We start from the raw sequence: 57,671 nt of genomic DNA on the forward strand, positions 1-57,671 counted from the left end.
TTTCACATCTTTAAAAATCCGTACAAAATCAGTTCCGTATTTAATTGTCTGATTCGAATACATTGCTGTATTTTTAGCAGTTGACTGTTTGTCATCTTCAAATTGCATATCAACAAAACGCTGAGAACCACCATCAAGAGAATTAATTTTTAAATCTTTATGAACCAAAACCTCTTTTAGCTCAACATTTACTAAATCTAAATGTACCAAAAAAAGCGTTTCTGCACAATCTTTTTCTGTCAGTACAATTTTTTTTGACTGAAATGCCATTCCTGTAAACAACAAGGTATCTTTAGGTCTTGCCAGAATATCAAACAAACCATTTGCACCAATAAATGTTCTGGTCTTGGCATTTATATTCATCACATTTCCGGTTTCGATAGGAAGAGAACTATTAACTGCCTGTCCATGTAATGACTTTCTCGAATTAGTCTGTCCTATTATCAATTGACAAAACAAACACACTACAAATATTCCGAATTTATTTTTCATGTTCTATAATTGTTAGATATTCCTGTGCCAAACCAGTTATCAAGAACATACTCATTGTTTTGTTCTTTGTATTCAAAGATAGCGAAAATTCAGGATTATCCACACAATAAAGCTGAAATCCTTTTATGTGTTCTGAAGGAATTTTAAGACGTTCTGTATAATACGTTTCTTCAAAAAGATATTCCATTTTTCTAAACAGCATTTCTTTTTTCTCCACTTTTGCTTCTTTTTTCAGCATTGAAGTTCTTCCTGAAATAGCATTCAGGACTTTATCCACAGAAGTTGATGTGGCGGTATAAATCTTTCTCTCTGCAGGAGTGTATTTTTTTTGTCCCAGGGGAATAATTCCGAGATTTTCTGCAGTGATATTCGCATTGTCGTTTACAATTACCTCTTTAAGCTCAACTTCTTTAGCTGACATTCGAATTATAAGCACAATATCTCCCAGATCTTCTGCTGTAATCCTGTGTTTTAAAGCGTTTAGATTTACGGCAGAAAAAACCAAAACATCCCCTTCCCTCACCACCATAGAAAACTTTCCGTTTTCATCAGAAACTGTTGCGACCTGAGTTGTATTATTTATAATATTCACTCCTTCAACCTGCGTAGACTGCTCAAAAACCTGACCCAAAATCTCTTTAGACACCTTGCTTTGACCAATACTAATCTGGACAAAAAAAAGAAAAACGATATATAAATTATTTTGCCTCACTAGCAATTATTTCTTTGTATTTAACCGCTAATTCGCCTAATAAAAACTCAGTAGAAGTTTTATTCTTTGAATTTAAAATCGTTGTAAACTTCTCATTTTCGACAACATAATATTCAAAACCTTTTACATATTCAACAGGAATTTTAAGTCTGTCTACAAAATGATCCAACGGAAACATATTCTCTAAAAGCTTCATGAAGGACTCTTTTTTCTCTACAGCTACTTCTTTTTTTAACATTGCTGTACGCCCTGAAAAGAAATTCAATAAAGGATCAGCAGAAATAGAACCACCTGCCATTGATCCCGCGCTGGCAGTAGGGTTTAAAGCTGTAGCCGTATGCAGTTTTCGCTCAGCTTCAGTGTAGCTTTTCTGTCCCGAAGGAATAATCCCTAAAGCCACAGCATTAATATTATCATATCTTTTTATGATTACTTCCTGCAACTGATACATCAGAAGACTCAATTTAACTGTAAAATTAAGGTTTGAAAAATCTTCCGCTTTTAATAAAATCCTGTTTTCTTTAAACTGAATTGATGAAAAAACAAGAATATCACCGCTTTTAGCCATAATAGAAAAAGAGCCGTCAGCAGCAGTTGTTGTCATTGCTTCAGTTTCGGCATTAATAACATACACCCCTTCCAAATCATTTGTGTTTGAAATGATTTTTCCGTTTAAAACAGTACGTTCCTGGTTTTGAGACCAAATCATCTGACTCAAAAACATAACTAAAAAACAGAGATTTTTGTCAATCAAAATAGAAAAATTAGCATTAATCTTAAAAATGTAAAAATATCCTAATGTGTTCCAAATTTAATACTAAGGGCATGGTAAAAATATGTTAATTAAAACCCGCTTTTTAACATCAAAAACATCCTTTTTTAATACCTTTAAACCTAAATAAACCGAGTTAGAATTTATGAAAAATATTATTATTGCAAGCACTTCTACATTACACGGAGGAAATTATTTAGAATATTTACTACCCGTTTTGCAATCGCATTTTAAAAACTGCAAAAGTATTTTATTCATTCCTTATGCGCGTCCCGGTGGAATTTCTCATGACGAATATACTCAAAAGGTTTCAATAGCCTTTAAAAACCTTAATATTTCAGTAAAAGGAATCCACGAATTTGAAAATCCGGAAGAAGCACTACAAAATGCAAAAGGTATATTTACAGGTGGAGGAAATACTTTTTTACTGGTTTCTCAACTGTATAAAAACAATGTTATGCAGTTACTTTCTGAAACCGTAAAAAAAGGAACACCATATTTAGGCACAAGTGCAGGAAGCAATATTTGCGGCCTCTCGATGCAAACAACAAACGACATGCCTATCGTATATCCTCCAAGCTTTAAAACCTTAGGAACTATCCCTTTTAACCTGAATCCGCATTATTTAGATCCGGACCTACAATCCAAACACATGGGAGAAACCCGAGAAACGAGAATAAAAGAATTCCATGCCTTTAATACAATTCCGGTTTTAGGCTTAAGAGAAGGAAGCTGGCTTGAAGTCAAAGGAGAAAAAATTACTTTAAAAGGTGATTTATCAGCCCGTTTATTTCTACAGAATCAGGAACCAACTGAATTAAATCCGGAAAGCGATTTGAGTCATTTAAAATAAAACTAAATTTCAGCATTAAGAGATTAAGAAAATTAAGATTTAGTCTTTACACAACTTAATCTCTTAATGAGATAAAAAACAAAAAAGCCTCAAACAATGTTTGAAGCTTTTTAAAGAGCGAAAGACGAGGCTCGAACTCGCGACAACCAGCTTGGAAGGCTGGAGCTCTACCAACTGAGCTACTTTCGCATTATGAGGGTGCAAAGATAAATAATTAATTCGTTTAAAAAAACTAAACTCAAAATTATTTACTTTGAGTCCGAACTTATAAATCCGGCTTAGAGCGAAAGACGAGGCTCGAACTCGCGACAACCAGCTTGGAAGGCTGGAGCTCTACCAACTGAGCTACTTTCGCATTACTGTGGTGCAAATATAGAAAATAAGTTAAGTTCAAAACAAGCTTTTTTGAAAAAAAAATTAATTAAAAATCACTATTTTTAGTAATCAGTTTAAAATTAAAAAGTTATAGCTTTGTTTTTTTTTATTCAACCATGCAATTTATCAAAGAAATATCTGCAAAGCAGACTCACATTGTCAGACAACCTGTACTCCGAAAAGGAAAACCTCCTGAAACATGCTTTTTTGAAGGAGATGATCTGGAAAGCACACATCATTTTGGCTTATTTGAAAACCAAAATTTAACAGGAATTATTTCGTTATTCCTAAAACACAATCCTATATTTGCAGAAAATTTGCAGGCACAGATCAGAGGCATGGCTATTCTCGAATCCCATCAAAAAAAAGGCTTTGGAGAAGCATTGGTAAAACACTGCGAAGAATATTGCCTTGCAAGACAATTTGACCTGATTTGGTTTAATGCAAGAGAATCCGCTGTTGGGTTTTATAAAAAAAAGGGATATAAAACCATCGGAAACTCATTTGATATCCCTGAAATTGGAGAACATTATTTAATGTACAAAAAACTAAAAAATGAATAAACTTTACTTTCTGTTGCTGCTTTGTCTTTTTATAAGCTGCAAAAAGGAAAATCAGAATGCGCCTCAAATCCAAAAACCTTTGCCCGCTATTGTGATTACTGATGCCAAATCTATTTCTATAGACACTGATCTAATAAATAGTTTCAAAAGCAAAACGCTTAAACAATTTTATCTTTCGTCAGATAATAAAACCATTTGGGGAAACCCTGCTAAAAGATCTTATATTTTGTCTCAATTAAAAAATTCAGAAGAATTAGGTCTAAACCCAAATGATTATCGTATAAAAAAAATGGAAAGTTTTGAAGCACGCTTCAATATTCTGACAGACAGAGAACTTGCCGAATATGATTTATTACTAACTCATAATTTTGAGAAGTACGTAATACATTTATATGAAGGAAAATTAAATCCTAAATACTTATATGGAAACTGGGCACTGGAAGACAAGTCTTTTGATGTAAATACGGCGTTGGTAAAAAGCTTTATTCGCAACACATTAGATAGTCTTGTTCAAAACATCCAGCCAAAAGCACAAACGTACAAACAATTACTAAAAGCCTTAAAACTCATTAACAGCTTTCCTGAAGATCATATTCAGTCAATTGCGTTTACTGAAAAAATCACATTAAAAGACACCAACCCTTCATTAGTAAACATTAAAAAAAGACTTTTATACTGGAATGACATGTCCGGAGATGATAGCCTCACAACGATCTACGATCAAAAAACATTTGAATCGGTTAAAAAATTCCAGTCCCGCCACGGATTACCCGCTGACGGCGTTATTGGAGCAAGCACTGTTCATGCCTTAAACTTTTCTAAAGAAAAAAGAAAACATCAGATTATTGCCAATCTGGAACGCTGGAGATGGTATCCTAACGAATTTTCAGAAAATTACTTTATCGTAAACATTCCTGATTTCAGCCTGCATGTTGTCGAAAATAAAGACACAACCGCTGTTAGAAATGTAGTGGTCGGCACCAGTAAAAGAAGAACTCCGGTTCTAACCTCTACTCTTAAAAGCATCGTTTTTAATCCGACATGGACAGTCCCTCCTACTATTTTAAAAGAAGATGTAGTACCTGCTATGAAACGCAACCGAAACTATTTAAAAAACAAAAACATTACTATTTACGATACCGCAGGACACGTAGTTGACCCTGCAAACTGGAACATCAATAAACCTCGCAAGTACAGATACATTCAGAGTCCTGGTTATTATAATTCTTTGGGATTAATAAAAATTATGTTCCCTAACAATTATAGTGTGTATCTGCATGACACAAATCACAGAAATTATTTCGAAAGAAGCAATCGTTCTCTGAGTTCGGGCTGCGTACGAGTGGAAAATCCTCTGGAATTAGCCCAACATATTTTAGATGATTCTAAAAACTGGTCAAAGGAAAGAATAGATACTATTATCGCCAGCAAAAAAACAACCACTACAAAAATTACCAAAAAATACAAATTGTATCAATGGTATTGGACAGCCTGGAGCGAAAAAAACGAATTAATTTTTAGATATGACGTCTATGATCTTGATGAAGATTTGTATTCTAAATTAAGAAATTAATCCATCTCCCATCATAAAACTTCTTGACGGATGATAGATAAATAAACATGATTTGCCTTTTATTGCCTGAATAATATCATTGGTCAATTCAACCGGAATTGCAGGACAGCCCTGGCTTCTTCCTAATCTTTTATGATCTCTGATAAACGATTCAGAAACATAATCGGCACCATGCATCACAACAGCTCTTTCGCGGGCATTATCGTTTATACCTTTTTCTAATCCATCGAGACGCATGGACATACCATGTTTTCCCTGATAAATTTCGCCGGTCACATAAAAACCTAAGCTACTTTTATTAGATGAGTTAACGTTTGAAAATGCAGTAGCAAACTCTTCGCCGGTATTTCTGCCATGAGCAACAAGAGACTGAAATAAAACAGTATTAGTAGTTAAATCAATAACCCAAAGACGCTTTAAAGTAGACGACAGACTAAAATCAATCAGTGTCAGAACATCTTTATGAATCACTCCTTTTTCTTTCAATAAGTAAAATCCTTTTAAGGCTTCAGAAAAAGTCTTTAGTTCGGGCAACACAAAATTATTTGCGTTCAATGCGTGATAAATATTTTCGATCTTAGCATCAACAGCAGGTTTTTCAACACTTGCAATGCTTTTTGCTGTAACTTTTACAGTTTCAGCATTATTTTTAGAATCTGCACCAAAAGACAGAAACAAAAACAAAACTACAGGAAAAATCTTATAAATCATTGATTGAGTTTAGGTTAAACTTGATTTGAGGCTTGACAAATGTATAATTTATTTGGAATTTCGAAAATTTTTATCACTAAATTTGGTGATATTTGTTCAAATTTTAACAATAAAAAGCTTTAAAAGTTAAGATACACCAAAAAAGCCGTTTTTTTTAGTCAGAATTACACTGTTTAAAAAATGCAACATTCTAACTGAAAAGAAATTTGAGTATTTATAAACAACATCAACAGACACTTAAAATGTATACATTTTTAACAAAACATGCATTCTTCAATAGTTGCGCTACTATTGCGGACAGACAAAAAACTAAAATCAGTCTGCATTAATTTTAAAAAACGACGGCTTCTTCAATTAAATTATTATTTTTTGACAGAGTTCATTTTATAAAGCATAATTGTAACAATCGTTTCTTGCGTATTTTATAAATGGTTTATCTTTGCCAAAAACAAAAACCAATGAACAAAAAAGTAATCCTTATGATTTTAGATGGTTGGGGAAAATCTCCTGACCCTAAAGTATCTGCAATAGACAATGCAAATGTTCCTTTTATAAACAGCCTGTATCAAAATTACCCAAGCGCTCAGCTACGTACTGACGGATTAAACGTTGGTCTTCCTGAAGGACAGATGGGAAACAGTGAAGTAGGCCACATGAATCTTGGCGCTGGAAGAATTGTTTACCAGGATTTAGCCAAAATAAATTTAGCAGTAGCACATAAAACTCTTGCCAAAGAACAGGTTCTTATTGATGCTTTTACTTACGCAAAAGAAAACAACAAAAAAGTACATTTTTTAGGATTAGTTTCTGATGGAGGTGTTCATTCACATACTTCGCACTTACGTGGACTAATTGATGCTTCTCAGGAATATGGATTAGATCAGGTTTACATTCACGCTTTTACAGACGGTCGTGATGTTGATCCAAAATCGGGTGCAAAATACATTCAGGATTTAGAAAACCATATTAAAGATACTCCGGTAAAAATTGCTTCTATCGTTGGGCGTTATTACGCAATGGACCGTGATAAAAGATGGGAACGTGTAAAACTGGCTTATGACTTAGTTGTAAACGGAACCGGAACGTCTTCAAAAAATGCTGTTGCAAGTATTCTTGACAGTTATTCAAAAGATGTTACGGATGAATTTATCGAACCAATCGTTATGGTTGACGAAAACGAAAAACCATTAGCTACAATTATTGAAGGCGATGTGGTTATTTTCTTCAATTTCAGAACAGACCGTGGCCGTGAATTGACTGAAGCGTTATCCCAACAGGATTTCCATGAACAAAACATGCACAAACTAAACCTATATTATGTTACGCTTACTAACTACGATGAAACATATCAAAACGTAAAAGTAGTTTACAATAAAGACAACATTACCGAAACTCTTGGTGAAGTTTTAGAAAAAGCAGGCAAAAAACAAATCAGAATTGCCGAAACAGAGAAATATCCGCACGTAACATTTTTCTTTTCAGGAGGTAGAGAAACTCCTTTTGATGGTGAATCAAGAATCCTGAGAAACTCTCCAAAAGTTGCCACTTACGATTTACAGCCGGAAATGAGTGCTTACGAATTGGCAGATGCTCTTGTGCCTGAACTGAACAAGGGTGAAGTTGATTTCGTTTGTTTAAATTTTGCAAACGGTGATATGGTTGGACATACCGGAATTATGGAAGCGGCGATTAAAGCCTGTGAAGCTGTTGATTCCTGCGCGAAACAAGTGATAGATGCTGCTCTTGCAAATGATTATACTACAATTGTAATTGCTGACCATGGAAATTGTGAAACGATGATTAATCCTGACGGCAGCCCGAATACAGCACACACTACAAACCCGGTGCCGATTATTTTGGTTGACAAAGAGCTAAAAAATATTCAAAATGGCGTTTTAGGAGACATTGCCCCTACCATCTTAGAATTGATGGGAGTTCTTCAGCCTGAGGCAATGACCTGTCATTCGCTTTTGTAATTTACACCATATAAACAATATAAGTTCATTAAACAGAGCTTAAAAAAATCTCGCAAAGACGCTAAGTCGCAAAGAAATTTATAAACTTTGTGCTTCTGTGCCTTTGCGAGACTATTTTATAGCTATATCAAAACAATATCAAATGATACAATTGTTCCACTCCATAAATCACAAGACCAATAAATCCGCCAACCAAAGTCCCATTTATTCGGATATATTGAAGGTCTTTTCCAATTTCAAGTTCTAATTTTTCTGAAACTTCTTTTCCATCCCAGCTTTTTACCGTTGAGGAAATCAAATCACCGATTACCTTTTTATTATTCAGAAGAACTGAAAGCAAATCATTCTTGATGAAATTATTGATTTTATCAACCATTACAGCATCTTCTTTGAGTCCGTTTCCGAAATTCTGAATCAGACCTGAAATATTTTTTCGAATTGAAGACTCCCTGCCTTTCTCCAAATCGTTTGTAATTGACAATTTAATTTCATCCCAGATTCCGTTAATATAATCCTGAACTTCTTTCTTTCCCGCAAAACCCACAATCAGATTATTGATTTTGATTCGCATTTCTTCTGAATTCTTTACTTTATTCAGAAAATCAGAAATGTATTCGTCAATTTTAATTCTAACTGCACTCTCCGGATTTTTAGCCTCATCAAGAAATTCCTGTAAGCCATTAAAAATACCTTCTGTAATGCTTTTATCTGCCAGACCAAAGCTCAAAAAAGGTGTAGATTGTTTTACTTTCTTTCTAATTAAATCCTTATTATTACTTAATTCAGCACTCATCACTTCGAGAAGATTAGTAAGTAATTGATCCTTTACATTTCCTTTTTGCAATGGTTCTAAAGCAAGTGCCACCCAGTCTCCAAAATTTATTGCTTCAAGTTTTTCCTTAAACTGAACCTGAATGAATCTTTTTATATCCTCATCTTTTATTGTTTTTAAAATTCCGGGAATAAGATTTAAAGCTATAACATCCGCCACTTTATTAGCATTTTCTTCCTGTGAAAGCCAGTCTGAAGCTTTTGTTCCAAAATTGAATTCGTCTAATTTAACTTCTAATTTTTCCCGGTTCAGAAATTCTTCTGAAACAAAATTGCCGAGATTTTCTCCTATTTCATTCTTCTTAGTCGGAATAATTGCTGTATGCCAGATTGGAATTCCCATCGGATGACGAAACAAAGCCACAACTGCAAACCAATCGGCAATTCCGCCCACCATTGCCGCCTCACTAAAAGCCTGAAGCATTGGAATTTTGAAATAAATCGCAATTATAAACAACAGAACTGCGAAACCCAAAAGAGCCAAAGCATTTCTCTTCATTTTCTTTAGAGCCTTAACTTTAGCTATATCCTGATCTGTAATAATTTCCATGATTATAATGTTTTACTACTAATTTATGGCTTTTTTCTAAAACTTCGTGACTCTATGGATTGTTTAACAGCCACGAATTCATGAATTTTCTTTAAAAATTAATTCATTTATGCAATATGATTTTTTAAAATTTTGTTTTGAGATAATTCGTGAATTCGTGGCGAAAATTTTTAATTAAAAATTGTACTTTTGCGAACTGAAAATCTGAAAAATATGATTATCCAAAAAACGAGAGAGGAAATCGAATTAATGCGCGAAAGTGCTTTGATCGTATCGAAAACATTAGGAATGATTGCTTCTGAAATTAAAGAAGGAGTCACTACATTATATCTTGACAAATTAGCCGAGGAATTCATTCGTGATCATGGGGCGGTTCCGAGCTTTTTAGGATTATACGGATTTCCAAATTCACTTTGTATGAGTCCGAATGCCCAGGTAGTTCATGGAATTCCAAACAACACTCCTTTACAGAATGGCGATGTTATTTCTGTAGATTGTGGTGCTTTCAAAAACGGATTTCATGGAGATCACGCCTATAGTTTTGAAATTGGAGAAGTTGCTCCTGAAACTAAAAAGCTTTTACAGGTAACCAAAGAATCTCTTTACGTAGGAATTAGAGAATTTAAAGCTGGAAATCGTGTTGAAGATGTTGGAAACGCCATTCAAAAATATACCGAAGCTCATGGTTATGGTGTTGTTCGTGAATTAGTTGGACACGGTGTTGGTCAAAAAATGCACGAAGCTCCAGAAATGCCAAATTATGGTAAAAGAGGAAGAGGAAAACTTTTTGTTGAAGGAATGGTGGTTGCAATTGAACCTATGATTAACATGGGTACTAAAAATATCAAACAGCTTAAAGATGGCTGGACAATCCTGACTGCTGACGGAAAACCAAGTGCACACTTTGAACATGATGTTGCTTTAATCGATGGGAAACCTGAAATTCTATCGACTTTCTATTATATCTATAAAGCATTAGGAATCGAAAGCAATGAGGAAGATGAATTTAGAAAAGTGCCTTTAGTATTATAACTATTCCACAAAGATTCACAGAGATATACGCCGAGATTCGCAAAGAAATATTAATTATAAGCCTTTAAATGTATACTGATAATATATCTCAAGACGAATTAGATTCAATTTCATATAAGATTATAGGTCTTGCAATTGAAGTTCACCGACAATTAGGTCCGGGCTTATTGGAATCAGCTTATCAGGAATGTCTATACTATGAAATTGTAAATTCTGGTTTAATTGTTGAAAGACAAAAAACATTACCCATTGTCTATAAGGATATTAAATTAGACCATGGATATAGAATAGATTTGTTGGTAGAAAACAAAATTGTTATTGAATTAAAAACTGTTGAAGCTTTTACCGATGTTCATTTTGCACAAATATTGACCTATTTAAAACTTGGTAACTATCCATTAGGCCTACTTATCAATTTTGATTCAAAGATTTTAAAAAACAACATAAAAAGATTTATAAACACTTTGTGAAACTCTGTGTCTCCTTAGTGTAACTCCGTGAAATAACCCATGAAGAAACTTTTTAAATTAGTACTTAATACAATCCCGCGCCCCTTGTTAATTCGTCTGAGTTATGTGGTGCGACCAATTTTAGCTTTATCATTAAGAGGAAGCAAATTTACCGATCCTATTGACGGAAAAAGCTTTAAATCGTTTTTACCTTACGGATACGGAAAACAACGTAACAATGTGCTTTCTCCGAGCACACTCTCATTAGAAAGACACCGTTTGCTTTGGCTGTATTTAAATGATCAGACTGATTTTTTTACAGCGCCTAAAAAAGTACTGCATTTTGCCCCGGAACAGGCTTTTTACAAAAGATTCCGTAAACAGAAAAATCTTGATTACACCACAACCGATTTGCTTTCGCCTCTGGCAGATGTAAAAGCAGATATATGCAATTTGCCTTTCAAAGACAATGAATATGACGTTATTTTATGTAATCACGTTTTAGAACACATTCCGGATGATACCAAAGCAATGCAGGAATTGTATCGTGTTTTAAAACCGGGCGGAATGGCAATTTTGCAGATCCCTCAGGATTTATCACGTGAAGTTACGTTTGCAGACGATTCGATTACAGATCAGAAAGAACGTGCAAAAATCTTCGGACAATACGACCACGTTCGTGTTTATGGCCGCGATTATTTCGATAAATTAAGAAGTATTGGTTTTATTGTTATCGAAGAAGATTACACTAATAAAATTGCACCCGAATTGGTTGAAAAATACTGTTTAGCAAAAGGCGAAATTATTCCGCTTTGCTTTAAACAGGAAAACTAATTTTTTCTTTCACATATAAGTGATATAAGTTCATTTAAAAAAGCGTTTTCAAAATAGAGATAATTTGAAAACGCTTTTTTTTAGCCAAATTATAAGCCAACCAAATCCCTAAATCTTGGAACCTACAAAATCATTTCAGTTCTGTTTTGATATTAGTTTTGAAAAAAATCTGAATACTTATATTCCAACAGCCTATATTGTTGAGAATACCAGTGAAATCAAATATCTTGACAAAAAAGCAACTAAAGCCATAATTGAAAGTTTTGGTATTGATTATGAAAATTTAGATCCCAATTCCAAAAGGATTCTCACCATCTGTGAATCTTTAAAACCTGAATTTATATTCAAAAAATTCAGTGCTAAAGTAAAATCAGCCAAAACAATTGCCGATCTGCAGAAAGATTCTAAAATTGATTTTGCTATTCGCCAATATTTAAAATTGAATTTAAGCCCGTTTTATGATCTGATTGTAAAAGAACAGTTTCCGTTATCGATTAATTTAGGCCCTGAAAAAGATTTCTATCGTTCAAGAGTTAGTATCGATCCGTTGGATTTTGAACCTCAGATTCAGTTTGATAAACATTCAGAAGGCATTACTTACACCCTGTCTTTAAAAGAAAACGAAGCTGCTTTTTTACCTATGAATAAAAGTGTAGACATTCTTTTAGACGAACCAGGCTGGTTAATTATTGATAAAAAGTTAGGAAAATTAAAAGAACTGAATGCTAAAAAACTGACTCCTTTTTTAAAGAAAAAATCAATTGAAATTCCTTCAAAATTAGTTGATGATTATTTTAAAAGTTTTATTCCTGAAATAGCTAAAAAAATTGATATTGAAGCTACTGGTTTCGAAATGGAACAGCGTGATCAAATAATTTCAAGTACGATTCAGCCTGTTTATGATTTCTTTAAAAATTGTTACTATCTCAATCTTTATTTTGATTATAACGGTTATGTATTTGACGCAGGCAAAACTAAAAAAACACATTCTTTTGTTGATTTCAGCATTCCTAATGAGCCCAAAATAATTCAGTTTAAAAGGAGTGCAGTCGAAATTTTATATACAAAAAAACTACTTGAAATAGGTTTAGTAAAAATCAAAAACGAGCTTTTTGGGCTGGATACTGATGTAGAATCCAATGATCCTTATATCAATATTCAATTAATCATTGATAATAAGGAAAAACTTGAGAATCTAGGTTTTACAATCCAAAATCTAAAACTCGAAAGCAAAGAAATTATCACAGAAAGCAATACAATTTCATTTGCAAAAGAAACAAAAGCAGATTGGTTTGACATTAAAATTATCATTACGATTGGCAATTATAAAATCAATTTCAGCGAAATTATTCCGAACATAAAAAGCAAGGAAAGACTTTTTATGTTGCCAGACGGAAATTACTTTTTGATTCCGCTGGAATGGTTCAGCAAATATGGTTCTCTGGCAAAATTAGCAAAGACAGAAAACGGTGCTTTACTTTTACGCAAAAGTAACTTTACAGCCTTAGACGGAATTTCAGAAATTGATAATGATTTAGAACAAATTCATCAGGCTGAATTTACAGCTTCAGATTTAATAAAAGCAACTTTAAGACCCTACCAAATTGATGGTGTAAAATGGCTTTTAGGGCATTTTAACTCCAATATGGGCGCATGTCTGGCTGACGATATGGGACTTGGGAAAACATTACAGACTTTGTCTGTTTTGGTTTCAGTACAGGAACAATTAGGTTTTACCACCAAAACAACTAATTTCGACTTGTTTTCAAACGAAACAACTACAGAGAGAGAACCGCTTAAAGCTTTAATTGTTCTGCCATCTTCTCTGGTTTTTAACTGGTTTAATGAAGCCGGAAAGTTTACGCCACATTTTTCGAAAATGCAATACGTTGGCAACGATAGAAAATCATTGACTAGCAGAATAAATTCTACCGATTTAATTTTTACAAGCTACAGCATCATTCACAGGGATATTTCAATTTTAGAAAAATACGACTTCCGTTATTTGATTTTAGACGAAAGTCAATACATCAAAAACAAAAATTCTAAGATTTTTAAAGCCATCAATAAAATCCATACAAGCCATAAAATTGCTTTGAGTGGTACGCCAATCGAAAACTCACTTGACGATTTATGGTCGCAGATGCAGTTTATAAATCCTGATATTTTGGGCAGCTATGCTTTTTTTGTAGAAAATTTCAAAAATCCGATTGAGAAAAAGCAGAATGAAGAAGTTTTAGCTGAATTAAAAAATCTTATCCAGCCATACATATTAAGAAGAACCAAAGAACAGGTTTTAAAAGATTTACCGGAATTAACAGAGCAGATTTATTACTGCGATATGGATCCTGAACAGGAAAAATTATACGAAAAAGAAAAATCTAAAGCCCGTAACTTCCTGCTTAAAACAGATGGTTCAAGTCCAGATAAAATCAGCATTATCAATACTTTGATGAAACTGCGTCAGCTGAGTAATCACCCGAAAATGGTTGATCAGGATTCTGAAATTGATTCCGGGAAATTTATTGCTGTCACGAATTATCTTGAAAATTTAGTCAAAGCCAAACAAAAAGTTATTATTTTCAGTTCGTTTGTTACCAATTTGAATTTCTATACCGATTGGTGTAAAGAAAACAAAATTGAATTTTGTGAAATTACAGGGGAAACACCTGCCGAAAAAAGAGAACAACAAGTTAAGTTGTTTCAGGAAAAAGAAAATCCTTTATTATTCTTTATTTCGTTAAAAGCCGGAGGTGTTGGTTTGAATATTACAAAAGCTTCATACGTCTTATTCTTAGACCCATGGTGGAATCCTTTCGCAGAAAAACAAGGCGTTGGACGAGCTCACAGGATTGGACAGTTGAATAAAGTAAATGTAATTCGTTTTATTTCGAAAAATACAGTCGAGGAAAAAATCATCAAACTGCAGGAAAACAAAAAACTTTTGTCTGATTCGCTTTTAGAAGAAAGTTATATTAACGACGAACTTGAAGGCAATTTAGCCTATATTTTGGGCTCTTAGTAGTTAAATCCAATAGAGCGGGTATCTTTTTCGTTATATAAAATTGTTATATTTACAATCTTACAATGAAATAAGATGCCGAAATTTCTCTATACAAACTTTATTTTTCTTTTTATTTTCACTTTAGCGAAAGCTCAGGAAAAAGAAATTGACCCTCCATATAATATTAAAACTGTTTCTTTTATACAGAATGGCAGCAATGTAGTTCCGATATTTGAATTGGGGTCGTCATTCCAATTACAGTTTGATGATTTATTTGGTAATGAAGCCAATTATTATTTTGAAGTAGTTCATTATGACTACAACTGGAAGCCTTCTGATATTCCGAAAACAGATTACATTCGAGGTTTCGACAATCAAAGGATTACAGATTATTCGAACTCCTTCAATACACTTCAGAATTACTCGCATTACCGGCTTACTTTTCCAAACCAGTTTGCTACCCAATTACGGATTTCGGGAAATTATATGGTAAAAATCCTAAATGAAGACCGGGAAGTCGTTTTTTCAAGAAAATTTATTTTATACGAAAATCATTCAACGGTTGGAGTTCAGGTAAGACGAAGCCGTGATCTTAAAAATATTGACTACAAGCAAAATCTGGATATTGCTATACTTTCTAACGATATTGTTTTTCAAACACCTCTACAAAATGTAAAAGTGGTTTTACTTCAAAACGGTGATTTTAATACAGCCATCAAAAATATTAAACCACAATATACAATCGGAAACCAGCTTGTTTACAAATACGATAAAGAGACACAATTTTGGGGTGGTAATGAATTTTTATATTTTGAAAATAAAGACATTCGTGCCGCAAGCAATAATGTTGCAAAAGTTGGCAGTAATAATGATGTTTACAGTTCCTATTTATATACAAATCAGGCCAGAGCCAACCAGATATATACCGTTTATGAAGATGTTGACGGAAATTTTGTTGTTAAAAACATCAATGGTTCTAATCAGGAAATAGAAGCTGATTATGCGTGGGTATATTTTTCGCTGTCAGCTCCAACATTCCGTTTAAACAAAGACATTTACATCACAGGAATGTTCAACAATTACAATCTTTCCCCAGAATATAAAATGGACTATAATGCTGACAAAGGGATTTATGAAAAAGCAGTCATGATCAAGCAGGGTTTTACCAATTTTCAGTACAGGGTTGCCGACAAAAAAGGCGTAATTGATTTTGAAAATGCTATTGACGGAAATTTTTATCAGACCGAAAATGAGTATACCGTTTTGGTTTATTACCGCGAAAGTACAGACCGTTATGAAAGGGTTATTGGTAAAGGCAATGCTAATTCATTGAATATTATTAACTAAACATTGTAAAAAAGGATTCTGATTGAATCATTTTTTTTCTTAAATTTGCAAATATAACACACACATATATACTGTTTTAGTATGGTTTCTCAGATAACAAGAGGCATAAAAATATCTGTTTTGACTAGTTTTGAAGGTACTTACTTCAAAAACTACAAGATTCATTTTGCCTTTAGTTATGTTATTACAATCGAAAACCATAGTAAAGATTCTGTACAGCTGACTTCCCGTCACTGGGAAATTTTCGACTCTTTAAACGATCTTGAAGTTGTTGACGGAGAAGGCGTTATAGGTAAAAAACCCGTTTTAAAACCAGGTGAAAACCATACGTATAGTTCCGGTTGTTTGTTGTCATCTCCTTATGGTGCGATGAAAGGTCACTTTAACATGATTAATTTTACTACAACCAAAATATTTAAGGTTATAGTACCTACTTTTAGAATGTGTGCTCCTTTTGCCCTAAATTAATTAGTCGGGCAGTTTCTTTTTTATACTTAGCTTACCCCGCATCTTACAGGTTAAATTAAATTTCAGTCGAGAATTTTATCACAATAATATTCTTATTTTTATCTATTTCTCAACATTTTATATCTTGTCCACATTAATTAAATTACAACATTTTAATAATGCTTTGTGATATAATCAAAATATCCTTTGTACTTTTGCCTAAAATTAAACAATTCGTAATTTTAAAATATCTTATCCCATGTTAAAAGGATTTTTTAATGTACCTAAAGCGGTAAATGAACCGGTAAAAGGATACGCACCAAACTCACCGGAAAGAGCAGCTGTCCAGGCAGCTTATACCACAATGTGGAATTCTCAAATTGATGTTCCTTTGCATATTGGAAGCGAAGAAATCAGAACCGGAAATACAAGAAATATTACCGCTCCGCATGATCACCAGCACGTAGTTGGAAAATATCATCTGGCTGAAAAACAACATATCGAAAAAGCGATTGCCAATGCTCTTGAATCAAGAAATGCTTGGGCAAACATGGCATGGGAACAGCGTGCTGCTATTTTCTTAAAAGCTGCTGAACTTATCGCAGGACCATACAGAGCGCGCATCAACGCCGCAACTATGATTGGTCAGTCAAAAAACATTCACCAGGCAGAAATTGATGCTTCTTGTGAGCTAATTGACTTTTTGCGTTACAACGTAGAATTTATGACTCAGATTTACGCAGACCAGCCAAAATCTGATTCTACTACATGGAACCGTCTAGAATACAGACCTCTTGAAGGATTTGTTTACGCTATTACTCCATTTAACTTTACGGCTATTGCTGCCAATCTTCCTGCAAGTGCTGCAATGATGGGTAACGTTGTGGTTTGGAAACCGAGCGACAGTCAGGTATTCTCAACAAAAATTATCCTTGACGTTTTCAAAGAAGCTGGAGTTCCTGATGGAGTTATCAACGTAGTTTTTGGAGATGCTTTAATGATTACAGATACTATTTTAGCAAGCCGTGATTTTGCCGGAGTTCACTTTACAGGATCAACTCATGTATTTAAAGATATCTGGGCTAAAATTGGAGCCAACATTCACAACTATAAAACATATCCAAGAATTGTTGGTGAAACAGGTGGTAAAGATTTTATCATTGCACACCCAAGCGCTAATGTAAAACAAGTTGTTACTGGAATTACTCGTGGTGCTTTTGAATTTCAGGGGCAAAAATGTTCTGCTGCTTCAAGAGTTTACATTCCGCAAAGTTTATGGCCAGCTGTAAAAGAGCAATTAATCACGGATGTAAAATCTATGAAAATGGGTTCTCCTGAAGACTTCGGAAACTTTATTACAGCAGTTATCCACGAAGGCTCTTTTGATAAATTAGCGAGTTACATAGATCAGGTTAAAAAAGATGCTGATGCTGAAATCATCATCGGAGGAAATTATGATAAATCCGTTGGATATTTTGTAGAACCAACCGTTATTGTAACTACAAATCCAAAATACACCACTATGGAAACCGAATTATTCGGACCGGTTGTGACAATTTATATCTACGAAGATGCTAAGTGGGAAGAAACTTTAGAATTGGTTGACACTACTTCAGAGTATGCTTTAACCGGAGCTGTTTTCAGCCAGGATCGTTACGCAATTGAAACAGCTACAGTGAAATTGCAAAATTCAGCAGGTAACTTTTATATCAACGATAAACCAACCGGAGCAGTTGTAGGAATGCAGCCATTCGGTGGCGCAAGAGCTTCAGGAACCAACGATAAAGCAGGTTCTGCATTGAACTTATTACGTTGGGCTTCTCCAAGAACTATCAAAGAAACTTTTGTAACTCCTGAGGATTACAGATATCCGTTTTTGGGTTAATTTTTTGTTTCAGGTTTAAAGTTTCAAGTTTGAAACTTACCAAATATATAATAAAGCCGAATCTTTTCATTAAGATTCGGCTTCACTTTTTTGTTGATGTGAATACTATTAAAATTTATTCTCTACTTCTGCAGCCTGCAGCATCAAATAATGTAAATCAGTATTTTTAACGAAAGGTTTTAAAAGTTCACTTCCCGGGCCAAACATCGCCAGTTCAACATAATCTGCAGAGTGATCCATACTGATCCAGCCAACTGAATTTATTTTCCCCTGCATTTCTGCGAAAGCTTTATAGGGTAATTTTTTGTAATTGTATAAACCATCTTCTTTATGCAATCCGTCATAATATCCCAATACATATTTGGCATCTTCATCAGAAACAGAATGTCCGTTTGCTTTTTCAATAATTTCTTTTACCTGTGCAACTGAAGATTGCGGTTTTATCTGATTCAGAATCCATTCATTCGTCTGTGTGTATTTTTGGATACTGTCAAAATTATCATTGGCATTTTTTCCGTAAATAATTCCGGGGTTTGCGTTTCCGTGATCTGTGGTAATGATTACTAAGGTTTCTTTGTCTTTCTCAGCAAATTCTATTGCCACTTTTACAGCTTCATCAAATTCAATCTGGTCGTTAATCAAACCTGCAATATCGTTACCATGTGCAGCCCAATCTACTTTTCCGCTTTCAATCTGTAAAACAAAACCATTTTTATGACCTTTCATTCTGTCTATTGCTTTCTGAGACATTTCAGCAAGACTCGGAACAGCTGCTTTTAATTTTTCATCACTGTTCCTATCTACGTAATACGGAAGCCCATCATCTGCAAATACGCCCAGAACAGGTTTAGAATTTGATGCAGAATCCATTTCAGCTTTTGTTTTTACAACCTGATATCCTTTTGCTGTATAAGCAGCATACATATCTTTTTTGTCTTTTCTTAACTCCGGACTAAAATAATTGGCTCCGCCTCCCATCATAATATCAAAACCCAATTCTAAATATTGTTCAGCAATATCTTCCTGGGCATTTCTGCTTTTGCTGTTGACACAAAAACCAGCCGGAGTTGCATGTGTAATAGGAACTGTAGTCACACAGCCCGCCATTTTCCCTGATTTTTTAAACTTTTGCCAAATCGGTAAATGAGGTTCTCCACTCGGACTCACATTCAGAGCACCATTATTGACGCGAAAACCACCACCCCAGGAAGAACTTGCGGCAGAAGAATCGGTCACTATAGAACTCGCAGAAGCGGTGTCCATCAAAGCCCTGGAGACCCTGTTATCTTTATACAATTGTATCCAGTTCGAACCTTTGCCGTTTTTTCTATTCAGGAACAAATCGGTCATATTAAGGGTGCCGGTACTCATTCCGTCACTAACCAGTAAAATGATATTTTTTGCCTTTTTGTTTTTATTTGCAGACTCTAAATCTAAAACATTTGCAGAACCCTCAAACGGACTCATAATGGCTGCTCCAATTGTAAACAAAGAGCCATTTTTAAAGAACTTCCTTCTATTCATTATAACTTTATTTAAGTATTTTCAAAGATAAAAAAATTGGGGCAGCTACAAATTATCATTAGGTTATGATTGCTTTTGAAAGCATAAAAAAACCGACAACAATTTAATAAAAAATGTTATCGGCTTTATTATATGACAGAAATAATTATGGCTGAAATTTCAATGGCAAATGGACCACTTTTTTGGTTTCGAAAAACTCATCTTCAAAAATGGTCGATAAATCATATAAGGTTGCTTTTGGAAAATCTTTTAATTCTTCAGTCAAATCACCACCTTTTAAATACAAAATTCCATTTTTTAAAGTGTGTTTATGCTGTTTTTTTATTTTGTCATGAATCCAGGAAACAAAATCCGGCATATTGGTTACGGCACGGCTTACTATGAAATCGAAATCACCTTTTACTAATTCAGCACGTTTTTGTTCCGCTTTTACATTTTTTAATTCTAAAGCATCTACAACACCCTGGACTACCTTTATTTTTTTAGCAATCACATCAATTAAATAAAAACGGGTTTCCGGAAAAAGAATCGCTAACGGAATTCCGGGAAAACCACCTCCGGTACCAACATCCAAAACAGTTGCTCCAGGCTCAAATTTCATGATTTTTGCAATTCCAAGAGAATGCAAAATGTGTTTTGTATATAATGAATCAATGTCTTTTCTTGAAATAACATTGATTTTTTCATTCCAGTCGTGGTATAAAAAGTCTAATTTTTGAAACTGTTCGATTTGAAGATTGGTCAAATCAGGAAAATATTTCAATATCTCATCCATTGGTCTAATTTTTTAACAAAAGTACTACTTTACGATTGAAATATTTAACTCAATTTTGCAAATTGAAAATTTATAATAATTACCTTTGACAACTATTTAAAACTGTTATGAATAACACTGCTCCTACATTTGCAAGGCAAGACAATCTGAAGTTCTTCAGAACGCTTAACACTCGGGTAAACAATTATTTCAAAGAAAACAATATCAAAAAAACCGGAAACTGGCAATTACATTTAAAAGCTGTTATTCTATTCGCTGTTTTTTTAACTCCTTACTTTTTAATCCTTACTCTCAGCATGCCTTTTTGGGTTATGCTGCTTTTATCTATAGTAATGGGCATCGGAATGGCCGGTGTTGGAATGAACGTAATGCACGATGGAAATCACGGTTCTTACTCTAATAAAGGCTGGATTAACAAATTAATGGGCGGTACCATTTATGTTTTGGCCGGAAATGTTTACAACTGGCAGGTTCAGCATAATGTATTACATCATACTTATACCAATATTCCGGGACACGACGAAGATCTGGATGCGGGAAGAATTATTCGTTTTACAAAACATGCAGAATGGCATAGCTTTCACCGTTTTCAGCATTATTATTCTGTTTTCTTATACGGTTTACTGACTTTTAACTGGGCCATTACGACTGATTTTAAGCAAATGCACAATTATCTGAAAAGAAAATTATCGTATGGAGAGCCAAAAAGTCCTAAAATTCTCTGGACAACTTTAATCATTACAAAAATCATTTATGCATCAATCTGGATTGTATTGCCAATCGTAATTGGAATTACATGGTGGAAAGTCGTTCTTGGCTTTTTTGTAATGCATTATACAACAGGATTAATCTTAAGTATTATATTCCAATTGGCACACGTTGTGGACCACACAACTAATCCGGAACCGAATGAATTGGGCGAAATCGAAAATACATGGGCCATTCACCAATTGTATACCACCACTAATTTTGCACCAAAAAATGCTTTGGTAAACTGGTATACCGGCGGATTGAACCATCAAATAGAACATCATATTTTTCCACATATAAGTCACATTCATTATGGTAAAATTGCAAAAATTGTAAAAGAGACAGCAAAAGAATGTAATCTGCCATATTACGAATACAAAACAATGAGAAGTGCTGTTGTTGCCCACTTTAAACATTTACGTGACTTAGGAATGAAACCTGAATTATCAGTATAAAACTAAAAATCTATTAATAATAACCTCTCTTAAAAAAACAGCAAATTAAGAGCAATTAAATTTTTTTATAATGAACCATATTCTTTCAGACAGAATTAACAATTTAGCGACTTCGCAGACTTTAGCGATGGCTGCATTAGCCCGTGAGCTAAAAGCACAAGGAAAAGACATTATCAGTTTAAGTTTAGGTGAGCCTGATTTCAATACGCCTGACTTTATTAAAGAAGCTGCTAAAAAAGCAATCGACGACAACTACAGTACATATTCTCCTGTTGATGGATATCAGGATTTAAAAGAAGCTATCTGCAGAAAATTCAAAAGAGACAATGGTTTAGAGTACAAACCATCTCAAATTGTAGTTTCTACAGGAGCAAAACAATCTTTATACAACATCGCTCAGGTAATGTTAAATGACGGTGACGAAGTTATTCTTCCTGCACCTTACTGGGTTTCTTATTTCGAAATCGTAAAACTTTCAGGTGGAGTTCCTGTTGAAGTTCCAACTTCTGTAGAAACAGATTTCAAAATTACTCCTGAGCAATTAGAAGCCGCAATTACACCAAAAACAAAAATGATGTGGTTCTCTTCTCCTTGTAACCCTTCAGGATCTGTTTACAGCAGAGAAGAATTAACAGCTTTAGCTAAAGTGTTAGAAAAACACCCAAATATTTACGTAGTTGCTGACGAAATCTATGAGCACATCAATTTCTCAGGAACTTTCTGCAGTATCGGTTCAATCCCGGGAATGTTAGAAAAAACTATAACTGTAAACGGAGTTGCAAAAGCATTCGCAATGACAGGATACAGAATCGGTTACATCGGAGCTCCGGAATTCATCGCAAAAGCGTGTACAAAAATTCAGGGACAAGTAACATCTGGTGCAAATTCTGTGGCACAAAGAGCTACAATTACAGCTGTAGATGCTGACCCTAGCGTGTTAAACGAAATGGTTCAGGCTTTCCACGGTCGCAGAGATTTAGTGGTTGGGTTACTAAAAGAAATTCCAGGAGTAAAAATCAACGTTCCTGAAGGAGCTTTCTACGTATTCCCAGACGTTTCTTCTTTCTTCGGAAAAACTTTAAAAGGACACGAAATTAAAGATGCAAACGATGTTTCAATGTATCTTTTAGCAGAAGCAAACGTAGCAACAGTAACGGGTGACGCTTTCGGAAATCCAAACTGTATTCGTTTCTCTTATGCAACAAGCAACGATATTTTAACAGAAGCATTACGCAGAATCAAAGAAGCTTTGACTGCATAATCAACAATTAAAATTAGATATTTAGAGCCTCAGGAATCTTTCTGAGGCTTTTTTATTGGCATTAATTTTGTGACAAAGCACTGCAAATCAAATCTTAATTAGCAAAACCAAAAACTAACCCTTCCAACCAAAATTATGAATCAAAAAACCAAATCAAATTCATTCAAAAATTTACTTTTTGTTCCGTTGTTATTATTAGGAATTACTTCTTCAATACTCGCTCAGCATACCTTAGAAAAACTCAATCGCGGACTCGTTGCAATGCGTTTAAATCCGAACGAAGTCTATATCAACTGGAGAATGTTAGGCACAGAACCCACAAACGTAAGCTACAATTTATACTGCAATGACAAAAAAATAGCAGACAGCCCTTTCACTACAACGACCAACTTTACACACAAAATTACCACAGACGAAAAATATCATATTCGGGCGATTATTAATGGCATTGAACAGCCCGCTTCAGAAACCATTTCAGTATGGTCAAATCAGTATTTGGATATTCCCATGCAAATACCTCCCGGAGGAACTACTCCAGACGGGCAGGCTTACACCTATAGCGTCGGAGATTGCAGCGCAGGCGATGTTGACGGCGACGGACAATACGAAATATTTGTAAAGTGGGATCCGTCTAACGCTCATGACAACTCACATAGAGGTTATACAGGGAATGTTTTTATCGACTGTTACCGTTTAGATGGAACACAGCTCTGGAGAATTGACTTAGGAAAAAACATCCGAGCCGGTGCACATTACACCCAATTTATGGTATATGATTTAGATTCGGATGGCAAAGCTGAAATGGCCTGCAAAACAGCTGATGGAACCATAGACGGAACCAAAACAGTTATTGGGTCAGCTACAGCAGATTACAGAAACACTAACGGATATATTTTAGAAGGACCTGAATTTTTAACCGTTTTTAATGGATTAACAGGCAAAGCGATGGCAACTACTAATTATTTGCCAGCACGCGGAAACATTAAAGACTGGGGAGACGGATACGGTAATCGTGTAGACCGTTTTATAGCAGCAGTTGCGTATCTTGACGGTTCAAAACCAAGTCTGGTAATGGGACGCGGCTATTACACCAGACTGGTTCGTGTGGCCTGGGACTGGAGAAACGGCAAGCTTTTGCAGCGATGGATTTTCGACAGTAATGATTCCCAAAGCAGTGCTGCATTCGGACAGGGAAATCATCAAATGACCGTGGGAGATGTTGATAATGACGGCAAAGATGAAGTTTTTAACGGAACCAGTGCAATTGATGACAACGGAACAAAACTATACGCTAACGGTTTAGGACATGGCGATTCCCTGCACATGACCGATATGGATCCGGATCGTCCCGGACAGGAAATCTGGCAATGCCACGAAGCGCCATCAAGTTACAAAACATACGGACTTGAATTCAGGGATGCCAGAACAGGCGAACCTCTATGGGGAGTTAACGGTGAAGGTCATGATGTAGGCCGCGGTAATGCAGCCGACATTGACCCTCGTTATAAAGGTTATGAATGCTGGGGATCAGTAGGAAATTTGTATGACTGTAAAGGAAATCAGATTAGTACTTCAAAGCCATCCATGAATTTCTCTATCTGGTGGGATGCCGATTTGAACAGGGAATTATTAAACTCAAACCGAATTGACAAATGGGATTACCTCAATTCAAAAAGCGTTAATTTACTTACCGCTGCTGACCACAAATCAAACAACGGAACCAAAGCAACACCTTGCCTTAGTGCCGATCTTCTTGGTGATTGGCGCGAAGAAGTCATCTTTCATAAAGCTGACAATTCTTCCATTCGAATTTACACTACTAACATTCCGACAACACATCGATTATATACTTTGATGCACGATTCTCAATACAGAACTGCTATTGCATGGCAAAACTCAGCTTACAACCAGCCGCCACACCCCGGTTTTTATCTGGGAACAGATATGGAAGCTCAAAAACAGCCCGATATTGTTACTGCAAAATCTGAAAACACTTCATCAGGAAAATAATTTAAAAATTTATTTAGCAACAGAGCCTCAGGAATTACTTGAGGCTTTTTTATGGGGTTGCCTCCGGCCGGGCTGTCCGCTATATCTTTTCCAGGCTAAAGCAGCCCGAAAAAGGATACCGCTTCCATCCCTAACCCAAACCATAAACGAGAAATTTTTACTTCAAAATAAAAATTTCTGAATCTGCAACTCGAGCGACAGCGACAGGCGAAGCAAATCTTCGAGAAACAAAAAATTGACTTTCAAAATTCCCATTCCACAATATTATAAACAACTATCGTAATTCTATAAGAATTAAGGCTTTATAAATGTCAACTTTGTAATGTATTAATTTTAAAACTATTTAGTCATGATACATACAGATGAAACCACAAAAGAAGCAGTTAAAACTTTAGAAGGATTAATCTCAATTCTTGAAGATGGAAAATTAGGATATACAAACGCAGCCGAACATGTAGAAAACCCTGCAATGAAAACAGATTTTCTTGAATATGCCCGAGAAAGAGCCTTGTTTATTGTCGAATTACAAGACGAAATCAACAAACTCGGAAAATCAACAGACACGTCTGGAGGCGGACCGCTTGGGGCCTTACACCGAACATGGATTGATATCAAATCATCTTTTACAGGTGGTGATACCGAAGCAATAATCAACGCTTGTGTAACAGGAGAAGAAGCGGCTATCGAAAAATACAAAATGGCACTTGAAGAAAACCATCTTGACTACAGTCAGGTTTCAGTTGTTTCAAAACAATTGAACAGTATTCAAAATGCTTTATCACAAATTAAAATGAAAGCCAATTAATCGATCGATCGATTCATGCTTTTTTTTGAGAACCGCCTGGTCTTCGGATTGGGCGGTTTTTTTATTAACTGTACTCATTTTTACTTTACTTTTAAATTCTTATTCATTATGAATAAGAATTTAACTTTAAATTTCATCATTTATAAAATAGATATTATATATTTGACACAAATAATTGATACACTATGAATAATTTATTTGATTTACCAACTAAAATGTTTTTCGTTTTTAAGTTGCTTTATGATCAAGTTAAAACTATCAATGATTTAATGATAAAAAGTGATGACGAAAATTTAGAGAAATTACTTGAAAAACCTGAAGACAAGGTTAAATTTCAAAAGGCCATAGATGAAGTAATGAAAGACTCTACCTCTAAAGACATTACATTGAACGGGAAAAACATTACTATTTCAATTTAATTCGCAAGTGAATATTAACATTGCATTTAATACCATTATTTACATAATGGTATTTTTATTTCCAGGAATATTATTTAGAAGAGCTTTTTTTTCAGGTGATTTCAACAAACATTTTGAATCAGGCAATACTTTTGAACGTTTGTTATGGAATATGTTAACTAGTATATTAATGTTAGTTGCTTTTTGTTTATCTATCCATTTTTGCAATCTGCTCCTTCCTTTTAAAATAGAATTCGATCTTAAGACATCGGACATAACAGATACATTCATTTGTATTTATGAAAACAAGCTTCCAACATTATTTATTTCTGAAACCAGAATAATACAAACTATTAGCTTGTTATTCTCTATTTATTCTTTTTCAATTCTATTGGGCTATTTTTCAAATAGAATAATTTTTTATTTAGGATTAGAAAAACGCTTTTCAGTTTTTCAATTTCAAAATAATTGGCATTATTTAACAAATTCAAATAAGCAAAACAATATTACACACTCCATAAAAGACATTTATTATACAAAAGTTGACATTAAAACTAAAGCAGAAGAGCTATTTACTGGGAAATTACATGTGATCTCTTATGATAAAGAAGGCAAAATTGAAGCAATTACTTTGCAAGAAGCGTATAAATTTTACAGATTAACAATTGCAAATGACTTAGGAAAAATCAACGAAATCAAACAAGCACTATCTGATAATGATCCACATATAATTTTTCATTCTGAAACTTCAAACAACTTTATATATAGAAAAAGAATAAAAGGTGATTTATTTACAATATTTAATAACGATTTAGAGAATATTTCTATAACATATATTAAAATTTCAAATTTCTATGAGAAATTTCAAAAAACAGTTAAAACAATACTTTCAATTATTATTTTAACTGCAACTATTTTCTCCATATCGTATGCTATTTGGGATTTTAAGTTAATACCGTTTTCAAGTTACTATAAAAGACTAACTTTTTGCATCACATCTCCCCTAATCTTAATTCTGTTAATTTTATTCTTGATTTCAATCTTTGACAGGAAGCTTTTAATTGAAAATCGAAAGAAATATAAAACCCAAATTAAAGAAATATTCTGTATTCTGATTTTACTTTCTCTTCCATATCTTTATATTTTTGATATTGTCAGATTCATTTTTACATTGATAATCATAATAATTTACTTATCAGTCCTTGGAAAACTATTAGGAAGTCAGACTAAAAATTCTGTTGTATAGTTTTTATTATTAAAATGCTAACAATTTCAAAAAAATCGCTTCATCTTTAGCAAACTCAAATAATTTATTAGACCTTTGCACACTTTTTTTCGTGAATACCACAAAAGGCTAAAGTTTTAGAAATGAAGAAGAAAATAGAAATATTAGCTCCGGCCAGAGATTTAATTGGCGGAATGGCTGCTATAAACAGCGGTGCTGATGCTGTATATATTGGTGCTCCGCAATTTGGTGCCCGATCTAATGCCAACAACTCAATCGAAGATGTTGCTGCTTTAGTAAAATATGCGCACTTATTTAACGCTCAGGTTTTTGTCGTTATCAATACCATTTTATACGACAACGAATTAGAAACGTGCCGCACCATGATTTGGGAATTATACGATATTGGTGTCGATGCATTGATCATTCAGGATATGGCGATTATGGAAATGGACTTGCCTCCTATTGTACTTCATGCCAGCACACAAGCCAATAATCGTGATGCCGATAAAATCAAATTCCTGAAAGATGCCGGAATCAAACGTGTGGTTTTAGCACGTGAACTGAACCTGCATCAAATTAAAGAAATCTACGATCATGCTGATGTTGAATTAGAATTTTTCGTGACCGGTGCATTATGTGTGTCCTTCAGCGGAAACTGTTATATGAGTGTGGCAAACGGAGAACGAAGCGCCAACCGTGGTTCTTGTGCTCAAAACTGCCGTTTACCATACAACCTGATTGACGGAAACGGAGAGACTTTAATCAAAAACAGTCACTTGCTTTCGATTAAAGATTTGGATGTTTCAGATCAGATTCCGAATTTGATTGAAGCCGGAATCGTTTCTTTCAAAATCGAAGGACGTTTAAAAGATGTCGCTTACGTTAAAAACAACGTTTCTTATTTACGTCAAAAATTAGACAGCTATTTAGAAGGAAGCGATAAATATATCAAAGCTTCTTCCGGAAAATGCACCTATACTTTCGATTCTACTTTAAACAGAACGTTCAACCGCGGTTATACCGACTATTTTGTAAACGACAGACATGCTAGTATTGGTTCCTGGGAAAGCCCAAAATCAAAAGGACAATATATTGGTAAATTAATCCGTACCATAGGAGACGCTTACGAAATCGAAAACGGCGAATTATTAAACAACGGTGACGGACTTTGTTTCATCAACGAAAACAACGAAGCTGACGGAATTTACGTAAACAAAGCCGAAAACGGAAAAGTATATCCAAACGTTTTAAAAGAAATCAAAGACGGAACTTTCATTTACCGTAACAACGATACTGCTTTCATCAAAATTGTTGAAAGAGAAGACAGTGCGATCCGTAAAATTGGAACAACTTTATTGCTTACCGAAAACGAAAATGGTTTTGAATTAATCGCTACCGACGAAGACGGAAACGTAAGCACCGTAAAATTAGAGCACGCAAAAGAGCCTACTAAAACTGGTGAATCAATCGAAGAAAACATTAAAGTTCAATTGGCAAAAACAGGTTTTACACCTTATAGCGCTGATGAAATTAATGTAATGTTCTCTCAAAACTGGTTCCTTCCTATTTCTAAAATCAACGAAATGCGAAGAAATGTTTTCGAACAATTATCAGAGATTCGTCTGGCAAATTACAAACGCGAAGAACACCAATTGGTAAAAACGTCACATCCGTATCCGGAAACAAAACTGGATTTCATGTACAACGTTTCGAACAAAACGGCTCGTAAATTCTACGAACGCCACGGTGTTACCGAAATCGAAAAAGCATTCGAATTACAATGGGATCCAGGAAAATCCCGTGTAATGACAACTAAATATTGCATCAAATACGAATTAAAAAAATGTCCGATACACCAAAAAGATATTGTTGGTGTTAAGGTTAAAGAGCCATTAGTATTGAAGCAGGGCGAACTGGAATACAAATTAAAATTCAACTGCAAACCCTGCGAAATGGAAATCTGGGAAAAAGATGCCGAATTTGAGATTGAAGAAGATCATTTTCATTGATTTTTACCACAAAGATTCGCAAAGGAATACACAAAGGTTCGCAAAGATTTTAAATTAATCTTTGCGAATTTTTTATTTTGGGCGTGTCCCTCCGGGTCGGGCTATCCGTTACAAGTCCTCGCCTGTTCGTTCCTCACGGCTGTGGGCTTTTCACTTCTATCCCTCACGCTAGCGGTTTTAAAAGAACTTTTACGTTTACGATCTCCCCAACCTTGTCATTTCGAGGAACGAGAAATCTTCGTAAGTGGCTCCGTTCCAACAAGGCAATCTTTGTCGAGCTTCTCGTGGAGATTTCTCGTTCCTCGAAATGACAAACCTTACAAATCAATTAACACCTCCATATTCAATCATCCTATCAATATCAAACTCCACAAATTCTTTAATTGTTTTATCTACACTACTTATCCAGTCTTCAGAAGAACTCCAAGGATTACCATCATATATTTGCGGATCATCTTCTTCATCTAAATAGACGAAAAAGAACCTATCGTCATATACCTCTATAATATAATAAGGTTTAAAAATCATTTTTCCTCTTTGCTTTAAATTCTCTCGAACCCTTTCTTGCATTTCTTTTTGGCTATCATTTATCCCCCAACTAAAAGTATAAGAATAGTTCCCTGATAAAAAAAGTAATTCTCTTAAGGATTTTGGAAAGTGATTCCCATTGTTATAAAGCTTTTCAAGAGACTGAATTTCATCTATGCTAATTCCTTTTATTTCAAACCTAAACTCTTCCCGCTTAGAATATCTTCTTGGATTTTCTTTTAATTTCTGTAAATACTCTATTTCCATAACTCAATTAAATTATAATTAAAAATAGCTATTTTTGTTTACCTAACAATACTCTACTCCAAAATGAAAATATTACTCCTTGGCTCAGGCGAATTAGGCAAAGAATTCGTAATAGCCGCGCAACGAATCGGACAAACGGTAATTGCGGTTGACAGTTATGAAAATGCTCCCGCTATGCAAGTCGCACACGGTTTCGAAGTCATTAACATGTTAGACGGCGAAGCACTTGACCGAATCGTAGCCAAACACCAACCCGACTTTATAGTTCCCGAAATAGAAGCCATTCGTACCGAACGTTTTTACGATTACGAAAAACAAGGCATTACCGTCGTTCCTTCAGCGAAAGCGGCAAACTTTACCATGAATCGTAAAGCCATTCGTGATTTAGCATCAAAAGAATTGGGATTACGAACAGCAAAATACCAATACGCAACCTCAGCCGAAGAATTGCAAAAAGCCGTTCAGGAAGTTGGAATTCCCTGCGTGGTAAAACCTTTAATGTCATCTTCTGGAAAAGGGCAATCAACAATTAAAACAGAAAGTGATATAGAAAAAGCCTGGCAATATGCTGTTGCAGGTTCACGTGGTGACGTGATCGAGGTTATTGTAGAAGCTTTTGTCGATTTCCATTCAGAAATTACACTTTTAACGATTACTCAAAATAACAATCCTACTTTGTTTTGTTCTCCAATTGGTCACAGACAAGAACGTGGCGATTATCAGGAAAGCTGGCAGCCGGCTTTGGTTTCTGAAAAAGATTTATATGAAGCACAAGATATGGCCGAAAAAATTACCGAAGCCCTTGGTGGTGCAGGACTTTTTGGCGTTGAATTTTTCTTAACTAAAGAAGGCGTTTATTTCTCTGAACTTTCTCCGCGTCCACACGATACGGGAATGGTAACTTTGGCTGGAACGCAGAATTTCAACGAATTTGAACTGCACTTAAGAGCTATTTTAAGCCTTCCAATTTTCGAAATCACTTTAGAAAAAGCCGGAGCAAGCGCTGTAATTTTAGCTTCAGAAGATTCGAAAAATCCAACTTTTACCGGAATCGAAAAAGTAGCGGCTTTACCAAAAACCGATTTCAGGATTTTCGGGAAACCAACTTCAAGACCATACCGAAGAATGGGAGTTGTTTTAAGTCACGATACACTTTCTACTCCAATTAATGAAGTAACCGAACGCGCCAAAAAAACCGCAAAATTAATAACTGTAAATTCTTAACTATGAAAAACATACTTTTAGCAACATTCCTTTTTATTGGAATTGCTGTACAGGCACAAGACAAAAAGAAATTTGACAAACCAACACTTGTTGAAGCTTCTTGCGGAGAATGTCAATTTGGAATGAAAGGTAAAAGCTGTGATTTGGCTGTTCGCATTGACGGAAAATCCTATTTCGTGGACGGAACCACAATTCACGATCACGGAGATGCACATGCTGAAAAAGGTTTTTGTAATGCAATCAGCAAAGCTTTAGTTACAGGAGAAATCGTAAACAATAGATTTAAAGCAACTTCATTTAAACTAATAGAAGAAAAAAAATAATGGCATTGATTCTTAAAAATATTGCCAAACACGTTTCGCTGACTCCGGAAGAACAAGAACTTTTTTTATCTAAATTAGAAACCCATACATACAAAGCGAAAACGATTTTATTAAACGCCGGTGAAGTATGTAAATATTCCTATTTTGTAAATTCGGGTATTTTAAGAAGTTTTAATATCAACGATAATATTGTTGAACATGTTCTTTCTTTTGCCTGCGAAGGCTGGTGGATGAGTGATATGTATAGTTATTTTTCGCAGAAACCGGGGGAGCTTTTTATTGAGGTTTTGGAAGAAGCCGAAGTTGTTTTGCTATCCAAAGAAAATCAGGAGCAACTGTATCTTGAAATTCCTAAACTGGAACGTTTTTTCAGGATTCTGATTGAAAATTCATTAGTTGCCAATCAGCAGCGATTAATGGACAACTTAAGTTTACCAGCCGAAGAACGTTTTGAAAAATTCACTAAAAAATACGGAACATTAGTTCATAAAGTTCCTCAAAAACAAATCGCTTCTTTCATTGGTGTAACACCTGAATTTTTCAGCAAAATGAAAGCCAGGCTTTTGAAAAAGTAAGCTTTATATCATTGAATAAAATTGATTTCAGAGATTTTAAATTTCAATGTGGTCAAAAATAATTCATTCAACCGTTATTTATTGATTTTTATAAACAAAAAAGTGGCTGTCTCAAAATAGACAGCCACTTTTTTTTAAACACTTTTTATGTTATTTTTTTATCATTTTTATGGTTTCCACCTGATTGTTATCATGAGTTATTTTCAATAAATAAATTCCATTAGGGGAGCTATTTAAATTCAAATTGGTATTTCCTGTATTAATATTTTCCGATTTAATGATTTTTCCATTCAGATCATATACTATAATAGCGGCACGTGCATCAGTATTTAAAGAGAATATGCCATTTGACGGGTTAGGATAGACCACTGTTTTTGATGAAAATTCAAAATGATCGTTATTCAAATTAGTCGAACAGGTATTTCCTGTTGTCACAATACTGGTTGCAGTCCAGTTAGAGGTATTTCCTGTAAGTGTAAAACCATCTAATATTCCCGTGTTGGCATTGCTGCTGCCATCTGCGACTGTGGTTACTGTTGAATTATTTCTATTATCAAGACCTTGGTTAAATTGGTAATACGCCAATAAATTAGTTTGTCCTGGCCCTAGTTCACAATTCCTGTTATTTTGAATTTCAGTTTCAGTCAAAGCTTTGTTCCAAATACGAACTTCATCAATTTGTCCCTTAAAAATTTCTCCATAGCCATTATATCCTAATATCATTGGTGCCGCGCTTGTTGGCAAAGTATAATTGGATGGAGTTGGTGTGGTACCAACATTTACTCCATCAACATACAGTGTTACAGAGGTACCATCAAACACCATCGCTACATGTTGCCATGTGCCTGGTATAACTGTTCCTCCTGTAACTACGTAACTACCAAAACCAATGAAACAATTAAATTCACCATTAACGGTACGTAAATCGAATTGAGTTGAAGATCCGTTACCGTGATTGGAAACAATAGTTTCTACATTTGAATCTCTGGTTGTTTTGATCCATGCCTCAACGGTTAATTTATTTGTATCACTCAATGTTGTAGAAATAGCAGTGTCGCAGTTTACTTTGTCATCTATTCCATCAAAATCCAATGCCGATGCATTAAGGTTTACCTGAACAGCCAATCTTGAGCTTTCGCAACCTGAAACCGTCTGAGAAACATAATAAGTGCCGCCCGTTATTGGAGTTGAATTTGCCAAAGGTGTTCCTCCTGTAGGATCTGCATACCATTTTAAGTCGGTTCCTGTTGCTGTAAGATTGGCAACCGTAGCATCTTTACTAAAAGTTTGTGTACTAGTGGCTGTAGGTGCCGAAGTTGTGTTTATCGTCACAACAACCGCTCTTCTTGGACTTTCGCAGCTACCAATAGTTTGCGAAACATAATAAGTTGTTCCTGATGTCAATGCAGTTGTGGCAATCAATTCGTTTACTGATAGCAATGAAGAATACCATTTTATATTGATTCCTGTAGCCGTTAAATCAGCAACTGTAGCTGCCGTACAAAAAACTTGCGGACTTGTAACCGACAATTGTTCTGGACTCATTGTTCCTGTAACAACACCCCCTGGCGAAACCCAGTTAGAGTTAGACCCACTCAAGGCAAATCCGTTTAATGTACCGGTATTATTATTTCCACTAGCATCTGTCAGGGTAGTAATTGCGGTATTATCTGCAGTGTCAACACCTTGGTTACATTTGTAATAAGCTACCAATCCTACTTGGTCTGCAGAAAGTTCCCCATTCATATTGTTTTGGATTTCACATTCAGGCAATACTCTGTTCCAAATACGCACTTCATCTAATTTCCCCCCAAATAAATTTCCAGTATCAAATGCACCAAGACGCACAGCGTTTCCACCAACAAAAGGAGGCACATTAGTATTGGTTGCTACTAAAACACCATTTTTATACATTTTCATCGTGGTGGTTGCCGCATCATAAGTCAAAGCAACGTGATACCATGTATTGGCTGTAATTGGAGTTGGATCCTGTACTGCATTCCAGGTACCATTGTGCCCAGCTGATAATCTGTTTCCGTAATCCACAGAGGGGTACAGTGCATGTTGTCCATCCGATCCCCCAGAAATAAGATTGTTTTGAAGGCTTAAATTTGACAAATAAAACCACGCTTCTTTGGTATATGTTGCGGGCATAATATCCCCCAATTCTACATAATCATTGGCCCCATCAAAAGATAATGCACTTGCTGAAACCTGTCCTCTCGAAAAATTTGTAGCCAGCACAATGGCAAACAAAAATATTTGATTTCTTAATAGAGTAATTTTTCTCATAGTTTTTCTTTAAAATGTTAGATTACAAAATTGCGGTAAATACAAACGATTTTATACAAGGGGTAACCCCTGAATTTTAGGATAGCATATTACAATTAAGCAGAAATAAATACATTTGCTTCTTAATTAACTCTCTACATTATTTCAGCAAAAAACATCGTTTAGTTGAATGCTAAATACAATAAAGAGAAGGTTTTTATCTCCTAATATCATAAAAAACATGCCTACTAAAAAAAGAATAATCTTAAAAATATTTTCTATAAGCCTCCTGTTACTTGGCTCTTGTAACCAAAAGACAAAAACTATACTATACATAAAACCAACTGATGAAAAATTAAACACTATTTGTCGTTGGTTAAAAAATGAGGTGAATTTTGAAAAGCCAAATTATAAGACTGTTTTTTACAACTATTACAATAAAAACATTAAAGCTGAAAAATATGCTGAAGCGGCAAAAGCTATGGAAATTGTGAGTTTGCAGAATGCTTCTTTCTTTTATTTTGATACTAAGTTTTTTAACGCTGTCACTTCTTTCGAGAAAAATTATAAAGATAAAGTTTCCCTAAAAGAGTCAGCCTTCATTTACACCTATTTGGGTGATTTTTACAGTGATAAAGGCAATTTCAATAAGTCAATTGCTAACTACAAAAAAGTCCTTGAAATCCCTGTCAATGATTATGAAAGCTGTTTTAAAAAAGGAGATACATACCGAACATTAGCCTGGTGCTATTATTGTTTAGGAAATCAGCGATTGGCATTAGAAAATGATTATAAGGCATTAGAATATTTTAAAAGAACAAACCGATCTGACCTACCCGGATCTGTATATATAAACATATCAAGCATATACCAGGCTAACAGGGATTTTGACAATGCTATTGCAACAATTGACAGCGCTTTATATTATCTAAAAAAAGAGCCTAAAAAACAAATTACAAATATTTATATCGGCTTATATAACAAGATAAATATTTATGATCACGATGAGAAATTTGATAAAATGTATCCCCTTATTGATTCTGTTTATCATGCTTTCAACAAAAGTGGCATTCACGATACTTCTGTAAAACTTTCAATCTATAGTTATTACACTAAAAAGCTTTTAAATGAAAATAAGTTTGAAGAAGCACAAAAAATAATTACGGAGCTGGAACCTGAAGTTAAGAAGCTAAATTCTACTGTTTCTAACTTGGAGTTTATGATTATGAAAGCTACTTACGAAATCGCAAAAAATCAGGGCGTAAAAGATACTCATCTGATAGAAAGCACAATTCCGGTACTTATGGAAAACAAATATTTCATAAAAGTACGCGATTGCTATTCACTTTTGTTAAATGATGCCGAAATGAAAAAAGATTTTGAAAAAGCACTTTTCTATGAAAAAGAAAGAAGCAAAATAAAAGACAGTATTGGTAATCAGGAAATGACAGACAAAACACTGGTTTTGGAAAAAAAATATCAGACTGAAAAAAAAGAACAACAAATATTACTTCACAAAAAAACAATTTTAAACAAAAACACAACAATAGCATTGTTGGTATCCTTATTTATCGGCTTATTTCTGATTATTATTGTCTATATCATCCGACAAAAACAAAAAAAATTAAAAATCGAAAAAGAAAATACCCAATTATACACCAAACAACTCCTGGAAAAAACAGAAGAAGAGCGCAAGCGTATTGCAAGTGATTTACATGATAGCGTAAGCCACGAATTACTGAGTTTAAAAAACTCCTTTGAAGAAAAAACAGAAATTACCAATCAAAAAATTGACACCATTATAAATGATATTCGCAGTATCAGCAGAAATTTGCATCCTATAATGTTTGATAAAATAGGATTAAAAGAAAGCATCAATCAAATGGTAGAACGGGCACAATCTGTTAACAATTTTATGGTTACAGCCGAGATTAATTATTACACTGTTTTATCTTCTTCCGATGAATTACAAATTTACCGTATTGTACAGGAATCACTTTCCAATATCATAAAATATTCGGATGCAATTGCGGCTAAAATTTCTATAACTGAAAACGAAAACAATATTATCATTGAAATTAAAGACAATGGAAAAGGCTTTAATGTAGAAGAAACTTTAAACAGTAAATCTTCCTTTGGCCTGCATAATATTATTGAACGAAGCAGGGCAATTGGCGGACAAGCTAATATCATATCAAATACAAACGGCACAATAATTACCATTGAAATAAAGAAAGTACAATGAGAATATTAATTGCAGATGACCATCCATTTACTCTCTCGGGCACAAAAAGCTTTGTAGAATCTTATGGTTACAGAGTTGAAGATACCTGTTCAAATGGTATTACGGCACTAAATTTAATTAAATTACACTTACCAGATATTGCTATTCTTGACATTAACATGCCAGGGCTAGATGGTCTTGACGTGACCAAAGCAATACAGGAAAGCAAACTGAGAACCAAAATCATTTTGCTGACCATGCACAAAGAAATGACCATATATAAAAAAGCGAAAGAATACGGGGTTTATGGTTATATTCTAAAAGAGCATGCTCAAACCGAATTAGAAAAATGTATTCAGGAAGTAAAAAAAGGACATGAATATATCAGTATTTTTTTGAAAGATGATTTAATAAAAGATACTCCTAATGATACTAATGAACTGGCACATCTGACATTATCTGAAAGGAAAATTATTGAACTGATCACGCAGCAAAAAACTACAAAACAAATTGCCGAGTTGTTATTTTTATCTGAAAAAACAGTTGAAGGCCACCGAAGCAAAATAATCGATAAATTAGGTTTGCCTAAAGAAAAGAATGCATTACTGATTTGGGCCATGCAGAATAGTAAAAAATAGATTTATATTGTCATATTTCTGAAAATAAAACTTCTAATCCAGCCCTGATAGCAGTGACATCCTATTGTTGCGGTGTTCGCAACAATAGATACAGCGGATAGCAGGACTAAAGGTCTTATGAGAATTACTATTTCTGCTCCTAAAACTAATATCATTTAAACCTTAGAATCTTAGTCCTTCAGAAACTCAAAACCTTTCTTAATCTACATTAAGTGCTTTTCCTGTATGTTGATGGTATCTTTGTACTATAAAAATAACAAATACACAAAATCATGGAAAATATAGTATTGCACAAAGCAGAGTCAAGAGGAAATGCAAATCACGGATGGTTGAACGCTTATCACAGCTTTAGTTTTGCAAGCTGGTACAATCCGGACAGGATTCAGTTTGGGGCACTTCGTGTTTTGAACGATGATACAATCGCTGCAGGAATGGGATTTGGAACTCACCCTCACGATAACATGGAAATCATTACTATTCCGCTTGAAGGTGATTTGGCTCACAAAGACAGTATGGGAAATACCGAAGTGATCAAAAATGGTGACATTCAGGTAATGAGTGCCGGAACCGGAATTCAGCATAGCGAGTTTAATCCAAATGCAGATCAGCAAACTAAATTGTTGCAGATTTGGTTGTTTCCAAACAAAAGAAACGTTACGCCTCGTTACCAGCAAATTACTTTGGATGTTACCGACAGACACAATAAACTGTCTCAGGTTTTGTCTCCAAATGCAGATGACGAAGGAGTCTGGATTCATCAGGATGCCTGGTTCAACATGGGTAATTTCGATTCTGGAGTTACTGCTGAATATAAAATCAAAAAAGAAGGAAACGGAGTTTACGCTTTCGTTTTAAAAGGAAATGTAACCATCAACGGTCAGGAATTGAACACCCGTGATGCGGTTGGAATTTCAGGAACTGACACTTTAAATATTAAAGCCAACACAGATGCTGAGTTTTTATTAATGGATATTCCTATGAATTATTAATTTCAAAAAATTAAACACATAGATACATAGTTTATCTACTTTTGAAAAGGATATAAAAAGAGAAACACATTTCTCCACACATAGCTATATGTTTTTAGAATAAGTGAAACGCCTTTAAACATTGAAGAACTATAATTCTATGTGTTTAAATAATTGCACATTACAAAACGACAAACAGGCCTCAAACGACTTGTTTGTCGTTTTTGTTTTATAATTATCAAGTAATTGAATATTATGTAATTACGTTTTGGTTATTTCTTAATCTAGGTTAAGTGCTTCAGGACAACTGTCATCGTAACTTTGTCCTATCAAAATGAAACAATAATATAAAAAATAAAATTATGGCAACTACAAAATGGTCAATTGACCCAACTCACTCAGAAATTGGTTTTAAAGTAAAACACATGATGTTTACTAATGTTTCAGGAAAATTTGGAACTTATGATGCAACAATTACCACAGATGGTGATAACTTCGAAAATGCAGCAATTGAATTTTCCGGCGATATCGCTTCTATTGATACTGCAAATTCAGATCGTGACAATCACTTAAAAAGCGCCGATTTTTTTGATGCTGAAAATCATCCAAAATTAACTTTCAAAGCTTCTTCATTCAAAAAAATCAATGATGAAAAATATGAATTAACTGGAGATTTAAACATTCGAGGAGTTGCAAAAACAGTAAGCTTTCCGGTAGAATACAGTGGCGTACTTACTGATCCATGGGGAAATACAAAAGTAGGTTTGAGTATTGAAGGAAAAATAAACCGTAAAGACTGGGGCTTAAACTGGAATTCTGCTCTTGAAACCGGTGGTGTTTTGGTTGGTGAAGAAGTGAAATTAAACATCGAATTGCAATTTGCTAAACAGGCTTAATTTCAAAATTTTTATAAAAAAATAAACCCTTCTTAAATTTAGTATTTAGGAAGGGTTATTTATTTTAAAACATAATTTTATCTAAAATCAAGCATTTGCCGTAGCAGCTTCTTTATCAATTTTATTAATCAAACCTGCCAATACTTTTCCAGGTCCAACTTCTGTAAATAATGTAGCACCATCAGCGATCATTTGCTGTACAGACTGTGTCCATTTTACAGGAGCTGTCAACTGAATGATTAAGTTCTTTTTAATTTCAGCTGCATCAGAAACCGCATTTGCCGTTACGTTTTGGTACACAGGACAAATTGGAGTAGAGAATGAAGTAGCTTCAATAGCTGCTGCCAATTCTTCTCTTGCAGGTTCCATCATTGGTGAGTGAAAAGCACCTCCAACAGGCAAAATCAAAGCACGTTTTGCTCCTGCAGCTTTCATCGCTTCACACGCTTTTTCAACTGCTGAAGTTTCTCCTGAAATCACCAATTGTCCAGGACAGTTATAATTTGCTGCAACCACAACTCCGTCGATAGAAGCACAAACTTCCTCTACAATATTATCGGCAAGTCCTAAAACTGCAGCCATCGTAGAAGGAGTAATTTCACAGGCTTTTTGCATCGCCAAAGCACGCTGCGAAACTAATTTTAATCCGTCTTCAAATGATAAAGTTCCATTGGCAACCAATGCCGAAAATTCTCCTAAAGAATGTCCTGCTACCATTTCTGGTTTAAAATCTTCGCCCAAAGTTTTTGCAAGAATAACTGAATGTAAAAAAACAGCAGGCTGTGTTACTTTTGTTTCTTTTAGTTCTTCGGCAGTGCCTTCGAACATGATATCTGTAATTCTGAAACCTAAAATTTCATTCGCCTTTTCAAATAATTCTTTTGCCAGTGGCGATGTTTCATATAAGCCTTTGCCCATTCCTGTAAACTGTGCGCCCTGACCCGGAAATACGTATGCTTTCATTTGTCTAATTTATTTTTTTGTTTTTTTGAAATTGAAATTAGTTTCAATTGAAAGGCAAAAATAGCATTTTTTTAGCTCGTATAATCCTTAAAAATGTAAATCCATGCTAATCTTGAGAATCGAAGATTAAAAGAAGTAAGCAGGATAATGACAACAGCAATAATCGGAATGATTCTTAAATCAAAAGTATTTTCAAAGAAAAACTGAGCGATACAATATGTTGCAATTCCCTGAGCTACTGTCAGTCCATAATTTACATACATCGCACCAAAGAAAAAACCGGGTTCTTTTTGAAATTTGTAATTGCAGTGACTACAGGTTTCATTCATTTTTGGAAAGCCAAAATTCAGGAAAATATTCTTGTCTTTAAAAACTTTCCCTTTATGACAATTTGGACATTCGTTTTTTAAAATATGGATTAATGAATTTGACATGACTTTGTTATTTTTATTTTAAACAAAGATAAATCAGATTCTTTCAAAACCTTTTTTATATCTTCGCTACTTATAGCACAATAAAGACATTTTCGCTATGAAAAAATATCCAATATATAGTGTAGAAAATTTTAGTTGTAATGATATTCATCGTGAATTTTATGTAAATACATTTAAGGAGCATTTAAAAAACCACAGTTTTGTTGAAGAACCGCATCGACATGATTCATATCTAATGGTCTTTTTTACGAATGGTTCCGGAATACATGAAGTAGATTTTGATCGTTTTGAAATTAAAAAAGGAAGTTTATTCGTTCTTCAGCCCGGACAGATGCATCATTGGAGTTTATCTGAAGATATTGAAGGCTTTGTGATTATATTTTCGCAGGAACTTTATAATTTATATTTCGGACAGAAAAACATCAATGATTACAACTTTTATCATTCGATTCACAATCGTCCGGAAATGCTTTTTGAAGCAGCTGAAATACATAAGATTTTAACTTATTTTAATCTTTTAATTGAAGAAAACAGCCAGCAGAATAACCAGCAATTGGATAAAATGCTCAATTTACTGGATTGTATTCATATCGAAATTTCACGAAAATACAGTGAAACCTATTCACACAAAACACATTCGTATAATATTAAAATAAGCGCCTTCGAAAAGCTTTTGGAAGAGCATTTTAAAAAAGAAAAATTACCGTCTTTTTATGCTGACAAACTAAATATCACCCTAAAACACCTCAACCGGATTTGTAATGAAATTTTACAAAAAACAGCTACTGAAGTTATTATGAATCGGGTAATCCTTGAAATCAAACGAATGCTGACGAATAAGCAACTGGCTGTAAACGAAGTCGCATTGGCTATTGGTTATGATGATTACTCTTATTTTTCAAGGGTTTTCAAAAAACAGACCGGGGTTTCTCCGACAGCTTTTCGGGAATTGAAAAATTAAAAAAAATTAAACCATATAAGTTATATAAGTTCATTTAAAAGTTTGACTTATTCTCTGTTTTCACAAAACATTAATGTGATAGAAAAGTAAAAACTTATATTGTCTTATATAACTTATATGGTTTGAAAATACAACAGTTACGTTGTAACTGTTTCTAAAATTTTAAAATTGCTTTTAGGTGCTTCGCACAAGGAACAACAATAGGTTTCTGCTAAATCAGTGAATAAAATACCTTTTGGAATGTTCTGGCTCTCGTCTCCATATTCCGGATTATATAACGAAAGGCATTCCTGACATTGGTAAATATCCAATTTCGGCTTTTCTTTTTTCTGATTGTTTTCGACTGTTTCAGGAACTAAGTTTCCTAATTCCTCAAAGTATTTTCGGCTTAGTTCAATTAAAATGGTTGGCAGTTCCAGCTTGTCAATATCTTGTGAATGCACAATATATTCTCTTGTATTTGGATCAAAATTCTTCGCAAATAAAACATTGTAAGTATCACGTATTTTAATCGATTCCAAATCTTTAGGCAACTCATTTTTTTCGATTACAATCGAAGTAAAATAATGACCGTCACGATTGTATTCAGAGATTCCGAAATTCAATCCGTAGGTACTGATGTCAAACTGATCCAGTGTTCGTACCAAAAAGGTTTTAAGATTCAGCGCCCATTCCATTGCTACAGGCAAATGCCAGTTCAATTCTAAAAGAGAATGACGCACATTTATTCCTTTTTTTCCTAAAAACTTCTCCCATTCCAGTTTTCTGTCTTTAGGAATCCCTTTTACAATAAAGGATTTCCAAGGTGTGATACATATTTTACCGATTTTACAATCGAAACACAAATCACACATTTCTTTCAGGAACTCTAAATCATAAAGATTATTTCTCCAGTACAGTCCAAGCCAGTACTGATCGATTCCCATTCGATTCATTCCTTCGTAATACGGGAAAGGATAAAACGGAACATTCAAAGGTTTATCAATCGTTCTGTTGTTTGTATCCAAAGCTTCGGTAACCAGACTAAAAATCAGATCGATTCCGCAAGATTCTTCGGTAGTAACAATGCGTTCTATTTCGTAATAAAATGTTGCAATATCCCAGCTGTAAATTAATACGGGATAGACTTCCATACGCTGCCACTTCGGCAAACGTATATATAAATACCAGTAATCCTCATGCTCAGAAGCTATAAAATTAAGGTGTCCGGTAAATAAAGGAACCAGCTGCTGCTTAGGATCATTGATATTCACCTTAAGCTTAGGCTGGTCTTTAAATTGTTCTAATATATATAAAAACTTGTTTCCGGTAAGCCAGTTCGTATTTCTAAAAATATCTGTAGAAACATAAGAAGAAACAATATTGTTACCACTCTTTTCGTCTGGAAAAACAAAATGATGCTTCCCCATTTTTTCTTTCTCCAAAGCTTTAAAACCTTTTGGAAAAATAATATCCTGTCTTGAACCAAATGAAATCGAATCCAAACCCTGATCCATTGCCATATTGACAACTTCTCTAAGTTCTCCCGGCGAAATAACGCCTCCCTTTACTATTAATCTCGTTAATTCCATATTGTTATAGTTTTTTTAGTGTCAGGTTTCAGGTTTCAGGTTATCCTCTATATGGCCAACTTGAAACCTGAAACAAATAAAACCTGAAACAAAATTTTAAACTTTACATTTTGCTAAAATCTCTTTAACCTCTGTTTTACAGCTTCCGCAGCCTAATCCTGCTCCGGTATTTTTACATAAATCAGTAAAATTATTTACGCCGCTTTTAATGGTTTCTTCAATATTTCCTGCCCCAACCTGACTGCAGGAACACACTAATTTCCCGAGAACAGGTTTGGCGTTTGAACTTCCTCTAAGCAATAAATTTCGTTTTTCAGACAATTCGATTTTGCTTTCAATCATAGTTTTGAATTCAGCAAACTCGTTTTTGTCACCCATCAAAATTGCACCGACCAATAAGTCGTTTTTAACAATACATTTTTTGTAATAACGCTGCTTCAGATCAGAGAAAACAATTTCCTCATATGAATCATCGTTTTCCGGAATTTCTACTTCTCCAATACTGCACAAATTGATATCCTCCAGTTTCAGGATATTCATTAAAATTGAGCCTTTGTAATAACTGCTGATATCTCCCGCCAGAAAGTTAGCCAGAATATCAGCCTGTTCTTCCGCAGCAGATGTAATTCCGAATAGTCTGTTATTAAATTCAGCTATTTCTCCAATAGCATAAATATCAGGATTTGAAGATTGTAAATACTGGTTGACTTTTACTCCGCGTCCGCAGGCAAGTCCTGTTTCACGGGCAATTTCAATATTTGGAATAGTTCCAATCGTGTATACAATAGCATTTGCTGTAAGGATTCGACCACTTTTCAAAGCGATTTCAAGTTCGTTTTCGTTGTCGGTTTCAAAAACGGTACTCACTTCATTGTCAAAATAAATCTGAATATCGCGAAGCTGTACTTCTTCGGCTAATAATTTACTGGAAATTCGATCCAGCTGGCGTTCCATCAATCGGGAAGCCCTTTGTATGATAGTTGTTTTTACTTTTTTGTGTTTCAGTGCCGCTGCCAGTTCCAGTCCCAACAAACCTCCCCCTACAATTACAACGTGCTGTTCTTCAGCAGGTAAATTAGTATTATCAAGATGTCTTTTTAAACGATCGGCATCTTCTTTTCGTCTCACGGTAAAACGTCCCGGTAAATGTAATTGTGCATTTTCCGGCACAAAAGGGCGGCTTCCGGTAGCCAGAATTAATGAATCATAAGAATGTCTGTCGCCATTACTGTCGATTATATTTTTTTCGGCAGCATTAATTTTACCAACAGCCACACCGGCATTCATGGTAATTTTTAATTTATTTAATGCCTCTCCGTCTTTTACTTTTAACAATTGCTCCCAGCTGAATTCTCCTGTCATATATTCCGGAAGCAATACACGATTGTAAAACGGATTTATTTCATTAGAGAAAACTACAATTTCATCGGTAGAATTGAATTCACGGTAATTCTGAATGAAACGGAAAGCTGCCGCACCCGCACCAACAATTGCAATTTTCTGAAAAGGTTTTACATATTTGGTAATCGCAACGGTGGTAAATTTAAAATCCGGCTCTTTTGAAATCGGATCAATTAATGTGTTGGTCAGGTTATTGGTTCTGTTCAAATCATTTTCAAGCTGTTTCCCCCAGTGCATAGGCAGAAAAACTACTTTTTCTTTGATTGCATCGGTAACTTTTACTTTTACACGAACCTCTCCGTTTTTACTGGTTACAGTTACGATGTCGCCATCTTTGATATCATTTTTAAAAGCATCAATTGGATTTATTTCGAGCACCGGACTTGGCGTATGTGTCATCAAACGAGATACTTTTCCGGTTTTTGTCATCGTATGCCATTGGTCACGAACCCTTCCTGTTGTAAGTATAAACGGAAATTGAGGCGTTGGCTGTTCAGACGTATTTTCAATAGATGTTGGTAAATTAAAAATCGCTTTTTGAGATGGTGTATAGAATTTTTTATCCGTAAAAAGACGAGGTGTTCCCGGATGTCCGTAATCCGGAACCGGCCATTGAAAAGTCCCTTCGGATTTTAATCGGTTATAATTTAAGAATGAAATATCAATATTGGTATTTTTAGTCAGCGCACAATGTTCTTTATAGATTTCTTCGGCATTATTGAAATTGAAACCGTTAAAATTCATTTTTTTAGCAAAACGAATTAAAATTTCAATATCCGGAAGTGCTTCTCCCGGCGGATTAACTCCTTTTGGCAAATAAGAAATACGGCGTTCAGAATTGGTCATCGTACCTTCTTTTTCCAGCCATCCTGCTGCAGGCAATAATAAATCGGCATATTTAGCCGTATCCGCATTATGCGAAATATCCTGAACCACAACAAATTTGGCATTTTGCAATGCTTTTTCGACACGACGGGAATCAGGCAAACTTACTAACGGATTGGTGCAGATAATCCAAACTGCTTTCATTTTGCCTGATTCCAGCGCTTCGAACATTTCAGTTGCGGTTAAACCCGGTTTTTCTGATATCGAATCAACTCCCCAAAAATCGGCCACTTCTTTTCTGTGTTCCGGATTTGCCAGATCTTTATGGGCAGCCAGCAAACTAGCCATTCCGCCTACTTCCCTTCCTCCCATTGCATTAGGCTGACCTGTAAGAGAAAAAGGCCCTGAGCCAGGTTTTCCCACCTGACCTGTCAAAAGTGATAAATTTAATAACGCTGTATTTTTATCTACCCCCACTGCACTCTGATTCAGACCCATCGCCCAAAGCGAAATAAATCCTTTTGCTTTTCCAATGGTATCGGCAGCCAGTTTAATGTCATTCACTGAAATTCCACATAACTTAGAGGCTTTTTCCAGTGATGTGCTTAAAACTAAATCTTTGTATTGTTTAAAATTTTCGGCATTATTTTTTACAAAATCATGATCTACGTATCCTTTTTCGATAATTCGTTTGGCTATTGCATGATATAAAATAATATCTGAACCCGGAATAATCTGCAAATGCAAATCGGCAAAAGCAGCAGTATCAGTCCTTCTTGGATCAACAACAATAACTTTTACTTTCGGATTATTCTCTTTGTGTTTTTCAAGCCTTCTGAATAAAATTGGGTGACACCAAGCGGGATTTGCACCAGTGATTAAAAAAGTATCAGCCAGTTCGATATCATCATAAGCAATTGGGACAGAATCTTCTCCAAATGTTTTTTTGTAACCCACCACAGCAGAACTCATACAAAGTCTGGAGTTAGTATCGATATTATTCGTTTTTAAAAACCCTTTTACTAATTTATTTACCAGATAATACTCTTCTGTCAAACACTGTCCGGAAATATAAAACCCAACACTTTCCGGTCCGTGTTTTTTTATGATAGAAGAAAAAACAGCAGCAGCACGATCAATTGCAGTATCCCAGCTTACACGCTCCAAAGGATAGGATTTGCTTCCCCTCATTTCCGGATACAAAATCCTGTCTGAAGTGTCATTTACAACATAATGCAAATTTCTTCCTTTAGAACACAACATCCCTTTGTTTACAGGATGGTCTTTGTCTCCTTCAACCATTACACCATTTTTCGGATCGTTTGTAACGACAATTCCGCAGCCAACGCCACAATAGGAACAAGTAGTTTTGATTTTTGTGTTTTGCATCCTGGTTATTTTTACATCCAACAATTGCTATCTTTTAACAAAGTTTGAGATAAAGCACTTATTTAATCACATACAAAAATAAGTATTTTTACGTATAAATACTTATTTTATCAATTTATTTTTCTATTTTTGATTCAAAATAAATAAGGAACAGAATCATACAGCGAAACAGTAACTAGTGAATAGTTATTAGTAATTAGTCTGAAGGTACAGATTTAGTAAGTTAAGCTAATCACTCTTCACTAATCACTATAGACTGAATAGTAAACAATAAAAAGCTATCCCATGAAAGAAGAATTGGCCATTTGTGATACCTGCGCAAACGAAAACTGTTTCATAAAAAAACATCTGCATCTGGAGCAAATGAAACAATACGTTTCAAAAAAACACAGCTTTGTCTGCAAAAAGTCGCAACCGTTTATTATTGAAGGAGCTCCTCTTCAGGGACTTTATTTTATTTGCAAAGGAAAAGCAAAAACAGTAAAAACAGGTATTAATGGGCGCGAACAAATTGTTCGTCTAACAACAAACGGTGACACAATTGGATTTCGCGGATTTGGTACCAGCAAACGTTATCTAATTGGTGCTTATGCACTTGAAGACACTATTTTATGCAATTTCAGTAATGAAACAATGATGGACATTCTTAAAAATGTTCCGGAATTTACGTATGCCCTAATGTTATTTTATGCTGACGAATTAAATAAAAGCGAAAACAACATTCGAAAAATTGCCCACATGAATGTACGTGAACGAGTAATCGATTTACTGCTGTACATTCACAAAAAATTCGGTCAGAATAATAATGGCCTGATAGAAATTGAATTATCCCGAAAAGAAATCGCCGACTTTGCCGGAACTACCGAAGAACAGGCTATTCGCATACTTTCAAGTCTTAAAAAAGAAGATCTTATCAAAACCGTTGGCAAAAGAATTGGTTTATTATCTCCTTCTAAACTGCAGTCTGAGATAATGGAACACAAATATTTCTGAGATTTTCAACACTTTTCAAAATACTTCTTTCTTAGTAATAATACCTATTTTAAAGTATTTTTAACAAAATACCCTGAAGTGTTTCTACGTATATTTTTATGATATTTAGCTCTATATCCTGAAAAAACATCAAAAAAAGACTTCATTATAATTTTTTTCTACTCTTTTCCTTTTAAAAACGATTATAAACTTTAAAAATAAGTAATCGTCAACTCCTTATTTTACAATAGTTTTTTAAACATTTATGCGTTAACGCAGTAAATAAATTGACTTTGAAACGTTTTTTTTGGATGAAAAAAGAGGTTTTTATATGGCAAAAACATAATACTTAAGTATTAATACGTATGTAAGTTTGCTTCATACTAATCAAAACAAATTATTATGTTTCAATTAACCAACACTAAACCAACAACGAAGATTTCAAAAAAAGAGCGTTTTTTTAATACAAAACTTTCAAAATCAATTTTATTAGGATTTGCGATTACATGCTTTTCTCAATATGAAGCAAAAGCCCAATTTACACTTACAGGTCAGGTGAGACCTCGTGTAGAAGTGCGTGCGGGACAAGGAACTTTACAACAAGAGGGCGACAAAGCAGCTATTTTTACAAGCCAGAGAACAAGATTATCAGCAGGATATTCAGGATACCGTTTCAAACTTTTCACCACATTGCAGGATGTTCGTGTTTGGGGACAGGATGCTTCAACAATCAACAGAACAACAACTGAGGCTAACAACGGTATCTTACTGCACGAAGCGTGGGCAGAAATTTCTTTAGTAGATACACTAAGTACGATTCAGAATTTATCTGTAAAAGCAGGGCGTCAGGAAATTGCTTATGATGATCAGAAAGTTTTAGGAAGTTTAGATTGGTTACAACAAGGGAGACGTCACGATGCGATTATCCTTAAATATGCCAACAAAGGCTGGATTGCAGATATCGGAGCAGCTTTTAACCAAAATAAAGAACTGAATACGGGAACCATTTACAACGGAACTAACCCGGCGTATGGAGCAGGAACAAACGGAATCGGAACTATGTACAAGTCGTTTCAGTATGCATATATTGGTAAAAAATTCTTCTTCGGAGATTTATCTTTTCTCTTTTTTAAAGATGACTTTAACAAATACACAAACGTAACATCAGGAACACCTCCGGTAACCACAAAAGTAAACGGAGAAGGCGTTTGGAGCAGAAACACTACCGGAATTTACTATAACGTAAATGCAACCCGAAAATTAAATTTCATGGGAAGCTACTATTATCAAGGCGGTCACGATAAAGACGGAAGATCTTTAAATGCTAACTTATTCTCTATTACCTCAACGTATCAAATTGGAAGAAAATTATTTGTAGGTCCCGGAGTTGATTACTTATCTGGTGATGACGGAACAAAAACGGTAACTGCAGACTCTAAAAACAACCGTTTTGACCCATTATACGGAACACCACACAAATTCTGGGGAAGCATGGATTATTTTTATGCAGCCAACGGATTTGGAAAACAAGGTCTATTGAATTATTTCTTTAAAATTAAATACAACGCCAAAGACAATCTGACTTTCGCTTTAGATGTACACGGTTTCGAATCGGCTAATACATTATCTAACGGAGCAGGCGGAAAATTAAACTCTTACTTAGGAACTGAACTTGATTTTCAGGTAAAATACAACCTGACCAAAATCATCAATCTTGAAGCAGGTTACTCATTCATGCAGGCTACAAATTCAATGGCTTCTGCAGCAGTTAAAAATGTTGCCAACGCAGATTTAACGCCACAATTTGCTTACATCATGCTAAACATCAAACCTAATTTCCTTGCAAAAAAATAATTAGAATAACTTTTAAATCTATTCAAAATGAAAAAAGTAAACACATATACCAAAGCCATACTGACTCTGTTAGTAGTTCTTGTAGCTTCTTTTACAGAAATAAAAGCACAGAATGAACCGGTAAAATTAGGATTTATTCCGCTAACGGACTGTTCACCAATTGTAATGGCAAAAGAATTGGGATTATTCAAAAAATACGGCGTTGAAGTCGTAGTGACCAAAGAGTCTTCATGGGCCAATGTTCGTGATAAAATTTTAACCGGAGAATTAGACGGAGCGCACTGTCTGTATTCAATGCCGTTTTCGGTTTACACAGGGGTAGGAGGAAAAGCAGGTTCTGAAATGAAAATCGCCATGATGCTTAATGTTAATGGCCAGGCAATTACTCTTTCTAAAGATTTTTGCGGAAAAGTAGGTTTCAAACAAATGAATAAAGTGGCACCGGTTGTAGCTGCTAAATTAAAAGCCGAAAAAGAAGTAACATTTGCCATGACTTTCCCGGGAGGAACACATGACTTATGGTTACGCAACTGGATGGCAATCGCAGGTGTGAATCAGAAGACTTCAAAAATCATTACAATACCGCCTCCACAGATGGTAGCAAATATGAAAGTAGGTAACATGGACGGTTACTGCGTTGGAGAGCCTTGGGGCGGAGTTGCGGTAAAACAGGGAATTGGTTTTACACAGATAGCCTCTCAGGACATTTGGAAAGACCATCCTGAAAAAGCTTTGGTTGTCAACAAAGAATTCAGCGAAAAACGCAGAAACGATCTTGTAAAAGTAATGAAAGCTGTTTTGGAAGCCTGCAAATGGCTAGACTCTCCGGCCAATCGTAAAAAAGCAGCAGCAATCATTGGAAAAGCTCCTTATGTAAATGCTCCTGCCGATGTAATTGAAGCTCGTCTAATGGGTGATTACAGCCTGGGCTGCAACCTTGGTACAGAAGTATATGATAATGATTATATGCTGTTCCATAAAGGCGGTACTGTAAACTACCCTCGTAAATCACATGCTATTTGGGCAATGGCGCAGTTTGTAAGATTCGGATACTTAAAAGATGCTCCAAATTATAAAGCAATAGCAGACAAACTAATCTTACAGGATTTATACGAAGAAGTAGCCAAAAGTATGAAAGTAAAAGTTCCAAATGATGATATGAAACCTTTTTCTTTAACCATGGACAAAACGGTTTTTGATCCTTCAAATCCGGCTGCCTACTTAAAAGTAGTTAAAAAATAAAACTGTTAACATATAGAACATAGGTCTTAACCCTAAAAAAGAACTCCAAAAGAAATAAAATTTCTCACACATAGCTAAATTACTGCCACAGATTTTAAGGATTAAAAAGATTATTTCTTTAAACCTACTTAAAGCACTTTTAGTCTGTTAAAATCTTTTAATCTGTGGCAAAATCAACTTTCTTATTCAAAAAATAATTTCAACTTTAAATCACAACGCCATGTCAGATAAAGATACATTAACACTAAGTGATATTAGCGGTCAGCCCGAAGTTCTATCTTCGAATATTACCCCTGATGCAGTAAAAAATGTCAAGTTCAAATTGCTGATAAGTCAATTTGCAGAAAAATTAAAATCGACAACATTAGCAGGAGTCGGAGTCCTGTTTTTTATAGGCTTCTGGACTTTGCTAAGCATTTATACCAAAGACGCTCTGCCGGGACCTTTGGCTACTTTTACCGTTTTGAAGGAAATGCTAAGCGATCCGTTTTATGATTATGGTCCTAATGACAAAGGAATCGGATTGCAGTTATTCAATTCAATAAAAACCGTTTTATCCGGATTTTTATTAGGCTCTTTAATAGCAATTCCTATTGGGATTTTAATGGGAGCAAGCGCCATTTGCAAACAAATTTTCTATCCGATTGTACAGCTTTTAAAACCGGTTTCGCCTTTAGCATGGTTCCCAATTGGACTTGTGGTTTTTAAAGATACGGGAATGGCAACCATTTTCATCGTTTTCATCACCTCATTGTGGTCAACTTTAATCAATACTTCTTTCGGAATAGCTTCAATCCCACAAGATCATAAGAATGTGGCAAAAGCTTTCGGGTTCTCAAAAATGCGTTATTTAACCAAAATTTTGATTCCGTATAGTTTGCCTCACATCATTACCGGATTACGTTTAAGTATCAGTGTTGCATGGCTTGTAATTGTTGCCGGAGAAATGCTTTCGGGCGGTGCAGGAATTGGATTTTTTGTATGGGACAGCTGGAATGCCCTGAGTTTAGAAAAAGTAATTTCGGCCATTATCATCATCGGAATTGTCGGATTACTATTTGATAAATTATTCACTTTTATTGAAAACAAAGTGGCTTATAAAGCCTAACAAAAAGGTTCTGAGGTTCTAAGTGGCTAAGATACTAAGTTTTTTCACTGGAACCTGAAACCTGAAACTTTTTAAAAACTTAAAACTAAAACATCATGAGTTATTTAGAAATAAAAAATTTAGAAATATCATTCCCAACCCCAAAAGGAAAATATATAGCTGTTCAAGACATTAATTTATCCATTCAAAAAGGAGAAATCATCTCTATCATTGGGCATTCAGGCTGTGGAAAATCAACTATTATGAATGCTATTGGCGGAATGCTTACTCCAACCGGAGGTTCTGTTGAATTAGCTAACCAAAAAATAAAAGGCCCTGGACCGGATCGTGGAATTGTTTTTCAAAACTACTCGCTTCTACCTTGGCTGACTGTGGAAGAAAACATTTTTCAGGCTGTTGATTCGGTAATGAATGTTTCTAAAAAAGAAAAACACGAAATCGTGATTCAGAACCTGAAAATGGTGAATTTATATCAGCACAAAGACAAATTACCGGGACAACTTTCGGGAGGAATGAAACAGCGTGTTGCTATTGCGAGAGCCTTTGCAATTAATCCTGGTGTATTGCTTCTGGACGAACCGTTTGGTGCTTTGGATGCCCTTACGAAAGGTTCAATGCAACTGGAAGTTTTAAAATTATGGAACCTGAACAACCGTGAAAAAACGATTGTGATGATTACGCATGATATCGAAGAAGCTTTGTTTTTATCAGACCGAATTGTGGTGCTGAATGACGGTCCGGCTTCTACAATCCGTGAAATTGTTGAAGTACATCTGCCAAGGCCAAGAAACAAAATTGAAATTGTAAAAATGCCTGAATATATTGCCCTAAGAGATAGATTATTGCATCTATTGACCGATAAATTCTCTATTGAAGATATGGGAATGACCTATAAAAATTAGTTTTATAATCAGCAATCCTGTACTGCAATAGTATTATTGAAATTCAACAAGAAAGCATCTTTTAGTAATTAAATCCGGAAACTATGACAAATACAATTTTTGATTTCATCGGAGATAATTCTGGCGAATGGGAAGTCACTTCAATGTCAACGCTCAAAGGCAACCCTATCGAAATGGTTTCTCATTTAACCAAAGTCCCTCAAAGCGATTTAATTCAATCTGAAACCGGAATTTGGTCTTTTAAAGGAATTATCAGCAATTTGCGTTATACCGAAAAAGAGGAAAAAGACAAATTAACTGCTATTCAGGAAGACCTTGGGAGAAAAAGTTCTACCCTTGGGGCCTTTATTCCGATTCGAAAATCTGAAACCTGGTGGAGTCTGGCGCAAGATGAACGCAGAAAGATAATGGAGAGCAAATCGGAGCATACCCAAACCGGAATGAAATACCTGCCTGCTATTGCCCGAAAATTATTTCATTCGAGAGATATTGGTGAAGCATTTGATTTTTTAACCTGGTTTGAATATGCCCCGACAGATGCTGAAGCTTTTGATGAGCTTTTACACACTTTAAGAAAAACAGAAGAATGGAGTTATGTCAATCGGGAAATTAACATTCGATTAAAGAAAGTTTAGTTAGAGACACGCACCCAATGTCATTAAGTTAAGTATTAAAAGATAAAATGATTTCTGTTTTTTGATTTTTGATATAAAAAAACTTATAAAATCAGCAATCTAATATTTGGCTGCATCAAATTTTATATTCATTCTTTTGATTCTAAAAAAAAAGAACAATAACCTTATGATCAGAGGGTATTAATAAAATACTGAGGCAATAAAAAACCTCAATCTCTTTATAAATTACTTAAAGAAATTGAGGTTTTTCGTTATTTATTGATATTTATTTTTCTTCTTCATTGGCGAAGAAACCTGTAAAAAATCCTTTTTTCTTAATCTTAATGATATCGGAACCTTCTGTATCTGAATTTTCAGAGACAGTCTTTTCAATAACTTTTGAAGTCATTGCAGCTTCTACATTATTTTCTACTACTTCGTTTTCATCTGAATTATTGGATTCCAAAATACTGGTGATATATTCCACAAACGTTTGATTACGTTCTTCCAGAAAACCAATCAGATAATTTTCGCTTGCTACTACACCGCTGGCCTGTTCAATATGCAGTAGTTTTTTATATAATGTGATCACTTTTTTCAAAGCTTTGCTTTCTTCTGATAAAGAATTCTGTCTACTGGTATACGTGTACTCTCCGTTTTTATCTGTAGCCGTGTTGATTTCATTAATTACCCAATAATATCGGCCAGTTTTTGCCATATTCTTAACCAATGTGATAAAATGTTTTCCTTCAGAAATAATTTCCCACATGATTTTGAATATTACTCTGGGCATGTCCGGATGTCTGGTGATGTTGCAGCTTTTGGTGATTAATTCAAAATCATCATAACCGCAAACATCAATGAATGCTTCATTAGCATACATTATAGTTCCTTTAGAATCGGTTTTACAAAGCAAAGTCTTTGTTTTATCCCAAATCACTTCCCTGTCTGAAGGTGTTGGTCTTTGTGTCAATTCAAATACTTTGTCATCTGAACTACTCATTGGGCTTATATTATATTTAGATTCTTCCGCTCCCATTTTCTTATTTTTTAAATCAATAGAATATATCATTTTGGCTCAAGAACAAAATTAACATAATTTTCATAACCAAGTATTATTGGCGAATATTTTTTAATTAATTAGTTAAAATTAACAAAACTGTAATATAATTATCAGTTAAACATGTTTTTTAATAAATATTTTTAATTTCATGCATTTATATGTATCCCATAATCTGACTGCTTTTTTATAGACCCAAATTATAGAATTATTAAAATGAGTCTGTCTAAAAAAAATAATTCGTTTTTTTAAGACAACTAATCCTGTTAAAAAAAGCTTCTTTTTACTCTTGACAATCTGTCTTTTTTTAACAAATAATTATTAAATCAATATTTTTGAATGAACTCAAAACAATACAACATGAAAAGATTTTTTTTAACACTGGTTTTATTATTGGTAATGATTGTGCCTATTTTTTCTAATTTAATTTTTGTCGATCAGGTCATTCCTGTGAGCACACCCAAGTTTGATTCCGGGGACACAGCCTGGATGATTGTTGCGAGTGTCTTAGTATTATTGATGACTCCGGGACTTGCTTTTTTTTACGGTGGTTTAGTAGGTAAAAACAGTGTAATTACTACTATGCTGCAAAGCTTTTTGGCCATGGTTGTAATTGCTGTCTTATGGTTAATCGTTGGTTATAGTTTAAGTTTCGGCCCTTCTATTAGAGGAATCATTGGAGACCCGAGTACCCATTTCTTTTTTCAGGGCGTTGGCATACAATCCAGCTGGATTTTATCACCCACTACACCATTGATTATTTTTGCAGTTTATCAAATGATGTTTGCCATTATTACGCCTGCCTTAATTTCAGGTTCATTTGCAGAACGTATCAACTTACTGCCTTATATATTATTTATCGCCTTATTTTCATTATTTGTGTATGCTCCAATTGCACACATGACCTGGCATCCTGATGGATTCTTTTTTAAACTGGGAGTTTTGGATTTTGCCGGAGGTACAGTTGTACACATGAGTGCTGGCTGGGCTGCATTAGCAGGAGCCATCTATTTAGGAGAACGAAAACTGCATGTCTCCAAAGCGGAACAGGTTCCGTATGTACTTTTAGGAACAGGAATTTTATGGATTGGATGGCTGGGTTTCAATGGAGGATCAGCCTTAGCGGCAAATGGTCTGGCGGCACAAGCCATAGCCAATTCGGTAGTTGCTGCTGCAGCGGGCGGATTTGCCTGGATGTTTCTGGATAAAATCAGAGGTTATCAAATTACTGCTGTCGAAACCTGTCTGGGGATCCTGGTTGGTTTAGTTGCCATTACACCTGCTTCCGGTTATGTAAGTATTGAACACGCCGTTTCGATAGGTTGTATTGCCAGCATTATCAGTTATATTATTGTGAGTGAATTCAAAATCATCAACGATGCACTGGATGTATTTGGCTGTCATGCCTTAGGTGGAATTTCAGGTATGTTATTAACCGGAGTTTTTGCCAATAAAGCAATTAATCCAGCTATTACTGAGCCTGGTTTGTTATTTGGTGGTTCAACATTAATCGTAAACCAGATTATCGCCATAGTAATTGTTTCAGTGTTTTCTTTTGCGGTTTCTTATTTACTATTTATTATAGTCAATGCCATTTCACCTATTAAAGTAAGTGAACAACAGGAAATTGATGGATTGGATGGTAACCAGTTCATTAATAAATAAAAGTCTTTTTTTGCATCAAGCATTTTTCTTGAAAGCCATTATTTGTCATTCTAACCAATGATAAATAGTGGCTTTTTGTTTGGTAGATGGTTGACAGATTTAAAGAAGGGTTTACAATGAAATAGATAGAGCTAAAAAACGCAGGGTAAAACTTTAATTTAGTTGAAGTATTCCGTGGTAATCTGAAGCAAAATTATAATAAGTTGAAATGAAGTAGCTGTTGTGGGTTATAATAATGTCGCTAAAATCCAACTAACAACGATAGCTATATTCAAAGCCTTATAATCAAATATCCAAGGCAGAAAAAATCACAGGAAATTTTATTGGATTATTATAAAATAAAGGCCGAAGCTTTCACTTCGGCCTTTATTTATTGGTCTCAGATTAGGGTTTTAGCAATACGAAAAAATATAATCTTTGACTTTTGAATATTATTAAATAAGTTTTCAGAATGGAGAAACTGAAGATCTCACGTCAAAACAAACTTCTTCATTTTCAGTGCAGAGTGGTTTATTTAATTATTTTAACAGCAATTCTTCTGTTTTCTTTTCTATTTGCTTCATTATCATTTTTGAACAAAGGAAATTCCTGCCCATAGCCTTTTGTAGTAATTCTGTCTTCTGTAATTTTTAATTTTATCAACGCATCTTTTATTGAATTTGCTCTTTTCAGACTCAAAGTTTCGTTACTTTTAGGATTACCTAAATTATCGGTGTAACCTGCAATTTCTATTTTGGTTTTTGGGAAAGAAGATAAAATCAGGGCAATGTTGGTTATTTGTTCTTCAGAATCAATAAAATAAGAAGGAGCTCTGTCTTTGAAATGGATTCTGTCTAAAACAATCCAGTATCCTGAACCATTGAGGCTGTTGGAATTATCGAGAATAAAATCCAGAATAGCTTTCTCGCTGCCTTTTTCCGGTATGGTAATAATATCGTCACTTGGCAGCATATAATCGATGTAGTCGCCGAGTTTGTTAATGTCTTTAAATTCAATGTTCTGAGGCTGTTTTTCTGCATCGATGGTGGTTTCTGTTGCAGTTGTTACTTGTTTGGAACCTGCCATAAAAAACAATGATAAAACCACCAGAAATATTGCCGCTATGGCAAACATCATTTTTTTAGATAAACCCGGTTTAGTTTTTTCTTCTATTACTTTTTCCTGAATATTTTGTT

Annotated in this window: 48 protein-coding genes and 2 tRNA genes (2 of these 50 only partly in view); 33 read left to right on the top strand and 17 right to left on the bottom strand. The window is 34.7% G+C overall.

The genetic code is table 11. The features are described 5' to 3' along the window. The 3 genes in view from GWR14_RS08670 to GWR14_RS08680 are tightly spaced (at most 52 nt apart) and all read right to left on the bottom strand, a layout consistent with a single transcriptional unit that may run on beyond the window. Positions 1–492 carry the 5' portion of a hypothetical protein gene (locus tag GWR14_RS08670; protein WP_163408641.1) on the bottom strand. It extends 264 nt beyond the left edge of the window, so 492 of the gene's 756 nt are visible here — the first part of the coding sequence; it begins with the start codon at positions 490–492; its stop codon lies beyond the left edge, outside the window. Then, entirely contained in the window at positions 482–1,138 is a 657-nt protein-coding gene (locus tag GWR14_RS08675) for a carboxypeptidase-like regulatory domain-containing protein (RefSeq protein ID WP_246236307.1), read from the bottom strand. Before GWR14_RS08675 ends, GWR14_RS08670 begins: the two co-directional genes overlap by 11 nt. 52 nt (positions 1,139–1,190) lie before the next feature. Then, positions 1,191–1,928: a peptidase associated/transthyretin-like domain-containing protein gene (locus tag GWR14_RS08680; protein ID WP_163408643.1), complete on the bottom strand. Its 738-nt coding sequence runs from the start codon at positions 1,926–1,928 to the stop codon at positions 1,191–1,193. 193 nt (positions 1,929–2,121) lie between these two features. On the opposite strand from GWR14_RS08680, the gene pepE reads away from it, so the two are divergent. Beyond that, a complete protein-coding gene (pepE, locus tag GWR14_RS08685; RefSeq protein WP_163408644.1) occupies positions 2,122–2,829 on the top strand; it encodes a dipeptidase PepE in 708 nt (235 codons plus the stop codon). A 116-nt stretch (positions 2,830–2,945) separates the two neighbouring features. Here the strand turns inward: pepE and GWR14_RS08690 are convergent. Next, positions 2,946–3,018, bottom strand: a tRNA-Gly gene (locus GWR14_RS08690). 93 nt (positions 3,019–3,111) lie between these two features. After that, positions 3,112–3,184, bottom strand: a tRNA-Gly gene (locus GWR14_RS08695). Positions 3,185–3,320: 136 nt separating this feature from the next. On the opposite strand from GWR14_RS08695, the gene GWR14_RS08700 reads away from it, so the two are divergent. Further along, on the top strand, positions 3,321–3,767 hold the full coding sequence (locus tag GWR14_RS08700) for a GNAT family N-acetyltransferase (protein ID WP_163408645.1): 447 nt from the start codon (positions 3,321–3,323) through the stop codon (positions 3,765–3,767). Continuing rightward, positions 3,760–5,340 carry a L,D-transpeptidase family protein gene (locus tag GWR14_RS08705; RefSeq protein ID WP_163408646.1) on the top strand — a complete coding sequence of 527 codons (1,581 nt, stop codon included), beginning with the start codon at positions 3,760–3,762 and terminating at the stop codon, positions 5,338–5,340. The genes GWR14_RS08700 and GWR14_RS08705 overlap by 8 nt, the downstream gene beginning before the upstream one ends. Here the strand turns inward: GWR14_RS08705 and GWR14_RS08710 are convergent. Further along, positions 5,329–6,051 (bottom strand): murein L,D-transpeptidase catalytic domain family protein, encoded by a 723-nt coding sequence (locus GWR14_RS08710; protein ID WP_163408647.1) that lies wholly within the window; start codon positions 6,049–6,051, stop codon positions 5,329–5,331. The genes GWR14_RS08705 and GWR14_RS08710 overlap by 12 nt on opposite strands. A 458-nt stretch (positions 6,052–6,509) precedes the next feature. Between GWR14_RS08710 and gpmI the strand changes: the two genes are divergently transcribed. Beyond that, positions 6,510–8,027: a 2,3-bisphosphoglycerate-independent phosphoglycerate mutase gene (gpmI, locus tag GWR14_RS08715; protein WP_163408648.1), complete on the top strand. Its 1,518-nt coding sequence runs from the start codon at positions 6,510–6,512 to the stop codon at positions 8,025–8,027. 127 nt (positions 8,028–8,154) lie between these two features. On the opposite strand, the gene GWR14_RS08720 is transcribed toward gpmI, so the two are convergent. Then, entirely contained in the window at positions 8,155–9,408 is a 1,254-nt protein-coding gene (locus GWR14_RS08720) for a DUF445 domain-containing protein (RefSeq protein ID WP_163408649.1), read from the bottom strand. A gap of 213 nt (positions 9,409–9,621) precedes the next feature. On the opposite strand from GWR14_RS08720, the gene map reads away from it, so the two are divergent. The 7 genes from map to pruA all read left to right on the top strand — a co-directional run bounded on the left by map (position 9,622) and on the right by pruA (position 18,406). Beyond that, on the top strand, positions 9,622–10,440 hold the full coding sequence (gene map, locus GWR14_RS08725) for a type I methionyl aminopeptidase (RefSeq protein ID WP_163408650.1): 819 nt from the start codon (positions 9,622–9,624) through the stop codon (positions 10,438–10,440). A gap of 68 nt (positions 10,441–10,508) precedes the next feature. Next, on the top strand, positions 10,509–10,910 hold the full coding sequence (locus GWR14_RS08730) for a GxxExxY protein (RefSeq protein ID WP_163408651.1): 402 nt from the start codon (positions 10,509–10,511) through the stop codon (positions 10,908–10,910). 39 nt (positions 10,911–10,949) lie between these two features. Continuing rightward, positions 10,950–11,723 (top strand): class I SAM-dependent methyltransferase, encoded by a 774-nt coding sequence (locus GWR14_RS08735; protein ID WP_163408652.1) that lies wholly within the window; start codon positions 10,950–10,952, stop codon positions 11,721–11,723. A gap of 115 nt (positions 11,724–11,838) precedes the next feature. Further along, positions 11,839–14,745 carry a DEAD/DEAH box helicase gene (locus GWR14_RS08740; RefSeq protein ID WP_163408653.1) on the top strand — a complete coding sequence of 969 codons (2,907 nt, stop codon included), beginning with the start codon at positions 11,839–11,841 and terminating at the stop codon, positions 14,743–14,745. Between the two features lie 75 nt (positions 14,746–14,820). Further along, positions 14,821–16,074 (top strand): type IX secretion system plug protein, encoded by a 1,254-nt coding sequence (locus GWR14_RS08745; protein WP_163408654.1) that lies wholly within the window; start codon positions 14,821–14,823, stop codon positions 16,072–16,074. 81 nt (positions 16,075–16,155) lie between these two features. Continuing rightward, positions 16,156–16,542: a Co2+/Mg2+ efflux protein ApaG gene (gene apaG / locus GWR14_RS08750; protein ID WP_163408655.1), complete on the top strand. Its 387-nt coding sequence runs from the start codon at positions 16,156–16,158 to the stop codon at positions 16,540–16,542. A gap of 238 nt (positions 16,543–16,780) precedes the next feature. After that, positions 16,781–18,406, top strand: a complete 1,626-nt coding sequence (gene pruA / locus GWR14_RS08755) for an L-glutamate gamma-semialdehyde dehydrogenase (protein ID WP_163408656.1) — start codon at positions 16,781–16,783, stop codon at positions 18,404–18,406. 108 nt (positions 18,407–18,514) lie between these two features. On the opposite strand, the gene GWR14_RS08760 is transcribed toward pruA, so the two are convergent. Both GWR14_RS08760 and rsmG read right to left on the bottom strand, forming a co-directional pair. Beyond that, the gene (locus GWR14_RS08760) at positions 18,515–19,930 is read right to left on the bottom strand and encodes an alkaline phosphatase (protein ID WP_163408657.1); all 1,416 of its coding nucleotides are present in this window, start codon (positions 19,928–19,930) and stop codon (positions 18,515–18,517) included. A 145-nt stretch (positions 19,931–20,075) separates the two neighbouring features. Further along, a complete protein-coding gene (gene rsmG, locus GWR14_RS08765) occupies positions 20,076–20,705 on the bottom strand; it encodes a 16S rRNA (guanine(527)-N(7))-methyltransferase RsmG (protein ID WP_163408658.1) in 630 nt (209 codons plus the stop codon). Positions 20,706–20,812: 107 nt separating this feature from the next. Here rsmG and GWR14_RS08770 point away from each other — a divergent pair, with 107 nt between their 5' ends. The 7 genes from GWR14_RS08770 (at position 20,813) to GWR14_RS08800 (ending at position 29,621) form a co-directional block, all read left to right on the top strand. Next, complete coding sequence (locus tag GWR14_RS08770) at positions 20,813–21,910, top strand: fatty acid desaturase family protein (RefSeq protein ID WP_163408659.1); 1,098 nt, start codon at positions 20,813–20,815, stop codon at positions 21,908–21,910. Between the two features lie 70 nt (positions 21,911–21,980). Further along, positions 21,981–23,171, top strand: a complete 1,191-nt coding sequence (locus GWR14_RS08775) for a pyridoxal phosphate-dependent aminotransferase (protein WP_163392636.1) — start codon at positions 21,981–21,983, stop codon at positions 23,169–23,171. Positions 23,172–23,306: 135 nt separating this feature from the next. Then, a complete protein-coding gene (locus GWR14_RS08780; RefSeq protein WP_163408660.1) occupies positions 23,307–25,181 on the top strand; it encodes a rhamnogalacturonan lyase in 1,875 nt (624 codons plus the stop codon). A gap of 349 nt (positions 25,182–25,530) precedes the next feature. Then, positions 25,531–25,986: a ferritin-like domain-containing protein gene (locus GWR14_RS08785; RefSeq protein ID WP_163408661.1), complete on the top strand. Its 456-nt coding sequence runs from the start codon at positions 25,531–25,533 to the stop codon at positions 25,984–25,986. Positions 25,987–26,171: 185 nt separating this feature from the next. Then, positions 26,172–26,405 carry a hypothetical protein gene (locus GWR14_RS08790; RefSeq protein WP_163408662.1) on the top strand — a complete coding sequence of 78 codons (234 nt, stop codon included), beginning with the start codon at positions 26,172–26,174 and terminating at the stop codon, positions 26,403–26,405. Between the two features lie 7 nt (positions 26,406–26,412). Then, on the top strand, positions 26,413–27,630 hold the full coding sequence (locus tag GWR14_RS08795; RefSeq protein ID WP_163408663.1) for a hypothetical protein: 1,218 nt from the start codon (positions 26,413–26,415) through the stop codon (positions 27,628–27,630). A 122-nt stretch (positions 27,631–27,752) separates the two neighbouring features. Next, positions 27,753–29,621 (top strand): peptidase U32 family protein, encoded by a 1,869-nt coding sequence (locus tag GWR14_RS08800; protein WP_163408664.1) that lies wholly within the window; start codon positions 27,753–27,755, stop codon positions 29,619–29,621. Positions 29,622–29,945: 324 nt separating this feature from the next. Here GWR14_RS08800 and GWR14_RS08805 read toward each other — a convergent pair whose 3' ends face one another. Beyond that, positions 29,946–30,416 carry an SMI1/KNR4 family protein gene (locus GWR14_RS08805; protein WP_163408665.1) on the bottom strand — a complete coding sequence of 157 codons (471 nt, stop codon included), beginning with the start codon at positions 30,414–30,416 and terminating at the stop codon, positions 29,946–29,948. Between the two features lie 63 nt (positions 30,417–30,479). On the opposite strand from GWR14_RS08805, the gene purT reads away from it, so the two are divergent. Genes purT through GWR14_RS08820 form a run of 3 tightly spaced genes read left to right on the top strand, consistent with a single transcriptional unit; the run spans position 30,480 to position 32,538 of the window. Then, complete coding sequence (gene purT / locus GWR14_RS08810) at positions 30,480–31,640, top strand: formate-dependent phosphoribosylglycinamide formyltransferase (protein ID WP_163408666.1); 1,161 nt, start codon at positions 30,480–30,482, stop codon at positions 31,638–31,640. A 2-nt stretch (positions 31,641–31,642) separates the two neighbouring features. After that, complete coding sequence (locus GWR14_RS08815; protein WP_163408667.1) at positions 31,643–31,963, top strand: DUF6370 family protein; 321 nt, start codon at positions 31,643–31,645, stop codon at positions 31,961–31,963. Then, positions 31,963–32,538 carry a Crp/Fnr family transcriptional regulator gene (locus tag GWR14_RS08820; RefSeq protein WP_163408668.1) on the top strand — a complete coding sequence of 192 codons (576 nt, stop codon included), beginning with the start codon at positions 31,963–31,965 and terminating at the stop codon, positions 32,536–32,538. Before GWR14_RS08815 ends, GWR14_RS08820 begins: the two co-directional genes overlap by 1 nt. 150 nt (positions 32,539–32,688) lie before the next feature. Here GWR14_RS08820 and GWR14_RS08825 read toward each other — a convergent pair whose 3' ends face one another. Beyond that, entirely contained in the window at positions 32,689–34,830 is a 2,142-nt protein-coding gene (locus GWR14_RS08825; RefSeq protein ID WP_163408669.1) for a LamG-like jellyroll fold domain-containing protein, read from the bottom strand. A 220-nt stretch (positions 34,831–35,050) separates the two neighbouring features. Between GWR14_RS08825 and GWR14_RS08830 the strand changes: the two genes are divergently transcribed. The 4 genes from GWR14_RS08830 (at position 35,051) to GWR14_RS08845 (ending at position 39,535) form a co-directional block, all read left to right on the top strand. Next, entirely contained in the window at positions 35,051–37,054 is a 2,004-nt protein-coding gene (locus GWR14_RS08830) for a tetratricopeptide repeat-containing sensor histidine kinase (protein ID WP_163408670.1), read from the top strand. Further along, positions 37,051–37,671, top strand: coding sequence for a response regulator (locus tag GWR14_RS08835; protein ID WP_163408671.1), 621 nt, complete (start codon positions 37,051–37,053; stop codon positions 37,669–37,671). The genes GWR14_RS08830 and GWR14_RS08835 overlap by 4 nt, the downstream gene beginning before the upstream one ends. A 272-nt stretch (positions 37,672–37,943) precedes the next feature. Then, positions 37,944–38,660, top strand: coding sequence for a pirin family protein (locus GWR14_RS08840; RefSeq protein WP_163408672.1), 717 nt, complete (start codon positions 37,944–37,946; stop codon positions 38,658–38,660). Positions 38,661–39,001: 341 nt separating this feature from the next. Further along, positions 39,002–39,535 carry a YceI family protein gene (locus tag GWR14_RS08845; RefSeq protein WP_163408673.1) on the top strand — a complete coding sequence of 178 codons (534 nt, stop codon included), beginning with the start codon at positions 39,002–39,004 and terminating at the stop codon, positions 39,533–39,535. Positions 39,536–39,622: 87 nt separating this feature from the next. Here the strand turns inward: GWR14_RS08845 and fabD are convergent, their stop codons facing one another. Both fabD and GWR14_RS08855 read right to left on the bottom strand, forming a co-directional pair. Beyond that, positions 39,623–40,498: an ACP S-malonyltransferase gene (fabD, locus tag GWR14_RS08850; RefSeq protein ID WP_163408674.1), complete on the bottom strand. Its 876-nt coding sequence runs from the start codon at positions 40,496–40,498 to the stop codon at positions 39,623–39,625. A 71-nt stretch (positions 40,499–40,569) separates the two neighbouring features. Beyond that, a complete protein-coding gene (locus GWR14_RS08855) occupies positions 40,570–40,932 on the bottom strand; it encodes a DUF983 domain-containing protein (protein ID WP_163408675.1) in 363 nt (120 codons plus the stop codon). Positions 40,933–41,029: 97 nt separating this feature from the next. Between GWR14_RS08855 and GWR14_RS08860 the strand changes: the two genes are divergently transcribed. Further along, positions 41,030–41,893 carry an AraC family transcriptional regulator gene (locus GWR14_RS08860; protein WP_163408676.1) on the top strand — a complete coding sequence of 288 codons (864 nt, stop codon included), beginning with the start codon at positions 41,030–41,032 and terminating at the stop codon, positions 41,891–41,893. 137 nt (positions 41,894–42,030) lie between these two features. On the opposite strand, the gene GWR14_RS08865 is transcribed toward GWR14_RS08860, so the two are convergent. Beyond that, positions 42,031–43,464, bottom strand: a complete 1,434-nt coding sequence (locus GWR14_RS08865) for a rubredoxin (protein WP_163408677.1) — start codon at positions 43,462–43,464, stop codon at positions 42,031–42,033. Positions 43,465–43,560: 96 nt separating this feature from the next. Beyond that, entirely contained in the window at positions 43,561–47,079 is a 3,519-nt protein-coding gene (locus GWR14_RS08870; RefSeq protein WP_163408678.1) for a nitrate reductase, read from the bottom strand. A 285-nt stretch (positions 47,080–47,364) separates the two neighbouring features. On the opposite strand from GWR14_RS08870, the gene GWR14_RS08875 reads away from it, so the two are divergent. The 6 genes from GWR14_RS08875 (at position 47,365) to GWR14_RS08900 (ending at position 53,792) form a co-directional block, all read left to right on the top strand. Further along, positions 47,365–48,072 carry a Crp/Fnr family transcriptional regulator gene (locus GWR14_RS08875; protein WP_163408679.1) on the top strand — a complete coding sequence of 236 codons (708 nt, stop codon included), beginning with the start codon at positions 47,365–47,367 and terminating at the stop codon, positions 48,070–48,072. A gap of 381 nt (positions 48,073–48,453) precedes the next feature. Then, positions 48,454–49,905 (top strand): alginate export family protein, encoded by a 1,452-nt coding sequence (locus tag GWR14_RS08880; protein ID WP_163408680.1) that lies wholly within the window; start codon positions 48,454–48,456, stop codon positions 49,903–49,905. A 27-nt stretch (positions 49,906–49,932) separates the two neighbouring features. Beyond that, positions 49,933–51,147 carry a CmpA/NrtA family ABC transporter substrate-binding protein gene (locus tag GWR14_RS08885; protein ID WP_163408681.1) on the top strand — a complete coding sequence of 405 codons (1,215 nt, stop codon included), beginning with the start codon at positions 49,933–49,935 and terminating at the stop codon, positions 51,145–51,147. Between the two features lie 220 nt (positions 51,148–51,367). Beyond that, the gene (gene ntrB, locus GWR14_RS08890; RefSeq protein WP_163408682.1) at positions 51,368–52,255 is read left to right on the top strand and encodes a nitrate ABC transporter permease; all 888 of its coding nucleotides are present in this window, start codon (positions 51,368–51,370) and stop codon (positions 52,253–52,255) included. A gap of 95 nt (positions 52,256–52,350) precedes the next feature. Next, on the top strand, positions 52,351–53,157 hold the full coding sequence (locus GWR14_RS08895) for an ABC transporter ATP-binding protein (protein WP_163408683.1): 807 nt from the start codon (positions 52,351–52,353) through the stop codon (positions 53,155–53,157). Between the two features lie 83 nt (positions 53,158–53,240). Next, complete coding sequence (locus GWR14_RS08900) at positions 53,241–53,792, top strand: chlorite dismutase family protein (protein WP_163408684.1); 552 nt, start codon at positions 53,241–53,243, stop codon at positions 53,790–53,792. 265 nt (positions 53,793–54,057) lie between these two features. On the opposite strand, the gene GWR14_RS08905 is transcribed toward GWR14_RS08900, so the two are convergent. Further along, a complete protein-coding gene (locus GWR14_RS08905; RefSeq protein WP_246236308.1) occupies positions 54,058–54,810 on the bottom strand; it encodes a PAS domain-containing protein in 753 nt (250 codons plus the stop codon). Positions 54,811–55,191: 381 nt separating this feature from the next. Here GWR14_RS08905 and GWR14_RS08910 point away from each other — a divergent pair, with 381 nt between their 5' ends. Next, a complete protein-coding gene (locus tag GWR14_RS08910) occupies positions 55,192–56,496 on the top strand; it encodes an ammonium transporter (protein ID WP_163408685.1) in 1,305 nt (434 codons plus the stop codon). 510 nt (positions 56,497–57,006) lie between these two features. On the opposite strand, the gene GWR14_RS08915 is transcribed toward GWR14_RS08910, so the two are convergent. Further along, a protein-coding gene (locus GWR14_RS08915; protein ID WP_163408686.1) for an OmpA family protein crosses the window boundary here: on the bottom strand, positions 57,007–57,671 show its 3' portion. Its footprint extends 475 nt past the window's final position; only the last 665 of its 1,140 coding nucleotides appear in the window; the start codon falls outside the window, past its right edge; the stop codon is at positions 57,007–57,009.

Origin of the sequence: Flavobacterium ajazii (genome assembly GCF_010614725.1) — a bacterium.
Lineage (GTDB): Bacteria > Bacteroidota > Bacteroidia > Flavobacteriales > Flavobacteriaceae > Flavobacterium > Flavobacterium ajazii.

What these genes read in the sequence shown, in the direction of transcription:
- GWR14_RS08785 (WP_163408661.1), top strand. Translation starts at nt 25,531, where the DNA reads ATGATACATACAGATGAAACCACAAAAGAAGCAGTTAAAACTTTAGAA.
- GWR14_RS08905 (WP_246236308.1), bottom strand. Translation starts at nt 54,810, where the DNA reads ATGGGAGCGGAAGAATCTAAATATAATATAAGCCCAATGAGTAGTTCA.
- GWR14_RS08770 (WP_163408659.1), top strand. Translation starts at nt 20,813, where the DNA reads ATGAATAACACTGCTCCTACATTTGCAAGGCAAGACAATCTGAAGTTC.
- GWR14_RS08870 (WP_163408678.1), bottom strand. Translation starts at nt 47,079, where the DNA reads ATGCAAAACACAAAAATCAAAACTACTTGTTCCTATTGTGGCGTTGGC.
- GWR14_RS08835 (WP_163408671.1), top strand. Translation starts at nt 37,051, where the DNA reads ATGAGAATATTAATTGCAGATGACCATCCATTTACTCTCTCGGGCACA.
- GWR14_RS08710 (WP_163408647.1), bottom strand. Translation starts at nt 6,051, where the DNA reads ATGATTTATAAGATTTTTCCTGTAGTTTTGTTTTTGTTTCTGTCTTTT.
- GWR14_RS08805 (WP_163408665.1), bottom strand. Translation starts at nt 30,416, where the DNA reads ATGGAAATAGAGTATTTACAGAAATTAAAAGAAAATCCAAGAAGATAT.
- GWR14_RS08700 (WP_163408645.1), top strand. Translation starts at nt 3,321, where the DNA reads ATGCAATTTATCAAAGAAATATCTGCAAAGCAGACTCACATTGTCAGA.
- gpmI (WP_163408648.1), top strand. Translation starts at nt 6,510, where the DNA reads ATGAACAAAAAAGTAATCCTTATGATTTTAGATGGTTGGGGAAAATCT.
- apaG (WP_163408655.1), top strand. Translation starts at nt 16,156, where the DNA reads ATGGTTTCTCAGATAACAAGAGGCATAAAAATATCTGTTTTGACTAGT.
- GWR14_RS08815 (WP_163408667.1), top strand. Translation starts at nt 31,643, where the DNA reads ATGAAAAACATACTTTTAGCAACATTCCTTTTTATTGGAATTGCTGTA.
- GWR14_RS08900 (WP_163408684.1), top strand. Translation starts at nt 53,241, where the DNA reads ATGACAAATACAATTTTTGATTTCATCGGAGATAATTCTGGCGAATGG.
- GWR14_RS08790 (WP_163408662.1), top strand. Translation starts at nt 26,172, where the DNA reads ATGAATAATTTATTTGATTTACCAACTAAAATGTTTTTCGTTTTTAAG.
- GWR14_RS08860 (WP_163408676.1), top strand. Translation starts at nt 41,030, where the DNA reads ATGAAAAAATATCCAATATATAGTGTAGAAAATTTTAGTTGTAATGAT.
- GWR14_RS08745 (WP_163408654.1), top strand. Translation starts at nt 14,821, where the DNA reads ATGCCGAAATTTCTCTATACAAACTTTATTTTTCTTTTTATTTTCACT.
- GWR14_RS08845 (WP_163408673.1), top strand. Translation starts at nt 39,002, where the DNA reads ATGGCAACTACAAAATGGTCAATTGACCCAACTCACTCAGAAATTGGT.
- GWR14_RS08705 (WP_163408646.1), top strand. Translation starts at nt 3,760, where the DNA reads ATGAATAAACTTTACTTTCTGTTGCTGCTTTGTCTTTTTATAAGCTGC.
- GWR14_RS08880 (WP_163408680.1), top strand. Translation starts at nt 48,454, where the DNA reads ATGTTTCAATTAACCAACACTAAACCAACAACGAAGATTTCAAAAAAA.
- pepE (WP_163408644.1), top strand. Translation starts at nt 2,122, where the DNA reads ATGAAAAATATTATTATTGCAAGCACTTCTACATTACACGGAGGAAAT.
- GWR14_RS08885 (WP_163408681.1), top strand. Translation starts at nt 49,933, where the DNA reads ATGAAAAAAGTAAACACATATACCAAAGCCATACTGACTCTGTTAGTA.
- GWR14_RS08840 (WP_163408672.1), top strand. Translation starts at nt 37,944, where the DNA reads ATGGAAAATATAGTATTGCACAAAGCAGAGTCAAGAGGAAATGCAAAT.
- map (WP_163408650.1), top strand. Translation starts at nt 9,622, where the DNA reads ATGATTATCCAAAAAACGAGAGAGGAAATCGAATTAATGCGCGAAAGT.
- GWR14_RS08825 (WP_163408669.1), bottom strand. Translation starts at nt 34,830, where the DNA reads ATGAGAAAAATTACTCTATTAAGAAATCAAATATTTTTGTTTGCCATT.
- GWR14_RS08730 (WP_163408651.1), top strand. Translation starts at nt 10,509, where the DNA reads ATGTATACTGATAATATATCTCAAGACGAATTAGATTCAATTTCATAT.
- ntrB (WP_163408682.1), top strand. Translation starts at nt 51,368, where the DNA reads ATGTCAGATAAAGATACATTAACACTAAGTGATATTAGCGGTCAGCCC.
- pruA (WP_163408656.1), top strand. Translation starts at nt 16,781, where the DNA reads ATGTTAAAAGGATTTTTTAATGTACCTAAAGCGGTAAATGAACCGGTA.
- GWR14_RS08720 (WP_163408649.1), bottom strand. Translation starts at nt 9,408, where the DNA reads ATGGAAATTATTACAGATCAGGATATAGCTAAAGTTAAGGCTCTAAAG.
- GWR14_RS08800 (WP_163408664.1), top strand. Translation starts at nt 27,753, where the DNA reads ATGAAGAAGAAAATAGAAATATTAGCTCCGGCCAGAGATTTAATTGGC.
- rsmG (WP_163408658.1), bottom strand. Translation starts at nt 20,705, where the DNA reads ATGGATGAGATATTGAAATATTTTCCTGATTTGACCAATCTTCAAATC.
- purT (WP_163408666.1), top strand. Translation starts at nt 30,480, where the DNA reads ATGAAAATATTACTCCTTGGCTCAGGCGAATTAGGCAAAGAATTCGTA.
- fabD (WP_163408674.1), bottom strand. Translation starts at nt 40,498, where the DNA reads ATGAAAGCATACGTATTTCCGGGTCAGGGCGCACAGTTTACAGGAATG.
- GWR14_RS08775 (WP_163392636.1), top strand. Translation starts at nt 21,981, where the DNA reads ATGAACCATATTCTTTCAGACAGAATTAACAATTTAGCGACTTCGCAG.
- GWR14_RS08855 (WP_163408675.1), bottom strand. Translation starts at nt 40,932, where the DNA reads ATGTCAAATTCATTAATCCATATTTTAAAAAACGAATGTCCAAATTGT.
- GWR14_RS08760 (WP_163408657.1), bottom strand. Translation starts at nt 19,930, where the DNA reads ATGAATAGAAGGAAGTTCTTTAAAAATGGCTCTTTGTTTACAATTGGA.
- GWR14_RS08830 (WP_163408670.1), top strand. Translation starts at nt 35,051, where the DNA reads ATGCCTACTAAAAAAAGAATAATCTTAAAAATATTTTCTATAAGCCTC.
- GWR14_RS08875 (WP_163408679.1), top strand. Translation starts at nt 47,365, where the DNA reads ATGAAAGAAGAATTGGCCATTTGTGATACCTGCGCAAACGAAAACTGT.
- GWR14_RS08865 (WP_163408677.1), bottom strand. Translation starts at nt 43,464, where the DNA reads ATGGAATTAACGAGATTAATAGTAAAGGGAGGCGTTATTTCGCCGGGA.
- GWR14_RS08680 (WP_163408643.1), bottom strand. Translation starts at nt 1,928, where the DNA reads ATGTTTTTGAGTCAGATGATTTGGTCTCAAAACCAGGAACGTACTGTT.
- GWR14_RS08820 (WP_163408668.1), top strand. Translation starts at nt 31,963, where the DNA reads ATGGCATTGATTCTTAAAAATATTGCCAAACACGTTTCGCTGACTCCG.
- GWR14_RS08910 (WP_163408685.1), top strand. Translation starts at nt 55,192, where the DNA reads ATGAAAAGATTTTTTTTAACACTGGTTTTATTATTGGTAATGATTGTG.
- GWR14_RS08780 (WP_163408660.1), top strand. Translation starts at nt 23,307, where the DNA reads ATGAATCAAAAAACCAAATCAAATTCATTCAAAAATTTACTTTTTGTT.
- GWR14_RS08735 (WP_163408652.1), top strand. Translation starts at nt 10,950, where the DNA reads ATGAAGAAACTTTTTAAATTAGTACTTAATACAATCCCGCGCCCCTTG.
- GWR14_RS08895 (WP_163408683.1), top strand. Translation starts at nt 52,351, where the DNA reads ATGAGTTATTTAGAAATAAAAAATTTAGAAATATCATTCCCAACCCCA.